At 38.3% G+C, this 57,671-nt stretch carries 57 protein-coding genes and 1 pseudogene (1 of these 58 running past the window's edge); 25 read left to right on the top strand and 33 right to left on the bottom strand.

Translation table 11 applies throughout. The features are described from left to right. Nucleotides 1-191 carry the 3' end of an alanine racemase gene (gene alr / locus IV514_RS16855; RefSeq protein WP_206486527.1) on the top strand. Its footprint begins 889 nt before the window's first position, so the window shows 191 of its 1,080 coding nt (coding positions 890-1,080); its start codon lies beyond the left edge, outside the window; it ends in the stop codon at nt 189-191. Nucleotides 192-205: 14 nt separating this feature from the next. Here the strand turns inward: alr and IV514_RS16850 are convergent, their stop codons facing one another. The 6 genes from IV514_RS16850 to zur form a co-directional block, all read right to left on the bottom strand. Continuing rightward, complete coding sequence (locus tag IV514_RS16850) at nt 206-586, bottom strand: PH domain-containing protein (protein WP_206486486.1); 381 nt, start codon at nt 584-586, stop codon at nt 206-208. Between the two features lie 60 nt (nt 587-646). Then, a complete protein-coding gene (locus IV514_RS16845; protein ID WP_346776944.1) occupies nt 647-1,069 on the bottom strand; it encodes a secondary thiamine-phosphate synthase enzyme YjbQ in 423 nt (140 codons plus the stop codon). 83 nt (nt 1,070-1,152) lie between these two features. Beyond that, complete coding sequence (locus IV514_RS16840; RefSeq protein ID WP_206486484.1) at nt 1,153-1,617, bottom strand: chemotaxis protein CheX; 465 nt, start codon at nt 1,615-1,617, stop codon at nt 1,153-1,155. An 83-nt stretch (nt 1,618-1,700) separates the two neighbouring features. Then, nucleotides 1,701-2,195 (bottom strand): DUF6702 family protein, encoded by a 495-nt coding sequence (locus IV514_RS16835; RefSeq protein ID WP_206486483.1) that lies wholly within the window; start codon nt 2,193-2,195, stop codon nt 1,701-1,703. Nucleotides 2,196-2,197: 2 nt separating this feature from the next. Continuing rightward, nucleotides 2,198-4,555, bottom strand: coding sequence for a M1 family metallopeptidase (locus IV514_RS16830; RefSeq protein WP_206486482.1), 2,358 nt, complete (start codon nt 4,553-4,555; stop codon nt 2,198-2,200). Nucleotides 4,556-4,690: 135 nt separating this feature from the next. After that, nucleotides 4,691-5,125 carry a zinc uptake transcriptional repressor Zur gene (gene zur, locus IV514_RS16825; RefSeq protein ID WP_206486526.1) on the bottom strand — a complete coding sequence of 145 codons (435 nt, stop codon included), beginning with the start codon at nt 5,123-5,125 and terminating at the stop codon, nt 4,691-4,693. Between the two features lie 210 nt (nt 5,126-5,335). On the opposite strand from zur, the gene IV514_RS16820 reads away from it, so the two are divergent. Further along, the gene (locus IV514_RS16820) at nt 5,336-5,884 is read left to right on the top strand and encodes a hypothetical protein (protein WP_206486481.1); all 549 of its coding nucleotides are present in this window, start codon (nt 5,336-5,338) and stop codon (nt 5,882-5,884) included. Nucleotides 5,885-6,059: 175 nt separating this feature from the next. On the opposite strand, the gene IV514_RS16815 is transcribed toward IV514_RS16820, so the two are convergent. After that, on the bottom strand, nt 6,060-6,773 hold the full coding sequence (locus tag IV514_RS16815; protein ID WP_206486480.1) for a hypothetical protein: 714 nt from the start codon (nt 6,771-6,773) through the stop codon (nt 6,060-6,062). A gap of 556 nt (nt 6,774-7,329) precedes the next feature. On the opposite strand from IV514_RS16815, the gene IV514_RS16810 reads away from it, so the two are divergent. From IV514_RS16810 to IV514_RS16770, 9 genes are all read left to right on the top strand, one after another. Continuing rightward, the gene (locus IV514_RS16810; protein WP_206486479.1) at nt 7,330-8,058 is read left to right on the top strand and encodes a hypothetical protein; all 729 of its coding nucleotides are present in this window, start codon (nt 7,330-7,332) and stop codon (nt 8,056-8,058) included. Nucleotides 8,059-8,197: 139 nt separating this feature from the next. After that, complete coding sequence (gene dusA, locus IV514_RS16805) at nt 8,198-9,184, top strand: tRNA dihydrouridine(20/20a) synthase DusA (protein WP_206486478.1); 987 nt, start codon at nt 8,198-8,200, stop codon at nt 9,182-9,184. 261 nt (nt 9,185-9,445) lie between these two features. Further along, complete coding sequence (locus tag IV514_RS16800) at nt 9,446-9,595, top strand: hypothetical protein (protein WP_206486477.1); 150 nt, start codon at nt 9,446-9,448, stop codon at nt 9,593-9,595. Nucleotides 9,596-9,699: 104 nt separating this feature from the next. After that, nucleotides 9,700-10,536, top strand: a complete 837-nt coding sequence (locus tag IV514_RS16795; RefSeq protein WP_206486476.1) for a sulfurtransferase — start codon at nt 9,700-9,702, stop codon at nt 10,534-10,536. A gap of 233 nt (nt 10,537-10,769) precedes the next feature. Next, a complete protein-coding gene (locus IV514_RS16790; RefSeq protein ID WP_206486475.1) occupies nt 10,770-11,066 on the top strand; it encodes a hypothetical protein in 297 nt (98 codons plus the stop codon). A gap of 12 nt (nt 11,067-11,078) precedes the next feature. Continuing rightward, nucleotides 11,079-11,741, top strand: coding sequence for a phage shock protein PspA (gene pspA, locus IV514_RS16785; RefSeq protein WP_206486474.1), 663 nt, complete (start codon nt 11,079-11,081; stop codon nt 11,739-11,741). A 10-nt stretch (nt 11,742-11,751) separates the two neighbouring features. Continuing rightward, nucleotides 11,752-11,904, top strand: coding sequence for a hypothetical protein (locus IV514_RS16780; RefSeq protein WP_206486473.1), 153 nt, complete (start codon nt 11,752-11,754; stop codon nt 11,902-11,904). Continuing rightward, entirely contained in the window at nt 11,894-12,106 is a 213-nt protein-coding gene (locus IV514_RS16775; RefSeq protein ID WP_206486472.1) for a PspC domain-containing protein, read from the top strand. Before IV514_RS16780 ends, IV514_RS16775 begins: the two co-directional genes overlap by 11 nt. A gap of 46 nt (nt 12,107-12,152) precedes the next feature. Beyond that, complete coding sequence (locus IV514_RS16770; protein ID WP_206486471.1) at nt 12,153-12,491, top strand: hypothetical protein; 339 nt, start codon at nt 12,153-12,155, stop codon at nt 12,489-12,491. Between the two features lie 49 nt (nt 12,492-12,540). Here IV514_RS16770 and IV514_RS16765 read toward each other — a convergent pair whose 3' ends face one another. Next, nucleotides 12,541-13,278, bottom strand: a complete 738-nt coding sequence (locus IV514_RS16765; RefSeq protein ID WP_206486470.1) for an enoyl-CoA hydratase-related protein — start codon at nt 13,276-13,278, stop codon at nt 12,541-12,543. Nucleotides 13,279-13,345: 67 nt separating this feature from the next. Between IV514_RS16765 and IV514_RS16760 the strand changes: the two genes are divergently transcribed. From IV514_RS16760 to IV514_RS16740, 5 genes are all read left to right on the top strand, one after another. After that, complete coding sequence (locus tag IV514_RS16760; RefSeq protein ID WP_241242439.1) at nt 13,346-13,834, top strand: copper chaperone PCu(A)C; 489 nt, start codon at nt 13,346-13,348, stop codon at nt 13,832-13,834. A gap of 9 nt (nt 13,835-13,843) precedes the next feature. Next, a complete protein-coding gene (locus IV514_RS16755; protein ID WP_206486469.1) occupies nt 13,844-14,836 on the top strand; it encodes a DUF2333 family protein in 993 nt (330 codons plus the stop codon). Between the two features lie 4 nt (nt 14,837-14,840). Continuing rightward, on the top strand, nt 14,841-15,596 hold the full coding sequence (locus IV514_RS16750) for a TIGR04219 family outer membrane beta-barrel protein (RefSeq protein WP_206486468.1): 756 nt from the start codon (nt 14,841-14,843) through the stop codon (nt 15,594-15,596). Nucleotides 15,597-15,831: 235 nt separating this feature from the next. After that, nucleotides 15,832-19,752: a rhombosortase-dependent M36 family metallopeptidase gene (locus IV514_RS16745; RefSeq protein WP_206486467.1), complete on the top strand. Its 3,921-nt coding sequence runs from the start codon at nt 15,832-15,834 to the stop codon at nt 19,750-19,752. A gap of 63 nt (nt 19,753-19,815) precedes the next feature. Next, nucleotides 19,816-20,337: a hypothetical protein gene (locus IV514_RS16740; RefSeq protein ID WP_206486466.1), complete on the top strand. Its 522-nt coding sequence runs from the start codon at nt 19,816-19,818 to the stop codon at nt 20,335-20,337. A gap of 57 nt (nt 20,338-20,394) precedes the next feature. Here IV514_RS16740 and IV514_RS16735 read toward each other — a convergent pair whose 3' ends face one another. From IV514_RS16735 to IV514_RS16685, 11 genes are all read right to left on the bottom strand, one after another. Continuing rightward, the gene (locus tag IV514_RS16735; RefSeq protein WP_206486465.1) at nt 20,395-21,195 is read right to left on the bottom strand and encodes a DUF1338 domain-containing protein; all 801 of its coding nucleotides are present in this window, start codon (nt 21,193-21,195) and stop codon (nt 20,395-20,397) included. Nucleotides 21,196-21,393: 198 nt separating this feature from the next. Then, nucleotides 21,394-22,866 (bottom strand): succinylglutamate-semialdehyde dehydrogenase, encoded by a 1,473-nt coding sequence (gene astD / locus IV514_RS16730; protein WP_206486464.1) that lies wholly within the window; start codon nt 22,864-22,866, stop codon nt 21,394-21,396. 63 nt (nt 22,867-22,929) lie between these two features. Beyond that, entirely contained in the window at nt 22,930-23,946 is a 1,017-nt protein-coding gene (gene astA, locus IV514_RS16725) for an arginine N-succinyltransferase (protein ID WP_206486463.1), read from the bottom strand. Nucleotides 23,947-24,009: 63 nt separating this feature from the next. After that, on the bottom strand, nt 24,010-25,227 hold the full coding sequence (locus IV514_RS16720) for an aspartate aminotransferase family protein (RefSeq protein WP_206486462.1): 1,218 nt from the start codon (nt 25,225-25,227) through the stop codon (nt 24,010-24,012). Between the two features lie 366 nt (nt 25,228-25,593). Continuing rightward, nucleotides 25,594-26,739 carry an HDOD domain-containing protein gene (locus tag IV514_RS16715; protein WP_206486461.1) on the bottom strand — a complete coding sequence of 382 codons (1,146 nt, stop codon included), beginning with the start codon at nt 26,737-26,739 and terminating at the stop codon, nt 25,594-25,596. A gap of 45 nt (nt 26,740-26,784) precedes the next feature. After that, complete coding sequence (locus IV514_RS16710) at nt 26,785-27,399, bottom strand: aminodeoxychorismate/anthranilate synthase component II (RefSeq protein ID WP_206486460.1); 615 nt, start codon at nt 27,397-27,399, stop codon at nt 26,785-26,787. 163 nt (nt 27,400-27,562) lie between these two features. Then, nucleotides 27,563-28,804 carry an alginate export family protein gene (locus IV514_RS16705; RefSeq protein WP_206486459.1) on the bottom strand — a complete coding sequence of 414 codons (1,242 nt, stop codon included), beginning with the start codon at nt 28,802-28,804 and terminating at the stop codon, nt 27,563-27,565. A gap of 310 nt (nt 28,805-29,114) precedes the next feature. Then, nucleotides 29,115-30,074 carry a biotin-dependent carboxyltransferase family protein gene (locus IV514_RS16700; RefSeq protein ID WP_206486458.1) on the bottom strand — a complete coding sequence of 320 codons (960 nt, stop codon included), beginning with the start codon at nt 30,072-30,074 and terminating at the stop codon, nt 29,115-29,117. Between the two features lie 20 nt (nt 30,075-30,094). Continuing rightward, nucleotides 30,095-30,814 (bottom strand): 5-oxoprolinase subunit PxpB, encoded by a 720-nt coding sequence (gene pxpB / locus IV514_RS16695; protein ID WP_206486457.1) that lies wholly within the window; start codon nt 30,812-30,814, stop codon nt 30,095-30,097. Next, entirely contained in the window at nt 30,801-31,535 is a 735-nt protein-coding gene (locus tag IV514_RS16690) for a 5-oxoprolinase subunit PxpA (protein ID WP_241242438.1), read from the bottom strand. The genes pxpB and IV514_RS16690 overlap by 14 nt, the downstream gene beginning before the upstream one ends. Nucleotides 31,536-31,544: 9 nt before the next feature. After that, nucleotides 31,545-32,690, bottom strand: a complete 1,146-nt coding sequence (locus IV514_RS16685; RefSeq protein WP_206486456.1) for a YcbX family protein — start codon at nt 32,688-32,690, stop codon at nt 31,545-31,547. Nucleotides 32,691-32,815: 125 nt separating this feature from the next. Here IV514_RS16685 and mpl point away from each other — a divergent pair, with 125 nt between their 5' ends. The 3 genes from mpl to IV514_RS16670 all read left to right on the top strand — a co-directional run bounded on the left by mpl (nt 32,816) and on the right by IV514_RS16670 (nt 38,200). Continuing rightward, a complete protein-coding gene (mpl, locus tag IV514_RS16680) occupies nt 32,816-34,189 on the top strand; it encodes a UDP-N-acetylmuramate:L-alanyl-gamma-D-glutamyl-meso-diaminopimelate ligase (protein ID WP_206486523.1) in 1,374 nt (457 codons plus the stop codon). Nucleotides 34,190-34,225: 36 nt separating this feature from the next. Then, complete coding sequence (locus IV514_RS16675; RefSeq protein WP_206486455.1) at nt 34,226-34,852, top strand: flavin prenyltransferase UbiX; 627 nt, start codon at nt 34,226-34,228, stop codon at nt 34,850-34,852. 129 nt (nt 34,853-34,981) lie between these two features. Next, complete coding sequence (locus tag IV514_RS16670; protein WP_206486454.1) at nt 34,982-38,200, top strand: amidohydrolase family protein; 3,219 nt, start codon at nt 34,982-34,984, stop codon at nt 38,198-38,200. A gap of 90 nt (nt 38,201-38,290) precedes the next feature. Here IV514_RS16670 and IV514_RS16665 read toward each other — a convergent pair. After that, a pseudogene (locus IV514_RS16665) lies at nt 38,291-38,722 on the bottom strand (GNAT family N-acetyltransferase). Nucleotides 38,723-39,034: 312 nt separating this feature from the next. Here IV514_RS16665 and IV514_RS16660 point away from each other — a divergent pair. Then, a complete protein-coding gene (locus tag IV514_RS16660; protein ID WP_346776943.1) occupies nt 39,035-39,811 on the top strand; it encodes a transporter substrate-binding domain-containing protein in 777 nt (258 codons plus the stop codon). A 188-nt stretch (nt 39,812-39,999) separates the two neighbouring features. On the opposite strand, the gene IV514_RS16655 is transcribed toward IV514_RS16660, so the two are convergent. The 6 genes from IV514_RS16655 to IV514_RS16630 form a co-directional block, all read right to left on the bottom strand. Next, entirely contained in the window at nt 40,000-40,845 is an 846-nt protein-coding gene (locus tag IV514_RS16655) for a hypothetical protein (protein WP_206486452.1), read from the bottom strand. 8 nt (nt 40,846-40,853) lie between these two features. Further along, a complete protein-coding gene (locus IV514_RS16650; RefSeq protein WP_206486451.1) occupies nt 40,854-41,447 on the bottom strand; it encodes a hypothetical protein in 594 nt (197 codons plus the stop codon). Further along, the gene (locus tag IV514_RS16645; protein WP_206486450.1) at nt 41,444-42,268 is read right to left on the bottom strand and encodes a TIGR04255 family protein; all 825 of its coding nucleotides are present in this window, start codon (nt 42,266-42,268) and stop codon (nt 41,444-41,446) included. Before IV514_RS16645 ends, IV514_RS16650 begins: the two co-directional genes overlap by 4 nt. A 447-nt stretch (nt 42,269-42,715) precedes the next feature. After that, nucleotides 42,716-44,527, bottom strand: coding sequence for a replication endonuclease (locus IV514_RS16640; RefSeq protein ID WP_206486449.1), 1,812 nt, complete (start codon nt 44,525-44,527; stop codon nt 42,716-42,718). Continuing rightward, entirely contained in the window at nt 44,503-44,850 is a 348-nt protein-coding gene (locus IV514_RS16635) for a hypothetical protein (protein WP_206486448.1), read from the bottom strand. Before IV514_RS16635 ends, IV514_RS16640 begins: the two co-directional genes overlap by 25 nt. Further along, complete coding sequence (locus tag IV514_RS16630; protein WP_206486447.1) at nt 44,843-45,049, bottom strand: helix-turn-helix domain-containing protein; 207 nt, start codon at nt 45,047-45,049, stop codon at nt 44,843-44,845. The genes IV514_RS16635 and IV514_RS16630 overlap by 8 nt, the downstream gene beginning before the upstream one ends. Before the next feature lie 307 nt (nt 45,050-45,356). Here IV514_RS16630 and IV514_RS16625 point away from each other — a divergent pair, with 307 nt between their 5' ends. Then, the gene (locus IV514_RS16625) at nt 45,357-45,638 is read left to right on the top strand and encodes a hypothetical protein (protein WP_206486446.1); all 282 of its coding nucleotides are present in this window, start codon (nt 45,357-45,359) and stop codon (nt 45,636-45,638) included. A 5-nt stretch (nt 45,639-45,643) separates the two neighbouring features. Beyond that, complete coding sequence (locus tag IV514_RS16620; protein WP_206486445.1) at nt 45,644-46,702, top strand: hypothetical protein; 1,059 nt, start codon at nt 45,644-45,646, stop codon at nt 46,700-46,702. Between the two features lie 257 nt (nt 46,703-46,959). Here IV514_RS16620 and IV514_RS16615 read toward each other — a convergent pair whose 3' ends face one another. Genes IV514_RS16615 through IV514_RS16605 form a run of 3 tightly spaced genes read right to left on the bottom strand, consistent with a single transcriptional unit; the run spans nt 46,960 to nt 50,027 of the window. Beyond that, nucleotides 46,960-47,916: a metallophosphoesterase family protein gene (locus IV514_RS16615; protein ID WP_206486444.1), complete on the bottom strand. Its 957-nt coding sequence runs from the start codon at nt 47,914-47,916 to the stop codon at nt 46,960-46,962. 22 nt (nt 47,917-47,938) lie between these two features. After that, nucleotides 47,939-48,646, bottom strand: a complete 708-nt coding sequence (locus tag IV514_RS16610) for a hypothetical protein (RefSeq protein WP_206486443.1) — start codon at nt 48,644-48,646, stop codon at nt 47,939-47,941. Between the two features lie 49 nt (nt 48,647-48,695). Beyond that, entirely contained in the window at nt 48,696-50,027 is a 1,332-nt protein-coding gene (locus IV514_RS16605; RefSeq protein WP_206486442.1) for a site-specific integrase, read from the bottom strand. A 528-nt stretch (nt 50,028-50,555) separates the two neighbouring features. Here IV514_RS16605 and hemE point away from each other — a divergent pair. Together hemE and IV514_RS16595 are read left to right on the top strand one after the other, a co-directional pair. Beyond that, complete coding sequence (gene hemE / locus IV514_RS16600) at nt 50,556-51,623, top strand: uroporphyrinogen decarboxylase (protein WP_206486441.1); 1,068 nt, start codon at nt 50,556-50,558, stop codon at nt 51,621-51,623. Between the two features lie 180 nt (nt 51,624-51,803). After that, nucleotides 51,804-52,211 carry a hypothetical protein gene (locus IV514_RS16595; protein WP_206486440.1) on the top strand — a complete coding sequence of 136 codons (408 nt, stop codon included), beginning with the start codon at nt 51,804-51,806 and terminating at the stop codon, nt 52,209-52,211. Nucleotides 52,212-52,252: 41 nt separating this feature from the next. On the opposite strand, the gene sthA is transcribed toward IV514_RS16595, so the two are convergent. Further along, nucleotides 52,253-53,680 (bottom strand): Si-specific NAD(P)(+) transhydrogenase, encoded by a 1,428-nt coding sequence (gene sthA, locus IV514_RS16590; RefSeq protein WP_206486439.1) that lies wholly within the window; start codon nt 53,678-53,680, stop codon nt 52,253-52,255. Nucleotides 53,681-53,759: 79 nt separating this feature from the next. After that, entirely contained in the window at nt 53,760-54,878 is a 1,119-nt protein-coding gene (locus IV514_RS16585) for a fatty acid desaturase (RefSeq protein WP_206486438.1), read from the bottom strand. Between the two features lie 245 nt (nt 54,879-55,123). Between IV514_RS16585 and fabR the strand changes: the two genes are divergently transcribed. Then, nucleotides 55,124-55,759, top strand: coding sequence for an HTH-type transcriptional repressor FabR (gene fabR, locus IV514_RS16580; RefSeq protein ID WP_206486437.1), 636 nt, complete (start codon nt 55,124-55,126; stop codon nt 55,757-55,759). Here fabR and trmA read toward each other — a convergent pair. Together trmA and IV514_RS16570 are read right to left on the bottom strand one after the other, a co-directional pair. Continuing rightward, on the bottom strand, nt 55,745-56,779 hold the full coding sequence (trmA, locus tag IV514_RS16575; RefSeq protein WP_241242444.1) for a tRNA (uridine(54)-C5)-methyltransferase TrmA: 1,035 nt from the start codon (nt 56,777-56,779) through the stop codon (nt 55,745-55,747). The two genes, fabR and trmA, sit on opposite strands and share 15 nt — an antisense overlap. Nucleotides 56,780-57,031: 252 nt before the next feature. Then, a complete protein-coding gene (locus IV514_RS16570; RefSeq protein WP_206486435.1) occupies nt 57,032-57,472 on the bottom strand; it encodes an RNA-binding protein in 441 nt (146 codons plus the stop codon). Nucleotides 57,473-57,671 lie beyond the last annotated feature (199 nt).

Genomic DNA, 57,671 nt, shown 5'->3' with positions numbered 1-57,671 from the left:
TAGTTGGTCGGGTGTCTATGGATATGATCACCATAGATTTAGGACCAGATGCACAAGACAAGGTAGGTGATATTGCAACACTTTGGGGGCCATCACTGAATGTGGCAGAAGTGGCAAGAAATGCCACTACCATACCTTATGAATTACTATGTAATATCAGTAAGCGGGTTAATATATCCGTAAAAACATGATAAAAGCAGCGTATTTAACTGGCAAATAAGCAATTTGCGAGTGTTTTTTGAATGGCGACAATATCGTCCCCTTTGCGTAATTCTCTACTGATCGGAGTGTCTTGACCCGAAATATAAATTTTTAGATCAGAATCTAAATCAAAATGTCCCGCACTTTCTATTTTAAAATGAGTGATCGCTTTGTACGGAATTGAATGATACTCAACTTTACTACCAGTAATTCCTTGTTTATCAATTAATATCAAACGTTTGTTCGTGAAAATAAATTGATCGCGGATCAATTTAAATCCTAATTCGACAGTTTCATTGTTAGCAAGAATTGGGGATAACTCTTCACTTAGCTGTTCAACATCGACTTGTGAAGCATTACCCATTAACCCCGATAAAAAACCCATAATTATTCCTTAATTTATATGTGTAGCGAATATATTACTGTGAGCCCGACATAAAGCAAATTATTCCCCTTGCATGGTGGCAATTATCTGTCTCGCACCTGCATGGTTGCGATGCTCGCCTAAATAGATACCCTGCCATATGCCGATATTTAATTGTCCGTTGGTGATAGGAATAGTTACGCTACTCCCTAGTAAACTCGCTTTGATATGAGCAGGCATATCATCGGCGCCTTCATAGGTGTGCTGATAATAGGGCGCGCCTTCTGGTACAAAATGATTGAAATGTGCTTCCATATCACTTCTTACTGTTGGATCGGCATTTTCGTTAAGTGTTAAGGACGCAGAAGAGTGTTTAATAAAGAGATGAAGTAAACCTACGCGAATATTATTCATAGACTCGAGTTGGTTGACTATTTCATCGGTAACTAAATGGAACCCTCTGGGCTTGGCGGATAAAGTCAGTTGTGTTTGTTGCCACATAATGGTGAATCTTTTAAAGCGAATTTGTGGACATCATAAACAAAAAAGCCTCTAGTTTTTAGAGGCTTTGCTGAGAATATCCGTTGTTACTTATCGAAGCTAAATTCGATATAGGCTTTACCTTGCGGTGAATTGAGCGGAATGATGACGATGGGGCCTTCTGCTTTATGCTTGATGGTATGTCGAGGACCTGATACAACCATAGGCGTTGCCATATCAAATTCAAAGCCTTTTTCACTCAGCATACGTTTAGCGCCACCAGTCACCATATTCGTGATCTCACCGACTAAATCGGTAATTTCGTCGTTGACCTCATCTGGTGCTTCACCAACCATGCCTTTCATTGTCGCTAATGCTAATGGGGCATCAAAGGTAATTGATAATGAACCTTTTGTTTGTTCACTAACCATACCAATAAGTCCGGAGACATCACCCATTGCCACTTCATCTTTCTTCAATTTGGGCTTTTCCGGTGTGAGTTCCATTTGTGCCATAGTTGACATAACGTTAAGCATCGATGATAAAAATGGGTTAATAAACTCTACATTCATGAATATTCTCAAAGCCTTATTTCATACTAGTATTATGATTTTGCACCTAATGAGACAAAATGTAAATCAATGAATACTAATTATTATTTTACGATAGTAGCTACTTTTTTAGACCCAGTAAACGTTAAGCTGCCATTTATTACAGAGTCTTGATAATTCACAGTATTTACTTGTTTAGTGTAAGTATCGACGAGTAAATCATTTTTTACCACTAAACCGGCTAAATTATTTTTGAAAACGGCTTCTTGAAAAACGTAAATTTTTCCTTGGTTGACCTCTAAACCAACCCAGTCTAATTCGATGTTTTCATTATTCATCAATAATTTAAAGTGTTGGTTGAAATAGTTTCTAATGTAGCTATCGTAGTGTTTATGCTCGGGAGAAAAATTTTCTTGTTTGATTTCAGCTATCGCATTTTCTATGTCATGCGCAGTGAATTGGTGAATGACTTCTAAGGTTTGATGGTTTGGATTAACCGAAAGTTCGGTCAATCCAAAAAAGTACCGATGGGCAAAGCTGCTAGTGCTTTGCCCTAGGATGATCAAAACAAAGAGTATTTTCAATGTTTGTTGGATCATGCTTATTTATCTTCTTTTTTCTGGTTGTCTTTATCATCTGATTCTTCATCAGATTTTAGTTCAACATTGTAATCACGCATCATGTCTTTTTTCTTGCGTTTGTACAGTTCAAAACGTGATTTAATTGGGCGAGCAGGCCAGTAATTATTATTTACATCAGTATCTGCTGTTTCCCAGTTAGGATCTAATGCGATAGCCGTTAGCTCTTTTTCGGTGATAAATAATTTAGAGACTTTATCGGTATTTTTACGCCATATCTCTGCTGGAATACGCACATGCTCGGTGGTACCGTCAGCAAATGTTAAATCCAGTAATATTGGCATAGGCAATCCGCCTTTGTTTTTAAAATCAACAATGTAAAAGTTTCTATCATCAACGAGTAAATCTTTTTCCCATTGCTTCAATTTCTTTTGTTTGCTGTTATAGCTATTACGGGCAGCATTGGTTGCCGTAAACTTGTCATGTTCGTTATAAAAATCTAATAACTCAGGCTTATCATTAGTACGTAACCAGTGACCTTTGTTGCGAAGATCCGAAATAAACGTCGGCTTTTCGTTTTCTAATGCTCGTTCCCAAGCTTCTTCAACGTCTGGATTTTGGCTGTTTGGACGGTATAAATGAATATCTCCAAGGGCAATATCAACATGATCTGTGGTGTAGAACCAACCACGCCAGAACCAGTCTAAATCAACGGCAGATGCATCTTCCATAGTACGGAAAAAGTCAGCAGGAGTCGGGCGTTTGAACTTCCAGCGTTGTGCATACTCACGAAATGCGAAGTCAAATAATTCACGACCCATAATAGTTTCACGTAAAATGTTTAACGCCGTTGCTGGTTTACCATAAGCGTTATTACCAAATTGTAAAATTGACTCTGAGTTGGTCATGATAGGCACTTGGTTTGCGCTTTTCATATAGCTGGTAATGTTGGCTGCATGACCACGACGAGACGGGTAGTTTTCTTCCCAAGCTTGCTCAGCAAGAAATTGCAAAAAGGTGTTTAACCCTTCGTCCATCCATGTCCATTGACGTTCGTCAGAGTTAACGATCATTGGGAAGTAGTTATGACCAACTTCATGAATAATTACTCCGATCAAACCGTATTTAGTGCGACGAGAATAAGTTTTTTCACCCGTTTTTTCGTTCAATGTTGGGCGAGGTCCGTTAAAAGTGATCATTGGATATTCCATGCCACCGACAGGACCATTTACTGAGATTGATACCGGATAAGGGTAATCAAAAGTATACTTGTTGTATTGCTCCATGGTATGGATGATAGCTTCGGTTGAATACTTTTCCCATAAAGGATTACCTTCATTTGGGTAGAAAGACATTGCCATGGTATCTGTACCGCCTTTTTTATACCCTTGCGCATCCCAGATAAACTTACGGCTAGAAGCAAAGGCAAAATCACGGACATTTTCTGCTTTAAAGTGCCATGTTTTGGTAGCTTTAGCACGAGACTTCTCGTTTTCTAGCGCTTCGTCTGGCGTGACAATTAATACCGGTTTTGTGGCTGTTTTAGCTTTTGCTAAACGTTGACGTTGTTGCTTAGTTAATACTTTTGATGGGTTTTGTAATACGCCCGTTGCAGCAACAATGTGATCGGCAGGTACTGTGATTTCAACATCATAATCACCAAACTCTAACGCAAATTCACCACTACCAAGGAATTGTTTATTTTGCCAGCCCATGACATCGTAATAAGCGACAGCACGAGGGAACCACTGAGCCATTTCGTATAAATAGTTATCATCTTTTTCAAAGTATTCATAACCAGAGCGACCACCAAGTACTTTTTGTTCATGTAATTGGTAATTCCAATCGACATTGAATTCAACTTTTTTACCTGGTTTTAATGGCTTGTTTAAGTCAATGCGTAACATAGTATTATTGATGGTAAAGCGCATTGCATCGTTACTTGAATCAGTAACTTTTGTTATTTCGTATCCACCGTCAAATTTATCTGCTTCAACGATACCACGCATACCACGATAAGTAATTTTCTTGCCAGGTGCGCCACTGATGCTATTGGCAACAGAATCACGTTTTAGTCTATTTTGGTCTAATTGCAACCAAATATAGCGTAACGTATCAGGCGAGTTATTGATGTATTCAATCGTTTCAGAGCCAGTTAAACGTTGGTTTTCATCATCAATAGTAATATCAATTTCATAATTGACTTGTTGTTGCCAATATTGGTGGCCAGGGGCACCAGATGCTGTGCGGTAAGTATTCGGTGTTGGTAATATTTCTTCTAGCTGACGAAATTTATCAGTTTCAATTGTATTTTTTGCATAGACGTTACCGATACCAGCAACAGCAAAACACAATAAAGCAGATTTTATTGATATTTTCATAGGGTTTCCAAGTTGATGTGCTTTATATAATTTTTTAACTGGTTTTTATATCACAACTTATTAAATGAGGTTAAGTCGAGTGAGGGATTACTGCGATGAGTTGCATAGAAATTGAGATTAACTAGAAATGTAGAGCTATTGGCATGCCTGACAATTTCCATGGGCTTCGACAATTTGGTGAGAGATGGCAAAGCCTTTTTTAATCGCTAGGCTACGTAGGGCATTATCAAAATCATTCGATTGTACTTCTTCAACATGACCGCAATTGTCACAAATAAGTAATTGCACGGGGTGATCACAGTCACCAAAATGATGGCACAATACAAAAGCATTGATGGATTCAATTTTATGGACAAAGCCTTGTTGGCTTAAAAAGTCTAATGCGCGATAAATCGTTGCCGGTTTAGCTGCTGGATCAATGGCTTTGAGCTGATCAAGTAATTCATAGGCACCAATGGCGCCATCTTGCTGTGTCAGTAACTTGAATACTTGCTCGCGAGCGAGGGTAAATCGAGCACCACGTTTTTGACAACTGGCTTTAGCTTGTTCTAGTAACTGTTCTGGCGAGATACCCATGTAACTTGTCCGATATAAATATTGATGCTTGGGCATGATATCAACATACGTATCAAAAGTTAAACATAGTCGTATTTACCTTGCATTGATATGCTTTAATGTGAGCTTGTTAATTAACGTGTGTTGACATCTGATAGTGCCATTGAGATTTAAATGCGTTAATATTTATCGTTGATAGCTTGCTCAACATTTAAATGGATGTTTATGTTTAAAAAATATGTGAAACCCATCTTACTTTTTAACCGCTCCCAAGCGAAAGCGCCAAACATTATACTGGTCTATTTATTGATTTGGTTGTTATGGCATCATCGCTTCTTTATTGATCTCTTTATTAGTCAAGCAAGCGTGAGTGAACGATTGCATTTAGCATTAGCAAATAATGAACATCAATATATGATGGTGTTATTGCTAACGGGTACTTTCTATGGACTGCGTTTGCTTTATCTTTATTTTAGTCAGAAAGCGGATGAAATTATTGAAGAAGATGAGCCGATTGAAAGTAAAATTCAAAATGATCAATTGTTTAAAGAAAATAAAGACGTGATCAGGTTACTTGAATTATTGGAAGAGACAAAAAATAAACTAGCTGCAACAAGAGCAAGTGAAGCGCAAATGAAAACTGAAAAAATTGCGGCAATAAATCGTGTAAGGGCTTTGCAAAATGAACTTGAAGAAGTAAAAGCAGACTTAGACATTATGGTTAACTCGAATGCCGAGCTAACAGCCAAATTAAAGCAAAACGTGACGGCATAAATTATTTGAAAAGTAGCCAAAACTTGAACTGTCAGATTTGATTAGCGAAATTCAATCAAATCTGACGGTTACATCGACCAATTGATTTTCCAGCCAAAATCCGACTTAGGCTCTGCGTACAACCGCTTGCTGTGTCCCCCGCAGTGCATAAGTTCTTTCAGAAATAAAACACGCCCTAAGTAATAACGGAAATAAACCAACTCGCAAAACTTTGCCATTCATCGGTAGCAGTAAGTTCACTTCTTAAAGGCACTAAAGCAAGAGTAGCGACACCGATTATGTAGGCTGGATGTATGATCTTTTTCTTATAAAAATCGTAACTCATGGCGATCAATATGGGAGACAACCACACAGCAGTCGTCACGATGTACGATGACGGTAAGAATGACATTCTTCCTACCGCGGCTATAGTAAGCATTACAGTTGCTACAAGCATAAGGCGTTTATGAATTTCAGGTTTATGCCGATAAGCGATAGCTGATGCAAAAAAGAGAGGAAAAATTATCATATCGCTAAGTGGTGCTATCAGAAATGCTTTGGCTAATGCTTCTTGCTTATCATTGAAATAAAATGCGATTCTATTGATGGTAGTAGCTAGTCCGACGACAACCAATAAGACGGCATACCCTATACCAAACTTTCCTAGTTTTACATGTAGATCCATTCTTCCTATCGCGGGCAATATAGCCTGAGTTGAAAATAGAGCGATCCATCCGCCAAAAACTATCGCATGGAAATGAAGGATTAATGGTGAGCCTTTGCCGCTGATGAGTGTGTCTACATACCCTGGTCCAAATCCCGCTAGGACAATTGTAAAAATCAGCGCACAAAGTCCGCCATAATAAGATACTTTGCTGGGGGCTTTATATTTCTCGGTCAGAATAGGCATAGTAACTTATTCAACTTTTTAGCTATTAGAGGGAATACACTAGTTCGAGTACGATGAGTATAACAGCTTATTATTTAGACGCCTCACTTACTGCGAAAATGGTGTATTGCTAAAACCTTTTTAATCCATTTTTTGCTCAGTGCAGAGTTTCGCATTTGTTCTATATTTGAGCGAAGTTAAACTGGCAATCGAAGTCGAGACTTTTATAGTGTAGGTTTTGTCGTTCTCATATCGCTTAGTTCGCTAGCAGTAAGCCATCGTTTCTTTGCTGAACGTTATCCATTCGTTGTATACTAGGCGACTATTTTTTATCGGGTGAATGAATGTATAAAGCTATTCATTTATCTTCCAAAGTTTAAGAGATTATAAGTGAATGCATGATCATAAGCTTTCCGTTGCGCCCATGTTAGATTGGACGGATTCATTATTTTTAAAAGGCTAGCGAGCATCAAGGGGCACTAGTGATTTTGCAAACCCGACGAGGGGCACTTCTTTCGAGTATTTTTATTAACTGAAAATGTTAGTCATTCTTCTATTAAAATAAGTGTTTTTTACTATGATTCAAAAAGAACTTCTAATTATAAATGACAGGGATAGAGCTAACTGTCGATTCTTTAAAGAGGCTAAAGAGTTTGAGGACAAAGAAGGGGTTAAGTATAGAAAAACACTAGTACTATTAGCTATGTTTTCATTAATCTATAACTTTGCAGGAATTAAAATTACAGGTTCAGGTATAGGTATTGTTAGTGGGACAATATCAAGTCCAGCAATTATTGGCTGGGCATTATTCATAGCGTTGATATACAGTTTAGTTCTCTATTTAGCATTTCTTTGGTCAAGCTACGAAAATTATTATTTGTCAATAACGGGGGAAGGTAATAAGAGAAAGTTTGAGCAATCTCTAATTATTTATTTTTCAGAAGTTAAAATAAAAACTTTCCTAAAGAACAATAACATTGATGTTAGTCGCGTACAGTTTCACAGTTATGATGAGCTCCATGGTACAAAGCATTTAATAGAAGTACATGGCGCAGATAACTATCAAACTGAATCAATAGTAGATCTATTAAAAGATATAGGGCTAGAAAGGCACTCTCATAAGAATATTGATTCAGATTTTGTTTTTTCTTTTCCTTATGAGCTTAGTGAGGATGATAATAAGTACTTAAATAAGCATTTTAAATATCTCAAGTTATTGCACTTCAAAATATTTATTGAATACAGAGTTCCGTATATTTTTGCTATTATGGCTGTCAGCTCATTTTGGTTGCGACTCCAATTCTGAAATAATAAATAGTATTCATTAAATAGGAGTCCTACTTTTTGAGGGGCACTAAGGGGGCACCGTTGTCCTACCTGAAAGAAAGTATTTGTTTATAAATACGAAAGCGATTGAATCTTATACTATAAGCGGTTAACCATTAATGAATAAAAGCTTTAAAAAACATCAGCTTAGCGTCGCGCCCATGCTCGATTGGACGGATCGCCATTGTCGTTACTTTTATCGTGTTATGTCAAAGCGCACGGTGCTGTATACTGAGATGGTAACCACAGGTGCTATTTTGTTTGGTCAAGGGGATTACCTTTCATTTAATAATGAAGAGCATCCTGTGGTACTACAGTTAGGTGGCAGTGATGTCAACGCGATGACTGAATGCGCCAAAATTGCCGAACATCAGGGCTACGATGAGATCAATATTAATGTGGGTTGCCCGTCTGATCGTGTACAAAATGGTCGCTTTGGTGCTTGTTTGATGGCAGAGCCTGAATTAGTTGCCGAGTGTGTTAACCAAATGCAAAATGTTGTTGATATTCCTATTACGGTGAAATCACGTATTGGGATTGATGATCAAGACAGTTATCAATTTTTGCATACCTTTATTGATACTGTTGCGCAAGCGGGCTGTCAGCACTTTATTGTCCATGCGCGTAAAGCATGGCTAAGTGGCTTAAGCCCGAAACAAAATCGTGAAGTGCCACCACTGGACTACCAACGCGTTTACCAATTAAAACAAGATTTTCAACAGCTGGAAATCTCTATTAATGGTGGTATCAAAAACTATCAAGAAGTGATCACACATTTAGCGCATATTGATGGGGTGATGATAGGTCGAGAAGTTTACCAAAACCCATATTTTCTTGCTCAAGCAGATCAGCAGTTATGGGGAGAGACGACACCTATTTTGTCTCGTGGCGAAATTATTGAACAGATGGCTGAATATATTGACCGATACGTTCAAAATGGCGGAAAAGTCTGGCATGTTGTTCGTCATATGTTGGGACTTTGCAATGGTTTGCCCGGAGCCAAACAATTTAGACGATATTTAAGTGAAAATTCGCGACGAGAAAATGGTGATAGCGCTATTTTGCATGAAGCTTTTTCACTCGTTGGTAAAACTAACATGTCCTGATATCGGGATTTCACCTCCCAATTTCGGAATATTGAGAGGTGAATGTTATTTTATTGATTTACTAATTGATAAGAAAAATTACTAATTAGTGGTTAAATTAGCTAACTCTCTAGCAACTGATGAAAGATGTTTCTAGAGGGTTTAAAATTGTAAGAATTAAATATATTTAATATTCAATAACTTATGGATTAATTCGATCTTTGGCACAACCTTTGTACTAGTTAATGCGTCTTTACTATTAACAACCTATGGAGAGTGCAAATGTTAAGTTTAGTGACGCTGTTTAGTTTAATGATGTCCCCAGCCGTTTTGATTGTGGCTATTTCTTTTATTGTCAGTGCGTTAGAAGGAAAGTCTAGCGTGTTAACAGCATGTGATACCAGTAGTTTATTGGAAACAGTCACACTGTAAATGATTGTTTATCGTTAAACATCATTTTCTCTTGCTATCCGCTGTACATTTTTTTTATTGTTCGCTACTTTTATCATTAACGATTAACCAAAGTATAATGATAAATGCCATATTCCCAGTTAATTAGCCCCCAATCATTAAAACAAATTCTTAAACAGCCAAATTTGGTGCTCTTAGATGCCAGTATTCCTCCGGTTGCTGGTATACCTGAGCCTGAGCACGGTTGGCCGCAAGTCACTATTCAAGGTGCTCGCCGTTTTGATTTAAACGATAATTTTTCTGATCGTCACAGTGAGTTTTCACATACGTTACCATCGGTTGAACAATTTCAGCAGTCAGCGAGAGCGCTTGGCATCAATCGCGATAGTCAAATTGTTGTTTATGATAATGTCGGTATTTACTCTGCGCCGCGTGCTTGGTGGATGTTTAAAGCAATGGGGCATAGCAATGTCGCAGTGCTTGATGGTGGTTTACCCAACTGGTTAGCGCAAGGGTATGCGGTTGAGCCTGCTCAGCATATGACCATTGAACAAGGAGACATTCATTGTAGCCTTGAGCCGCAATACTTTTGCGATTATCGTGATGTACTTAAAGCCATTGACGATGATGACACTACGATCATAGATGCTCGTGCAGAAAATCGCTTTCTGGGCAAAACACCAGAGCCAAGAAAGGGGCTAAGAAGTGGTCATATTCCAAATTCAAAAAGCTTACCTTTTCAAACGCTCATTTCTCAAGGTCAATTAGTTGAAAAAGCGCAATTACAACAAAGTTTTGCTGAGATAGCACAGACAAACCAAACGTTAGTCTTTTCTTGTGGTTCAGGCATTACTGCTTGCGTACTGGCGCTTGCGGCTGATATTGCTGAGTTCCCTAACCTGCGTGTTTATGATGGTTCTTGGGCTGAATGGGGCAGCAACGAGCAATTACCTATTAGTTGATCCACTATTCTCTTTCTTTCTCTGTTAGCTGATTTGACTAATCCACTGGTCAAATTGGCTAAATAATCGTTTGACATATTATGTCTTGATTTTCTCCTTCTTCGCTCCATTATAAATTTATCTAATATTATCAGTATATTACGTTTTTATTTCTTGTTGGCACAAGCCTTGATATAGAAGTAGTAACTGGTGAAAAGCCATGATGAAAAAAATTAAATAGTTAGGAGTACAGAATGAAAAGTATCAATCAAATAATTGCTATCTCTGTCGTCGTTCTAGGATTAGGAACATCAAGCCTTGCATCTGCAGAAAGCCAAAACAACTTGGACAACTCGTTAAGACAAGTGCTTGTTAATCAAAGTCAGCAAGTGTCTCAACATTTAACTGAGCAATTGAAGCAATCAATTAGCACATCACTTAAGCAAATGATGACTTTTGATAATGCGGTAACACCGCAATCAACAGTGATGATCACATCACAACAAAAAAAATTAGTAAGCCAAAATAACGTAATCGCATCAGAAGAGTAGGAGAAGATTATTATGGGTATGTTTTCACGTTTCACTGATATTGTAAATGCCAACATAAACAGTATGTTAGATAAAGCAGAGCATCCTGAGAAAATGATCAAGTTGATCATTCAAGAGATGGAAGAAACATTAGTTGAAGTGCGTTCAACTGCAGCAAAACAAATTGCTGAAAAGAAAACGCTGATGCGTCAAATCCGTGCGCAGGAAACCAGTGTCAGCCATTGGCAAGAGAAAGCGACAATAGCTGTCTCGAAAGGTCGAGATGATTTAGCCAGATCGGCATTGGTTGAGAAAAATAAGTGTCAAACAAAAGTTGATGCGTTACAAGAAGAACTCGCCCAATTTGAAGAATCTTTAATGGCTGTGCAAGAAGATGCAAGCCGTTTACAAGAAAAATTGAGTGAAGCTAAACGTCGTCAAGAAAGCTATGTGTTACGACAAGAGTCAGCACAAGTGCGGTTAAAGGCACGTGAAACGGCTGCGGTTTATAACATTGACGATGCCATTGGCAAATTTGAACGTTATCAGCAAAAAATAGATGACATTGAAGCGCAGGTTGAAGCATTTGATATGACATCAAACCAAGATTTAGCTAGTCAAATTAACGCGCTAGAAACCGATGAAGATCTTGATAAAGAACTTGAAGCGTTAAAAAAACAAGTGGCTAATGCTTAAGGGGTAACTGATGCATATAGCAAAACTTACTTGGTTAACGCTATTTGCAATCTACCTTTCGCCAGTGGTGATTATGTTTATCTTTGCTGGCGTTATTTCAATTTATAGCAATCTAGTGACTTGGTTATTAGAGCAGAAAGAGGAAGTTGATCATGAGATATGAACGAGAATATTTAATGCAGAATAGATTGACCAAAGATATGGTGCATAAAAAGCTATCAGGTGTCTGTGGTGGTATTGCTAGGCATTATCAGTTGTCACGATTAGGTGTTCGTATTGCCGCAGTGGTTTCGTTATTTGCATTTCCTGTTGTGACAGGTGTGGCCTATATTGTCGCCGCCATGTTATTACCTGCACGTCGTTAATTTAGGCACAAAACACCATTAGATGCGTTAACTATTCGGGATTACTATGTCATTTTTTAAATCGTTATTATTAGCTATTGTGGCAACATTATTTCTAACCTATGTACTGGGTATCAGCTTTATTGAGATGTTAGATGTTGATGTTTACATGGGCGACAAACTGATTGAACCATTAAAAGCGATTAGTATCTCGGCCATTGTCGTGGTGATTTTAGTGCTTGTCGCGCTGGCTATTGTGTTGAGTGTATTTGGTTCGCTAATTTTTATTGGCATGTTAATTCTAGGCGGTTTTGCCATGGTGATGATCGGTGTATTCTGGCCTATATTGTTAATTGCTGGATTGATATGGCTTGTGACCCGCAATGAAAAAAGGCAATTGAATTAACATTAAAAAGTTCGCGTATGACGACAGAGCTCATCATACGCGTGTTTGTTTAGTTAAAGAAAGAGGCGAGAATATCTTGGCAGGTTTGTGTTTTTACTAAACGAGAAAACTCAACCTTTTCCGCTTCAAGGGCATCATTGACTTGTTGCGCTGTTGCTTTTTTAATTAATGCTCGGCTGGTTTGAGTGGCATCGGCTGGTAAAGCGGCAATCGTTTGAGCGTGTTTCTCTGCTAAAGAGAGTAATTCTTCTGGTTCACAACAGTAATTAGCAATGCCGTATTGTGCTGCTTGTTGACCAGAAAACAATGTACCAAGCACCAATAATTCAAAAGCGCGATTATGGCCAACACGCAATGGTAATAATACACTTGAAGCAGCTTCAGGGCATAAACCTAGCTGAGTGAAGGGTAACTTAAATTTTGCATTCGGTGTTGTCAGTACATAATCACAATGCAATAGCATAGTGGTACCAATGCCAACGGCAGGGCCTGCAACGGCAGCGACAATGGGTTTAGTAAAATTTGCAAGGGCTTGTACAAAAGCGAATGCTGCCAATTCATCGTCATAGGCATGTTTGATGAAATCATCAAGGTCATTACCTGCACAAAAGCATTGTTCGTTACCTTTGATCAATACACAATGAATATCATCGTTAGTTTGTGCTTGTTGAAATAATTGGCAAAGCTGTTGATACATAGTGGTATTAAGAGCATTTTTTTTATCAAAACGGTTAATCGTGATGGTTAACACATTATTTTGTAAATCAGAGAGAATTAAGTTATCCATTTGTTTTAAGCTTAGTTACAATACTGGCATAACAATAATATGGATAAAAATGGATGTATAGCGCTATATGAAAAATTTATTGATTCGCACACCTTTATTAATGGGCTTGTTGTTTTCTTTAGGAAGTTTTTTGTTATCGAATCAGGTAATCGCAAGTGAAGTGTCCGTTGAACATGGCTATGTGAGAGCGACAATTCCTGGTACTAAAGTTTCTTCTGCTTATATGGAAATTGTAAACGAAGGGGAAAAGCCAGTGGTATTATTATCTGCGAGCGGTCAAATCAGTGATCGCATTGAAATACATCAACACACCATGGAAAACGGTATGATGAGAATGCGCCAGCAAGATTCTTTAACAATTCCTGCACATGACTCAGTGACACTTCAACCTGGCGGTTATCATTTAATGATTTTCAATGTTACTCAACCATTAAAAGTAAATGACGAAATAACGTTAACATTGCACTTTAAGGAGGCAGCAGCTATGACTGTGACCTTACCAGTGAAAAGTATTGTTCGTAAAAAACAAACAGAGAACCATCATCACCATCATTAGGAGCAAATTATGAATACTAATATCTCGATGAAGTTGCTGAGCTCCATATTTATCGCATTGATATTGGCACTGTATTTTTTGGGTGTGTATTGGAGTTTCGAACCTGACGAAATAAACATCCGTCAAGAGGTTACCCAGGATGCTAGCGCTGAAAATGTCGCGCCTGTTGTCGGATATACGACGACAACAGCTTTGATCCGTGTGACCGAAACATTATTGAATAAGTCGGGAGGCTATCTGGCGAATGATGCGCTGCCACCAAGCGTCTTTTTAGATAATATCCCCTCTTGGGAGTTTGGTGCGTTAGAAATGGTGCGTGATATGGCACTAGTCATGCGACAAGAATTTAGCCGTTCTCAATCGCAGTCAGTAGAAAATAAGCACCTAAAAGTAGCTCAGCCACAGTTTAATATTGATCATCGAAGCTGGGCAATGCCCAGTGCTGAAACAGAATATCAGCAGGCAATAGATGCGCTTTATGCTTATCGAAAATCATTAGCTGATGTTAATAGTCAATCGGCACAGTTTTATGCGCGTGCAGATAATTTACGAGATTGGTTACAAGAAGTGAGCAAACGATTAGGGAGTTATTCTCAACGTTTAAGTGTGAGTGTTGGCAGAGAACAATTGAATATTGATCTTGCTGGTGATGAAGCCGCTCAACAGTCAACTCAGGCATCTTCTAACATACAGCTTAAAACCAGCTGGTGGAAAATTGATAATGAATTTTATGAAGCCCGAGGGGCATGTTGGGCATTACTGCATTTTTTAAAGGCGATTGAAATCGATTTTAATGATGTGTTAGAAAAGAAAAATGCCAAAGTGAGTGTGCAGCAGATCATTCGTGAGTTAGAAGCTAGCCAAGAAGCAATATGGAGCCCGATGATCCTTAATGGTGATGGCTTTGGTTTATTGGCTAATCACTCGTTAGTGATGGCAAATTATATTTCACGTGCCAATGCGGCACTAATCGATTTGAATGATTTATTGAGTCAAGGATAAGTACATGAAAAAGCTATTGTTAGTTCCCGCTGTATTTGCACTGCAGTGTTGTAATGCCCAAGCAGATGCGATTGGGATCTACATAAGTGGGCAAGTTTGGGATAATCAGGCAAGTGGCAAGTTTGGTGAAATGGATCAGCAACTTGATTTTAACTTAGCGGATGAAAAACAGGGCAGTTATTCAATTGCGTTTGAGCACCCACTACCTTTTATTCCGAATGCTAAAATTGCCAATACATCGTTAGCTACGCAAGGGATTACTTCAATTAACGGTGAATTTTCTTTTGATGATAAGCTATTTGTAGATTCACCATTATCGGCAAATTTTGATGTTAGCTATACTGACTATACCCTTTATTATGAGATATTTGATAATGGCTTATTCTCCTTTGATATTGGCTTAACTGGGCGAGATTTTGATGGTGATGTAAGTGTTACTGGTGAGGCTATTGATGATTTAACGATCACTGGCAGCATTGCAACTGACGATATGGTGCCCATGTTATATGCATCAACCTCACTTGGATTGCCGTTAACAGGCGTTAATCTTTTTGCTCAAGGGAATTTCCTTTCTGTTGATGAGCATAGCTTATATGATTATCAGGCGGGGGTTAGTTATGAAGTCATTGATAATCTGGTTGTCGACTTTAATTTAACCTTAGGTTACCGCGCTACTAAGTTTACTTTAGAAGATATAAACGATTTGTATACCGACCTTGAATTTAAAGGACTCTTTGCTGGCGCTGTCGTGCACTTCTAACCAGTATTTTTCTGAGTTTATATTAAAGCACTCGCCTTTGGTGAGTGTTTTTTTTTGTAATTTTTTAATTACATAGTGAAAAAAATAGGGAACAAGATTTTTTGTAAATAGCTGTTTATTAATTTGTTAATGATATGTAATAATCGAGGCGGTAAATTGAATTGTATGCAATTTTATCTCTTCGGCAAGTAAAGCCATTGCTGTCGTAAGCTAATCATAAACAATAGGGACTCGTATGAAGTATAATAAAACAGCTATCGCGACTTTTATCAGTGTCGCATTAGGGACTGCGTCACTTGGTGTTGCAGCAAATGGTTCTCAAAATGAACCTTCTTTGAAATCAGTGGCTAATGTATTGAGCAATAATACCGTAGCGAAACGTCAGATTGCTACAGCCAGTGGTATGGACAATCATTATGATAATCAGTTAGGTCAATACACATTCCAGTGGGCCAGCAAAACACAGAAAAAACCTAACTTATCAATAGTAAAAGCAGAGCATAAAGCGCAAGCGGCGGCTGACTTTTATTTAAATCAATTAACCGGCGCAAATAAGTCTAAAGTTGCTTCAGTACAAGCAGTTTTAGCGAATATGCACGATCAGAAGCGTGGTGCATTGGTCGCGAAATATAAGCAAGAAGTGGCAGGGATCGAAGTTTTTAACCGCGAATACAATATTATGATGGACCAAGAGTTTAACTTGGTGGCGTCGTCAGGTTACTTTGCTTCAACAGTGAAATTATCGGCACTTTCATCTGGGCAAGGCTTTGTAGAAACAGCTACCGCTATTGAAAAAGCATTTTCTGCTATGGGTGGCAAAGTCAATACTATTTCCTTAAAAGCGCACGGTGAATCAGGAAAATATGAGCAATTTGTCGCAGAAAACTTTGCCGATGATAAAAAAATTCTTGGTCAGCCACGTGCGAAGAAAGTATTTTTTGATGTCAAAGGTGAGTTGGTACCTGCTCACTATGTAGAGCTTGAAGTTAGCAATGAAGACAGCGTTGATTCAGATTACTTCAGTTTTGTTATTTCATCTAAAACCGGCGAGGTTTTACTGAAAAATAACTTAACTAGCCATGCGGCAGATTTTAACTATCGTGTGTATGCCGACGTTGACGGCATCAATAAACCTTGGGATGGTCCACATGGTAACGTTATTCCTGCGGCTTCAATAGATCAAGAAGACACAAATGAGTATTTAGCAGCGCCTTTAGTGAGTTTAAGTGCTGGTCCTATAAGCACCAAAGATGCGTGGTTAGCTGATGATGCAACCGAAACTATTGGTAACAATGTTCGTGCATATGTAGATGCGATCGCACCAGATGGCTACACTAATGGTGACTTTACCGCAGAAATCACTTCAGCAAACACCTTTGACTATCAATACGATAGTGAGCAAACCGAAAACTCTATGCATAACCGTAAAGCCGCCATTGTGAATTTATTCTATATGAATAACTTTTTACATGATTGGTTTTATGATCATGGCTTTGATGAAGCCTCAGGTAATGCTCAGTTAGTCAACTATGGTCGTGGTGGGATTGAAGGTGATCCATTACGTGCAGAAGTACAAGACAATTCAGGTTTTAATAACGCTAATATGAGTACGCCTGCCGATGGTTATTCGCCACGTATGCAAATGTACTTATGGGACAGTAAAGATGCGGTTAATGGTACCGATTACGGTATCAAGGTGAGCTCTCATAGTGATATTGGTTTATTAGAATCAACCAGACGTTCAGCCTTTGGTATGGGGCAATTTTCAGTAGCGGGTAACTTAGTACGCCTTACTGATGGTTTTGAAGATGTTGATGCGGGTAATACGACAACTGATGGTTGTGAAGAAGCCATTAATGGCGATATGTTAGCCGGTAATATTGCTATTATTGATCGTGGTGCGTGTAACTTTACTCAGAAAGTATTGCATGCGCAAAATGCTGGAGCAGTTGCGGTATTGATTGCCAACAATCGTGATGGTGATGTACCAGCTCCTATGGGAGGAAGCGATGATGCCGTTAAAATCCCTAATATGGGAATTTCACAAAACGAAGGGGCAGAAATTTACGCACTATTAGATGCGGATGAAACCGTATCTATTGAGATGTTTAACAATAAACCATACAAGGCAAGCTCTTGGGATAATGGTATTGTTGCTCATGAATGGGGTCACTATATCTCTAATCGCTTAGTTGGTAACTCTTCAGGTTTAATTAATAATCAAGGTGGCTCGTTAGGTGAAGGCTGGGGGGATTTCCATGCCTTAATGTTACTTGCTAATGCAGAAGATGCTGCGCAAGCAGGTAACGAGTTATATCAAAAACCTTACTCAGCGACTTCTTATGTTGCCTCTTTCACTAAAGGTATACGTGCCTATCCATACTCAACCAATAAAGAAGTGAGCCCTTATACTTTTGCTGATATTACTGCTGATCCAGAAGTACATGGTTCCGGTTCAGTATGGGCATCAATGCTTTGGGATGCTTATGTTGCGTTAATCAATGATGAGCGTTATACCTTTGCCCAAGCGGAAAGTCGCATGATGGACTACCTTGTAGCTGGTTATAAGATGACGCCAATTGCACCTACATTTACCGAAGCGAGAGATGCTATTTTAGCGGCCGCTTATGCGAATGATGTCGATGATTATAAGTTAATGCTCGCAGCATTTGCTGGTCGAGGTCTGGGTTTAGGTGCAGTTTCTCCAAGCCGATATTCAACTGATCACCTTGGTGTTGTTGAATCTTACGAAACAGAATTAGCGACCTTTACCGTAGATAGCCACAATTTGAATGTGAACTATGAAGGTTTAACCTCAGGTTACTGTTCAAATGACAATATTTTGGATAATACAGAAACTGCAACCGTTAGTTTTACCGTTAAAAATGGCGGTAGTGAAGTATTGACAGGTTTAGTGGGTAAAGTAGAAGTGGTTAGTGGTCATGATGTCACCTTTGCTAATGATGGCATGGTCTCGTTTGATGATGTTGCATTATTTGGCTCAGCAACAAGTGCGCCACTTGAGTTTACCTTAAACGATGCGATGACGGCAGATACGTTAGAATTGAAGCTAACTTTCCCAGAGGTTGATGAGGCGATTGTTGCGGATGAACATAGTTTATCAACAAGGGTTCACATGGACTTTAAAACACGTGAATTAGTTGGTAACAGCATGACTGATGATATGGAGACAGTAGCAACGATAAATGACTTTACTGAGCATGTCATGGTCGGTGGTGATCTTGCTAAAGGTACCTTTGGCTTAGATAGTACTTATAATTGGTTATTCCCTGTTGGTGAGCAATATACGTTTGTCAAAAATAATGGCTTTAGTTCAGACGTAGCTTTTGAAACCAAAACAATGCATGTCGGCTATGGCGGAGATTTTGTCATTAGCTGGTGGCAATACTTTGAAATCGAAGAAACCTGGGATGGCGGTGTTGTTGAAGTTAGCGTCAATGGCGGCGACTGGGCTGACGTTACCACGATGGGCGGCACATTCGAAGGTCTAGGCTATACTGGTATGATTGATGAACGAGCAGGGCATGCGTTAGCAGAAAAAGCTGCTTACACTGGTTTTAGTCCATGGCCAGGCGGTTATGAAACGCTAAACTTTGGTACTGCGTTAAATGGTAACGAAGTTAAATTCCGTTTCCGTATCGTTAGTGATACAAATACCAACGAGTTTGGCTGGTTTATTGATAACTTTAGTGTAAACAACATTACCAATAGTATTTTCTCAGATGTAGTTGCTGGTGATACTTATGCCTGTGATAACCGTTTACCAACGGTGACGATCTCTGGTGATGAATCGGTTGTTGAAGGCAACTCTGCTAACTTATCAGTAGAAGCGATTGATCCAAATAATGATGAGTTAACTTATCAATGGACGCAAACAAGTGGCACCGAAGTGACTTTAACAGGAGCTGACAGTTCAGCTATCACTTTCACTGCACCTAACGTATCGGCAACAGAAACGTTAACATTTAATGTTGATGTAAATGACGGTACAGGAACGGTGAGTGAAACTATGAGTGTGACTGTAGAAAACAAACAAGAACCTGCTCCAGTGAAATCTAAGTCTAGTTCTGGTGGTTCAACGTCTTGGTTAAGCTTATTGTTATTGCCATTAGCGTTATTACGTCGCCGTAAATAAATTAGGTGATTAGGATAAAGGCCGGCTTTATAGCTGGCCTTTTTAGCTTAAGGAGAAATTAAAGTGAAAATTAAGGTGTTACTTGTTGCTATGCTGGTTACGGTTAGCGGTTGCAATGTAGAGAATGCAAATCGTGAGCAAATTAGTAAGGATAGTCAATCCAAGGAGATGAAAACTCCCTCGCCTCAGCAATCAGCATTAGTACAGGATGCAAGTGAGATCATTGATAGAATACCAAGCGATAAGCTGAGTAAATATCCAATTACCATCAATGGTGAGAAATATATCGCTGAAACTGCGCAACTAACTAAAGGTAGCAAAGTGTTTAACCTGCTCATGCGAGAATATGGCACCATCAAAGGGAGTGTGGTTGTGGTGACTAATGCGCTTAATCAAACGTCATTGAAACAACATTTTAATTTGGCGTCAGTGGTTGAGATAGCAAAACATACCTATCGATTATACCCAAAAGATGACGCTAAAGTTTATTCACTTTATCAATCACTTGTATCGGATAATGTGATTGAAAGATCAGAACTAGAAATTGATTTTAGCGGTGAAACTTCTAGTGCGGAAAAGTATTAGTAGAGAAAAGGGAAGTTAGCTGCGACCAGTCACAGCTAACTAGTTTGTCGTGATTAACTATGCAGCTACATTCGTGCTTTCAAAGATTTTATCAGCAGATGCTGCGACAAATCCGGTAAATAAGTTACCACTTGCTAACGGATAACGCTTGGCAAATTCATAGAAACATGACGGAATTTCTGCTTTTGTATCAGAAAATTCAACCGTTATTTTATCCGCCATGGTTGATGACTGCTCTAATTTTACTGCTTTATCACCTTTAATTTCTCCGCCGGTAGTATTTAGGGCAAAACCTGCGTCTTTTAAGGTGTTATTGACATCAGCCAAGTGCTCGAAATTCACTAAGTGGTTGACGCTGACGGTAAAGTGGTTGGCACGATAGCCCCATGCGGCAAGCCAAGCCGCATATTCGCTTTCTGCTAATAAGGTTTGATAATCGGCAAAACTGACCTGCCATTGTTGGCCAGAGTAAAGAAAACTTGGGTGGTTGATAGTTTCTTCATCCAGTTGAGCAACGAGCTTTTTGATAATCGCTTGTGTTTGTAGCGAAAACTCTTCAATTAATAACTCGCTGATAAATACCTTAGGTAAGGTGTCATCGCTGTGTTCAAAGTGTTTAGCGTACAGTTTTTTTGCCTCAAAGTGGTATTCGCCACACTCTTTATAACCGAGAGCAATTAAATGTTGGGCTAATTTATCAATATTGACTTTTTCAATATTAAAGGTGCGATAGGCAACATGATCATTAATGAGATCATTGCCTGATCCTAATAACTGGTGGATTTTGTCAGCAGACGGGGTTACTGCTAAATAGTTATTCCAAATGTTGTCAAAAAGTGACTTTACTTGTGTACTCATAGTTCATTCCTACTTACGACAATTAAATAAATTAATATATTAATTAAGTGAGCAATGGCGAGCTTAGATGTGGGTATTTATGAATTAACAACGAAGACTACCATTGCAAGCAATGGTTATATCTGATCGATACTTTTGAAAAAGCTGGGTCGAAACCCAGCTATAAGGGTGCGTAATACTTTTAACATACTATCGCGATTACTTAATGGTCAAACCTGGAGATAAGTTCTCCGGTAGGCTCATTTTATCTGCTTCAACTGATGCAACAGGGAAAGCACAATAATCGGCAGCATAATAAGCGCTAGCTCTGTGGTTTCCACTATCACCTATGCCTCCAAACGGCGCAGCACTGCTTGCACCTGTGATGGGTTTATTCCAGTTGACGATACCGGCACGAATACGTTTAAAGAAGTGTTGGTAATCTTGCTCATTGTCGGCTAATAGCCCTGCGGATAAACCAAAGGAGGTATTGTTTCCTTCATCAATGGCTTGATCAAAGTCTTGATAACGATAGACTTTTAATAATGGGCCGAAATGCTCTTCGTCAGGCATTTCTTTGATATTGGTCACATCAATAATACCTGGTGATACAAACCCCGTTCCAGCTTCTTTATGCTCAAGCGCAACTAAAGATTGACCGCCAAGCTCAAGTAATTGTTGTTGAGCGGCGACTAACCCAAGTGCCGCTTTCTCTGAAATCATTGAACCGATAAATGGTTGCTCTTGATCGTCATAATAACCGATTTTAATGGCCTTGGTGGAAGCGATCAGTTTTTCGATAATGGCATCACCTTGTTCACCTTGTTCGATGAATAAGCGTCGAGCACAGGTACAACGTTGGCCTGTAGTGATAAAGGCTGATTGAATAATGTCATGAACGGTAGCATCAAGATCGCTAACGCCTTTAACGATTAACGGGTTATTACCACCCATTTCAAGCGCTAAAATTTTTCCAGGCTGGCCACCAAATTGTTCATGTAAAAATTTACCTGTCGTTGAGCTACCAGTAAAAAATAACCCGTCAATTTGAGGATGGTTAGCAAGTGCTTTACCTGTGTCGACTTCACCTTGCACCATGTTGATAACCCCATCAGGTAAGCCTGCTTGTTGCCATAGTTTTAACGTCGCCTCTGCTACCATAGGTGTTAATTCACTTGGTTTAAACACAAGGGTATTACCAGCGATGAGCGCAGGAACAATATGACCATTAGGCAAATGTCCTGGGAAATTATAAGGACCAAATACCGCGACAACGCCGTGAGGTTTATGACGAATAAAGGCTTTAGCACCAGGCATTGGATTTTCAACGGTACCGGTTCTTTCATGATACGCTTTAATTGAAATAGCAATTTTTCCGACCATAGCACCAACTTCGGTGCGCGTTTCCCATAAAGGCTTGCCAGTTTCTAACGCAATCGTTATTGCTAATGACTCTTTATTGTCAGTTAATAATTGAGCAAAACGCTCAGTTAAGGCAATACGTTGTTCAAGCGGAGTATTTGACCATGATTCAAAGGCTTTTCGAGCACTTAATACTGCGGCGTCAACTTGCTCTGCGGTGGCACTTTTACCTTGCCAAATCACTTCATTTTTCGCAGGGTTTAATGAGCTGATTTCATTTCCAAGACCAGCTTGCCATTCATTGTTAATCAATTGAATAGAATGCGTCATTTTAATTTCCTCTTACCCTAAGTGAATGTTACTTTCTTGGTAGCATTCAACTTGTATGGTTAATTAGTTGCGGACCAATCTGATCCAGTCACCATCGTTGACATCTAATGCTTGTGCCGCCTCTTGGCTGATCACTGCTTGATTCGCTGTTTCGCGTAGCTGTAACGTGGTTTGAATTGCTCTAAAATTGGCAACTTGGGTATTGCAAACAATGTATTTTTCATCTGTGGATACACTGCCAATTAATACCTGACACTTATGGCTTTCTTTGATGGTTCTAATGGCTTGCGTTTGTGCTTCAACGGTTGGCCCTGCATCGAAAATATCGACATAGCCACGACGACAAAACCCTTCTGCTTCTAATAATCTAAGTGCAGGCACAGTTTTTTCGTGTACCTTGTTGATTACTTGTTGGGCTTCTTTGCTGAGTAAATTGACATAAATAGGGTACTTAGGCATTAATTCTGCAATAAATACCTTTTTACCGATGCCCGATAAATAGTCAACGGTGGGGAAGTCCATCGAGAAGAAATGGGCTTCTAGCCAGCTCCAAAATGGCGAACGGCCATCATTGTCAGAAACACCACGCATTTCGGCAATAACGGTATTAGCAAATCGCTCTAAATGCTCTGCTATAAACAAAAAGCGCATGCGCGATAATAAACGACCATTATTATTTTTGCGATGGCTTTCACTTAAAAATAAGGTGCAAATTTCTGTTGTCCCAGTGTAGTCATTACACAAAGACAAGGTTTCAACCGTATTGTAGATATTTAATTCTCTCGAATTATGTACTACTTTGCCTAAATGATAGTGATAAAAAGCATCATCTAAACCAACAGCAGCTTCAATACCACTGGTACCAACAACTTTACCTGTGGTGGTATCTTCCATCACAAATAAATAACCTTCATCGCCAGGTTGGGTGACATCTTTATTGAATGACACCTCTGCTCGATTGATGCGTTGTTGTAGTAATTCTTCATTGACAGGGAGCGATGTAAAACCGTGTCCTGATTCAATAGCAATGCGATGTAATGCATCGTAATCACTTTGCTGAATAGGGCGTATAATAACCATAATGTTTTCTCAATGATGAGGTGATAATTAAGCGGGTAAGGCTTAATTATCACTCAAAAAAATTTAAGCGTTTACGATGGCTGCTACGGCTTTTTCGAAACGAGCCAGTCCTTCAGCAATATCTTCGTTAGGGATCACAAGAGAAGGAGCAAAACGAATAATACTGGCACCTGCAACTAAGGTCATGACACCTTCAGTCATTGCGGCATTTAAGAAGTCCTTTGCACGACCTTGATATGCGTCAGTTAACACTGCACCAATTAATAAACCTTTACCACGGATTTCAGAAAATACATGATATTTTTCATTAATCGCATTGAGGCCGTTAACGTATAATTTTGCTTTTTCGTTAACATTGGCTAGCAGCTCTGCATTATTGACGGTATCAAAGGCTGCTTCGGCTACCGCACAAGCTAATGGGTTACCACCGTATGTGCTACCATGAGTACCAATTTTTAAATGCTTAGCAATCTCGGTTGTTGTTAGCATTGCCCCAATAGGGAAACCACCGCCTAGGGCTTTTGCTGTTGTTAAAATATCTGGTGTTACCCCTAAATCCATGTAGGCATATAAGGCACCTAAACGACCAACACCTGTTTGTACTTCATCAAATACTAATAATGCATTGTGTTGATCACATAACTCGCGTACACCTTTTACAAATTCTGGTGTTGGCGAAACGATACCACCTTCACCTTGTAACGGTTCCATCACAATGGCACAGGTTTTATCTGAAATAAGCGCTTTAACGCTTTCTAAGTTGTTGTATTCAGCATGTACAACATCGCCAGGTTTAGGTCCGAAGCCGTCTGAATAAGCCGCTTGACCACCAACAGTGACGGTAAAGAAAGTACGACCATGGAAACCTTGCTTAAAAGCGATAATTTGTGTTTTATCTTCACCGTGTACATCAAGTGCCCAACGGCGTGCAAGTTTTAATGCTGCTTCGTTCGATTCAGCACCAGAGTTAGCAAAATAGACTTTTTCAGCAAATGTATTGTCCGTTAATTTTTTTGCTAAACGTAGTGCTGGTTCGTTGGTCATTACGTTTGATAAGTGCCAAATTTTTTCTGATTGTTCTTTTAAAGCGCCAACTAATGCTGGGTGACAATGACCTAAGCAATTTACTGCAATGCCGCCAGCAAAGTCGATATATTCGCGATCTTCTTGGTCCCAAACGCGTGAACCTTGTCCTCGAACAGGGATCACTGCTGAAGGTGAATAGTTAGGTACCATGACTTCGTCAAATAATGCACGGTTTACTGATGGTTGGTTGCTCATTGTCTGCTCCTCTAAATTGGGAAATTTTTTCTTAATGGATAGCGAGAATATGCTTAATAGACTAGCCCTGCTTATCAATTAATCAATATTTCATAAGACTTTTCTTTACGTTGAGGTAAAAAGCCGTTGTATTGTCATTCAATAATTGTCGATATTATGACAGAAAAAAACAGGTCTGTCTTGTTTATGACGGGCTAAAACCCTTGTAAAATAAGGGTTTGCAGAGTTTTATTCAGTTATATTGCATAACTATAATTTCTATCAGAATTGCTTGGAATTAGTTAAACATAGGGGGGATTAGTAGATAAAATCGAAAAAGGATGTCATTTGTCTTTTCATAAATAATCATAAAATTTTTTGAAAAAACTATTGAAAATTGAGCTTAATATGATCGATATCTTTTGTTTTTAACATTTTAAGCTCTGCAACCGATAGCTTAACCAGTTTAAAAAGCTGTTTGCTTTCCTGATCAGAGATAAGTTTTTCTTTGTACAAATTGCGCTGCATCACATACGCTTTTGCTTTTAGCACTAATTGCGCGATATCAGACATTTTATCGATATCAGTGACATAAGCGAGGTCAAAAAGTGCTTCAGTAATTGCCAATCGATCAAAACGCATCAGTTCGACCACGTCAGCAGCAATTTTACTGCTATGTAGGACTAATTGTTCATGCAGTAATTCAGGTGACATTTTAATCGAGCTTAACGCGTCATGTAGGCGCTTATCTTTGTCATCATAAGCTTGCTTTAATGCTTGTTTATGCATGTCATTAAAGGTTTGGAAAAAGCAACGCGTGACGGCCAACACTCCAATATTGCTTAACATGCCTGCTGTAAAGGCTTGAAACGTATCAATTTCATTTTTTTGTGCCAGAGCTTGAGTAGCAAGCGCTATGGCAACGGAGTCATTCCATATTCGACGTTTCATGATTGAAACAGGGCTGGTACTGACAGGAAGCCAGTGCTTTAACATAAAGGTTGGCATAACTAATTTAAGGTTCTCTAAACCAATATAGCTTAATGCTAAGTTTGGATCGCTTACCTGTACATCGGCACGCTTACGATATTGAGGTTTATTGACTAAACTGACCAATTCATCAGCGAGCCAAGGTAATGACTTTACCAGTGGGGCAACGCGACTAATTGAAGCCGCTTTTACGGCTAAAATTTCCATTATCGCAGGTGCTGCATCTTCAATATGTAATATACTGGCGTATAGGTTTTCCTTATCATCAAACTCATTATTCACTGTCGCCATCACTTTTGTATAAAACTTTGACATGGTTTGTGATTTAAAATGAGCTAAGCCGTATTCTTTGACGATGCGTTCATGTTTTGCTTGCTCTTCTACGGCTAATAATTCTCGGCGACGATTTTCTTGTTCACTATTTTGTTTGGCAATAGATGAATGCGACTCAATGGTTGGATCAGCATAATCTTTACCGAAAGACAGGTTAACGGCGCGGTGATAGATAGGAGCAATATGGTCGTTTTCGTCAAATATTTGCATATGAGTTTATAGGTACTTATCAGTAAATTATAAAGACAACGTATGTTAGCCTACAAGGTGTTGGTCATTAATACTATTAGCATATTGTTTGATAAAATTCTCAAGCAAGATCAAACCTTGTTCTGTTAATACTGACTCAGGATGAAATTGAACGCTAGTGATTGGCAAAGATTTATGCCTGATCGCCATTATTTCTTTCATTTGTCCATGCTGATCTGTTGTCCAAGCAGTGATCTCTAGTGGTGCTGGCATACTGTTTATATCTATCAGTAATGAATGATAGCGTGTCACGTTTAATGGATTATTCAAGCTTTGAAAAATATCTGTATTACTGTGAGTGATCAGACTGGTTTTTCCATGCATGACGACAGGTGCTTTTATCACTTTTGCACCAAAATGCTGTGCAATACATTGATGTCCCAAACATACCCCTAAAATAGGCACTTTACCAGCAAAGGCTTCTATCACTTTTAATGAAATACCGGCTTGATTCGGTTCACAAGGCCCTGGGGAAATCACAATATACTGTGGCGTGAGTGCCGCTATTTGCTCTATGGTAATTTGATCATTACGATAAACTTGTACTTCTTGTCCTAAGTCACGAAAGTAGTGAACTAGGTTATAAGTGAAAGAGTCGTAATTGTCGATCATTAATAACACGAGCGGCGCCTTGAATTAGCTACTTGATAAAACGTCGCTATTCTATAGCCTGTACAGAGACAATTCACGCTTTATTTTAATTTACCGCTTCGTTTTACTTAGAGGATATGGATAAAAAAGGCCAACAGATATGCTGGCCTTTTCTTCATCAAAAAGCGACTAATTAGAATTTAGCTGCAAGTTGGATCCATAGCTTGCTAGTATCTGTGCCTAAGTCGTCAGCACTGTAGTCAGCATATTTTACTAATAACTTGTATTTGTTAGCAATTGTGTAAGATGCTGCAATATCTAACTCTGTACCGTAATCAATGCTGCCTTCATCTGAAGTTAAATCATGGAAGGTTGCAGATAAGCCAATACCTGAAAGTTTAGTTTTCACTGTCACATAGGTATCTTCAACACCATTTTTCAAACCAGCACTGCTACCTGTTCCTAAGAATGAATCTGCAAAACCTTGGAATTTGTGTAAGGTAGCAAATGGAGTGCTAAATGCTGCTTTGCCATCATCGCTACCTAATACTTCATAACCACCTAACACAGTGAAGTTTTCAAGTTTGGCACCGATTTCAGCATTAAGGTAACTTGCATCATAGCTGACAGGGTTATCGCCATTATCGCTTTGAGTCGCAACACTGGCATTAACAAAAATAGCATCGAATTTACCGTTATAAAGTGCGCCATATGTGCTGCTTGACATTGCGTGCGCTTTATCAAAATCTAATAGGTAAGCAAAAGCACCAACTTTATGTGATTTGTTTACTTTGTAGTTTGCTGTTGCTAAATGGAAATCACCCGATAAGTTATCGGCTTTTTTACTGTCAGCAGCAAAAATACGGTTAGCATTGTAGATATAGCTGTAATCTAAAGTTAAGCTATCTGATGCTTTATATTGGAAGCGATAACCATCATAGGTTTGCTCATTTTGTCTCCAGCCAACACCGCCTACAAAACGTTGATTGTTATGTAAAACACGTTGACGTCCAGCAGTAGCGGTGAATTTACCTGTTTTATATTGTAAGAACGCTTGGTTAACATCGGTAATTTCTGGGTCGGCAACTACGGCATCTGAGCCCGAATAATCTAATGTTAGGTCATTGTAATCATCAACAAGTGCGGTGACATTATCAACTTCAACTCCTAAAGATAGGCCGTTATATGCGCCGGTTTTTACCGTGAGGCGGCTTTTTAATGTCAGTGCTGTAGCGTCCTTATCTGATGCACCATTTGCACCATCTTGGTCAACACCTTCATAGCGAGCACGAAAGCTGACGTTCACTTTACTGTCGGCTAAGGCTTCAGAGAATGAGGCGTTATTATTACCAGCAGCCGCTGAATTAAAAGCGACAGACGCTAAAATGGCGGAACTGATGAGAGAGAGAGAAAGCGTTTTCGTATTAGTCTTCATGTTTATATCCTACCGTGTGAGAGGTTTATAGTTAGTTTCTATCTTTGTATTAACAAGAATAATGCCTAACTAACACACGGGGTAACTTGATAACGATCAAGCCACTATAAAAAGTATGGATATTTGCGATATTTATTGATGTGCATCAAAGAAATTAAGTCGTTAATTTTCTTTGATATTCTTCTATTAGAAAAACTAATGTCTAGGCCATATAAATTTTTATAACTAACACTGCGTTAGTGGTTAAAGTGATTATGTTATTGGTAACAATAGTGGGATTATTTCCTAAATAATTGTTAGCGTATTCACATTATGGGAATTTGTGTAAAAATGCGCTGAGTTGGGCTTGTGCTTGCCCAATGGTAATGGGTAGAAAACTTACTTTATTGCCGGGTCTTTTTTGACTTAAACGAAACAGATCTGTTTGAATGACTGTACCTAATACGGGATAGCCCCCGATAGTTTGTCTATCTTTCATTAAGACTATCGGTTGTCCATCACTGGGGCATTGTATTGTGCCAAAGCACACTGGCTTGGATAAGCCTGCCGCACTAGGATCAATGGTTAAGGCATTCCCTTGAAGTCGGTAACCCATTCGATTTGCTTGTGCAGAAATTTGATAGTATTGCTCAGTAAATTGCTCTTGCTTGGCTGTGGGTAGATCATGCCACAGTTGGCTAGGTATAAATCTAAGCACTAAATCACCTTCTTGATGGAAGTTTGGATTCAGTCGATGCGGTTTTATCTTGTTGTCAAATGTGTCAGTGGCTTGTTCTTGCGACGACAGAGCCAGCCTAGTACCTTGTTTTATAGCAGGTTCAGTGAAGGCTAAGTTAAACTCGTTAGTTGCCTGACTGAGACTGTTGAGAAACTTTTTGCCCTCAAAACCATTTTTTACCGCTAAGTACGTCAATAGTTGGCTGCGCGGCATGTGTAGCTGTAAACTATCGCCTTGAGCTAAGTGATAACTGCGGTTATTAGTTATTTTTTGACCTTGATCTGCATTTGCTCCTTGTTTAATGATTTGAGCGTGACAGTCTGCACCTGTTAACACAAATTGACATGAGCTGTTTGCGGTGAGGTGAACTTGCCCTAAGACAATTTCAAGTGCTGGCGAATTCGGAGAGTTTTGTAATAAATGATTTGCCAATAAGAAACTAAACTCATCTGCGGCACCACTGCCGCTAAAACCTAAATGTTGAGCATGATCTCTGCCTAAATCTTGCAACGTTGCCATGCCATTAATTTTGGTCACTTCTAAATGTTTCACGTTATTTTCTCTTGGTTAGATTAACTTGTCGGGAATACACCACCGAGTTCGATAAACTGGCGTTTATCAATCGGTACAAATTTTACCGTATCGCCGACAGCAATCGTCGGTATAAATTGTTGTTCAATTACTTGATACATGGCTAATGGGGTTTGCCCGATAATGTGCCACCCCCCTGGACTACTATTAGGATAAACAGCCGTTTGCTGCTCTGCTATTGCGACAGCACCTTTAGGGATCGATAAACGAGGTGTTGCTTTTCTCGCTACCGATAACTGCTTTGGTAAACTGCCTAAATAGCAAAAGCCAGGGGTAAACCCTAAGGCAAAAGCATGGTAAACACGTGTACTATGCTGCTTGATAATGGTTGCTCTGTCTAATTGCGTGTGTTTGACAACATCATCCATATCTAGAGCAACTTCATCACCATAGTAAACGGGGATTTCAACACTATTGCTTTGGCTGTGTTGTCGCTCTGTATGCTTGACAATTTCTTGCCAAATATCACTCAGTTTATGCTCCAATGACGGGAGGGTAATTTTATCAAAATGATAATAAATTTGCAGGGTGTTATAACTGACAATGGTTTCTATCAGATAGGCACTTAGTGACTTGTTGATCTGTTGAGCCATCGCCGTAATTTGTTGATGTTGAATCGGGCATATTTGCTCTAGCCAACTGATAAGCAAGGCATTTTCACTTACGGGGTAAATCGTCATAGTCGGATCACTTCTGCTCATTGAACCATTCTCTAATTGTTTTTACTAAGGTAATGGCACTGAGATTGTCACCGTGCACACATATTGAATCTGCCTTAATAGTAATGACTTGTTGATTAATTGACATGATGGTTTGTTGATTAACTAAGCACTTAATTTGTTCAAGTACTTGCTGTGGTTCTGATAATACCGCCCCTTCGATGCTACGTGGCGTTAACAGGCCATTATCTTGGTAGGCTCTGTCAGCAAAAGCTTCAAGCCATAGGCTAACACCATACTGTTGGGCAATTTTTGTGTGCTCTGGGTTATCAGGATGTGCTTGTATCATTAATGGTAAGTTGTTATCCAATAAAGCAATAGCATGGCAAATAGTATGAAAAATTTGTTGATTGGCCATCATATCGTTATACAAAGCACCGTGTGGTTTTACATAGGCTAAACAGGTGTTTTGTGCCTGACACATGGCCTTTAACGCGCCAATTTGATAGTGCAATATGGCAATAAGTTCTTGCTCTGGAAGCTGCATTGAGGTTCGGCCAAAATTTGCTCTATCAGGATAGCTGGGGTGAGCACCAATCGTTACTTGGTGCTGCTTGGCAAGGGCAATTGTTTGGTAAATAGTGAAAGGATCCGAAGCATGAAAACCGCAAGCAATATTGGCTTGATCAATATAAGGCATTATTAGCGCATCATTATTTTGCTCACCAGTGAGTTCGCCGAGATCGCAATTGAGTTTTATCATTGTCTTTTATTATCCTTTACTTACTACAATATCAGATTGAGGAATACTACTACAGGCCAGTATATAACCTTGTGCTTTTTCGTCATCGGTTAAACCATCCGTGGCTAATTGTTTCACCTTACCACTTTCAAGTTTAAGCTTACAACGGCCACACATACCTCCTCGGCATGAGTAAGGTAACACAAGTCCGGCAGACTCGCCCTGATCCAGTATTGGCTCTTTGCTGTTGCCTTGGTGGTATTTATCCCAAGAATCAAACAGGATATTCACTTTCTTTGGAACTTCAAACTCGGGCTTTTTCTCAACGTTATTGTCTTCGCTTGATGCCTTGCTAAGAAATACTGGCTTATCTTGCGTCGCTAATATTTCAATGTCATCACCTTGTTTTATCTGCCCTTGATTAAGGGCGATGAGGTTTTGACCAAACATGACATCGCCACTTGCTACTTGGCGATACTGTTTCAAGGTGGCCAATGGCTGTTGGGCTTGATGTGGTTTAGCGCTATGTGGATCAACCGTGGTAAACACACAACGACTACAAGGCTTGACCACTTCAAAAGTGACTTCACCAATACGAATTTTTTTCCAACCATCTTCGGCAAAGGGCTCTGTGTTGGCAACAACGATGTTAGGGCGAAATTGCGCCATAGTGACAGCATCTTGGCCTAAACGCTGATTTAAATCATCTAAAGATGCTTGAGAGATAAGTAACAGCGGGTAGCCATCGGCAAAGCCGAGTTGCTTATCACTATGTTTAACACGTCTTGTTGACTGTTTGCCAAAGTAATGTAACTGGCAGCTTCGCCCTAAATACTCACTGAACCAAGCGTCATAATCGTGATGACAATGTTGGCTCGCTATCTGATCATTCCAAACCGTTACCTCGGAATAATATTGGGAAAACTCACCATAATTGATCTCTAAAATTGGCATGTTGGGAGCGGTGAGGATCAAGCCTGTTGGCGTTAAATTAGCTTGTACTAAGCATAAACTTGGCTCTGTGCGTGCCGTAATAAACTGTCCGCTCGTGTCTGTAACCACAAAACGGCGATCAAAGCTGAAACCATATGAGTCTACCCAAGCATTTGATAGTGCAATGCCGGCACTCGATTTGATCGGGTAAATGTGTAGTGAAGAGCTAATAGGAGATGTCATTAAATATCCTTTTATTTCATGAATGGTATCATTTGCTTAGTTGATAAATTAACTTGCTAATATCATGACATTTTGGCTGATGTTAAGGTATATTGTCAGCAATTTTTTCTTCATTATTTAATTTTATGCATATTCATATTTTAGGTATTTGTGGCACCTTTATGGGAGGGATTGCTGCAATTGCTAAACAGTTAGGGCATCGTGTTTCAGGGTGTGATGCGAATGTTTACCCGCCAATGAGTACCCAGCTTGAACAATTGGGCATTGAATTAAAACAAGGCTATATAGCGGAACATTTGGCTGATGAGCCCGATCTGGTGATTATTGGCAATGCCATGTCGCGCGGTAATCCCGTTGTTGAGCATGTCTTGGCTCGCAATATTAATTATACTTCTGGTCCCCAGTGGTTATTAGACAATGTGCTAAAAGATCGCTGGGTACTGGCGATTTCAGGCACTCATGGTAAAACAACTACCAGTTCAATGCTTGCTTGGATTTTAGAATATGCACAAATGAAACCGGGGTTTTTAATCGGGGGCGTCCCACAAAATTTTGATTGTTCTGCCCGTTTAGGAGCTGCACCATTTTTTGTTATTGAAGCGGATGAATACGATACCGCGTTTTTTGATAAGCGTTCTAAGTTTGTCCACTATCGCCCGAATACCTTAGTGATTAATAACTTAGAATTTGATCATGCAGATATTTTTAATGATATCAGTGACATTCAACGCCAGTTCCATCATTTAGTGCGCATGGTACCAAGCAATGGTTTAATCATTCACCCGCAATGCGAGCACCTTATCACGGATACCTTAAATCAAGGATGCTGGACGCCAGTTGAAGTAAGCGTTGTTGAGGAAAATCGTCAGCAAGGCTGGCATGCAGAGAAAATAGTCGCAGATGGTAGTGAGTTTATTGTGCGGTTTAAAGGCGAAGTACAAGGGAGGGTCAACTGGTCGTTAATCGGTGATTTTAATATCGATAATGGCTTAATGGCGATAGCCGCTGCTCGTCATGCTGGAGTGCCAACTAAAGTGGCTATCGATGCGTTAGCGGAGTTTGTCAACACCAAACGACGACTCGAATTTAAAGGCGAAGTAAATGCTATCCGTGTATTTGATGATTTTGCTCATCATCCCACCGCGATAGCTAAAACGTTATCGGGCGTGAGAGCCAATGTTGGTCAAGACAAGCGAGTCATCGCTGTGCTTGAACCAAGGTCTAATACCATGAAGTCAGGTGTGCATAAAGACACCTTAGCTGCGTCATTACAACAAGCTGATTTAGTTTTCATTTATCAAGGTGAGCAAGTGATGTGGTCGGTTGATGCCTTGATGAATGAGTGTCATCAACCTTGTGTCGTTAGTGAAAACTTTAATGACTTTGTTGAGGCAATTATTAATGCAGCCCAAAGAGAAGATACAATTGTAGTGATGAGTAATGGCGGCTTTGGTGGCATTCATGATAAATTACTCTCAGGTTTAGCGAATAAACCGTGATGTTGATTCAACTTGTTATTAAGTTAAGGTGTGTTTATGAGTGTGTTTAAAGAAACGATTACTGTTGCCATTACGGGGGCATCGGGCTCTTTATATGCACTGAGGTTAATTGAATGCCTAATAGCGGCGAATAGGCAAGTGTATGTGTTATGTTCAAGTGCTGCGCGGGTAGTTTTAGATACCGAAGTTGGCTTGAAATTGCCGAGCGCGCCAGAAAAAATGTCTGAGTTTTTAAGTGAAAAATTTTCTGCTCAGCCAGAGCAAATCAAAGCTTTTGGTAAAGAGCAGTGGTTTTCGCCTGTGGCCTCAGGTTCAGCTGCGCCGAAAAAGATGGTTGTCTGTCCATGCTCTACCGGTACCTTAGCGGCGATTAGCCAAGGCATGAGTGATAATTTAATTGAACGTGCTGCCGACGTGGTGATAAAAGAGCGGGGGCAACTTATCCTTGTGCCAAGGGAAACGCCTTTTTCCTCCATACATCTGCAAAATATGCTGTCACTTTCGCAACTTGGAGCCACTATCTTACCTGCTGCGCCTGGGTTTTATCATAATCCACAATCAATCAATGACTTAGTTGACTTTATTGTTGGTCGTTTACTTGATCATTTAGCCATAGAGCAAGAAATTATGCCACGCTGGGGTTATGCTAGCGATCCTAAGTAGATACTTGTTTGTTAACGCATATTTTTGTATTTCGTCGAAATAGCCTTTTATCTTCCTTAAAACTGTGCTGATATGACAGCCGTTTACGTTGTATATAGTTAAAATTAAGCAACACGGTTAAGGAATGATATGCCACATTTTAAAACAAAAATAAAAACACTGTCGCTAAGTGTCTTATTGACACTTAGCGGCATTTCTACAGCGACAATCGCGGCTGACAAAGCGGATAAAGAAGAAGCTAAATGGTCAGTTAATGCCCCTCAAGGTGAGTTTAAAGACGTCAGTATTGATGTGACTCAGGGCACTTGGATGAACATTGATGTTAGCCCAGATGGTGAAACCATTGTCTTTGATTTATTGGGGGATATCTACACGTTGCCGATCTCTGGTGGCGAAGCAACAGCCCTGATGACCGATATTGCCTGGCAGATGCAACCACGTTTTAGCCCCGATGGTCAGTACATTGCGTTTACTTCTGATGAAGATGGCGGCGATAATTTATGGATCATGAAAGCCGATGGGAGTGAAGGTAAAGCGGTCACCAAAGAAACTTTTCGTTTACTCAATAGCCCAACATGGTCACCCGATGGTAATTATTTAATTGGGCGCAAGCACTTTACGGGCTCGCGTTCGTTAGGAGCGGGTGAAGTATGGATGTATCACAAAACAGGTGGTAATGGGGTACAGCTGGTTAAGCGACCGAATCAACAGAAAGATTTAGGTGAACCGGCATTTTCACCTGACGGCAAATATGTTTACTTTTCGCAAGATGCTACGCCAGGCAAAACGTTTCATTACAGCAAAGATTCTGAAAAAGGCATTTATAAAATTAAGCGTTTAGAATTAGCAACCGGCGAAATCGAGATGATCATCTCGGGTAAAGGTGGCGCAATTCGCCCAGTACCTTCGCCAGATGGTAAGTACTTAGCCTTTATTAGTCGTGATGACTTTCAATCTAACTTGTATTTATATGATTTAACTAGTGGTGAGCAGCGCTTGATCTATCAAGGATTAGATCGTGATATGCAAGAAACTTGGGCGATCCATGGGGTATACCCAACCATGGCTTGGCTACCAAATAATAAGGAAATGGTGTTTTGGTCAGCAGGGCAGATTCATAAACTGAATGTTGGGTCTGGACAGTCTTCAGTGATCCCATTTAATGTCAAAACCACGAAAAAAATTCAAACGGCATTGCGCTATCAACAGGAAATACCTCAGGACAGCTTTGATACTAAAATGCTACGTGACATTGAAGTATCACCAAATGGTAAAAAGGTGGTATTTGAATCGCAAGGGCATATTTATATTCAATCTTTTGCCAACGGCAAAACGAAAGGTAAGCCAAAACGCTTGACGAAACAAACATCTCACTTTGAGTTAAATCCGAGTTTTTCGCGTGATGGTCGAAAAGTGGTTTATGCCACTTGGGATGATCAAAACCTTGGTAGTTTGCGTGTTGTTTCAACACGCGGTGGTAAAGGTAAAGTGATCACTCAAGAGCCGGGTAAGTATGTTGAACCAAGCTTTTCTCCTGATGGAAATAAGGTGGTTTATCGTAAGATACAGGGGGGTTCTATTTTAGATACTCGTTGGGGACTTCACACTGGAGTGTATGTTACATCTGCAAAAGGCGGTAAAGCTAAGCTTGTTACTGAGTCAGGTGTAGAACCTCATTTTGGCGCGTCAAATGAGCATATTTATTTAGTGCGTGGCGGTGACAAAACGCAGTTAGTACAAGTTAATTTAGCCGATAAGAAAGAACAAACTTTATATCAAGGTAAGTTTGCCACTGAGTATAAAGTATCACCGAATGGCCAATATGTGGCTTTTGCTGAGCGATTTAAAGTGTTTGTTACACCACTAGTTGAGCGTGGTAGCGTGATTGACACTGGCCCTAACGCTAAAAATATGCCCGTTAAGCAATTATCGGTACGTGCCGGAGAGGGCATTAATTGGAATGGTGATTCAAACGAACTTTATTGGAGCTTAGGACCTGATTTATACCAAGCATCAGTACAGCATTTGTTTGACATAACCAATGAAAAGCCTGAAGAAGTGAAGCCCGTAATCACTCATTTAAGTTACAAGCAAAAGATCGATAAACCATCAGGAAAAGTGGCCTTGGTTGGTGCTAAAGTCATCACCATGGAAGGGGAGCAAATTTTCGTTAACGGTACCGTATTAGTTGATGGCAATAAAATCGTTGCGGTAGGCAATGTTGATGACGTTAAAGTGCCAAGTGATGCGAAAATTATTGATGTTTCAGGAAAAACTATTGTACCTGGCTTAATTGATGCTCATGCCCATGGCGCACAAGGAAGTAATGAAATTATTCCTCAGCAAAATTGGAAAAACTATGCCGGCTTGTCATTAGGGGTGACTACGATTCATGATCCTTCAAATGATACCACTGAATTTTTTGCCGCAAGTGAGCTACAAAAAGCAGGTAAAATAGTGGCCCCGAGATTGTTTTCAACCGGTACTATTTTATACGGCGCAACAGTAGCAGGTTATACCTCGCATATTGACGATCTTGATGATGCAAAATTTCATATTGAGCGTTTGAAAAAAGCAGGAGCCTTCTCTGTAAAAAGTTATAACCAACCACGACGTAATCAACGCCAGCAAGTGATAAAGGCGGCGCGTGAAGCTAATATGATGGTAGTGCCTGAAGGTGGCTCATTGTTACAGCATAATTTGACTATGGTGATTGATGGTCATACTACGCTTGAACATTCTATTTCGACAGCGAAAGTGTATGATGATATTAAACAACTATGGCAACAATCATCAATGGCTTATACGCCAACGATGGGAGTGGCATACGGTGGTATTTCTGGTGAAAATTACTGGTACGATACCACGGATGTTTGGAAGCACCCAAGGTTAAGCCAATACGTGCCTAGTGAAATTTTAGATCCGCGTTCTATGCGTCGCACTAAAGCACCTCATCATCATTATAATCATCTCAATGTAGCTAAAGTGGCAACGGAATTGAGTAACTTAGGTGTATTAGTGAATGCTGGTGGACACGGACAACGTGAAGGTTTAGCTATGCATTGGGAAATGTGGATGATGGCGCAAGGCGGTATGACACCGTTACAGGCATTAGCGACAGCAACCATTAATCCGGCGAAAACATTTGGTCTTGATAGTCAGCTTGGCTCGATTAAAGAAGGCAAATTAGCAGATATGATCGTCATTGATGGTGACCTATCACAAAATATTCGTTTATCTGATAAGGTGGTATACACCATGATAAACGGTCGTTTATACAATGCAGAAACCATGAATGAAATCGGTAATTACGACAATAAGCGTAAGCCATTTTATTTTGAAAAATAACCACGATTTTTTATAATAAAAACGGAAGGGCTCCAGGTTATTGGCCTTGAGCCCTTCTTCTTGCAAACAGGTTAACGAACTAACCGATACTTATAACTTCATGTGCAAAATCGGAAATGGTTTGCCCATATCATCAAGCGGTGAACGTGATATTACTTCAAAGCCCAAGTGCTGATAAAAACCAGTTGCCAGTGGGTTTTGCTCATTAACATCCACTCTTTTCACCTTAAGCTCCTCGATAGCGTATTGCATCAATTTGGCACCTAAACCTTGACCGCGAGCCTTATCCAAGACAAATAACATTTCAACTTTGTCATCATGTACGCCAAGAAAAGCCTGTATGTTACCTTGCTCGTTTTTTAGACATTTTAACGTTACCGCGGGAAATGCCTGCTCGACAATGTTGGGTTTAAAAAACGCAATATCTTGCTCTGTGATAAAGTCATGAGTTGCTCGGACTCAATTTTCCCAAACGGTCAGTAGTTCTGCATAATCGCTAGGGAGCACATTTTCTACAATCATAAAATTCTCTATTACAAAACTATTGTTGTTGCCATGTACAGCCGCGAGGGCGGAGTATAGCAACAGAGTGACCAACAAGGTAGTTTTGTGAAATAGCGTTATTTATCAAGTTTTAGGTCGAGGATTAAAGTGATTGGTGAACTTTTTCGTCTTCGGGGACGTATTAACTTGTTATAACTATTATTTTCTCTATGCTTTAAAGTTGTAGTGGTTGATTTTTGACCGTACTTAGGCCTTGGTTAAATGAATTATTTTATTCTCTGTTTGAATTGTCGCTTACGTATTTTTATTAAGTGTTTCTATCTATTGATAGTGCTATCTATACTGCTGTGCGTTGTTCCTCAGGTCAAAGCGTCTGAACAGCCATTGCACGTAATGTTTTTACAGCGGGCTCCTTTTTCATTTCATGTTAACGATCAACCTCAGGGGGTGTTAATCGATGTAATAAATGAAGTCAGCCAACAGCAAAATATCAAAATAAAATATCAGCAGGTTGAGAGTTGGTTTGATTTATTAAAGGCATTAAAGCGTAATGTGAATGCTTGCTCATTAGGGCCTTATAAAACTAAGCAAAGGGAACTCGATTACAAGTATTCGGATGCTATCTATCAAGAAGCGCCTTATCTAGTGATCGCAAATACTAAGGTCGCTAAAAAGTTTGGTGTTTCAGTCTCTCTGGATGAATTATTTGCTTCTCACTTTGTGTTTGGGGCTCAAAAGGGGTTTTCGTATGGCGAATATGTCGACAAAAAATTAGCCAATAAAAAGTCAGGAATACTGGAACTGAGTTATTTAACCATTACAGGTCAAGCCATTGAGCAACGACATGAATTTTCGCTGCTTAACCTTGGGCGTGTTGATTATGTTTTGATGAATGCAGATGAATATTATTGGAATGTTCAAAATGCAGCACTTGATATGAAAAATATTACTGACTTGAGTATTCAGGATCCTTTAGCTCGCAACAATCGTTATTTGATGTGCTCGAAAGGTACCTCTGATAAAACTATTCTCACCATTAATGAAGGCATTCGCCAACTAAAAGCATCTAGTAAGTATCACCATCTAGTGAGTCAGTATAAAAAGTAAGAAAAAGTTACTGTTTAACCGCACTTGTTACAATGTCAGTTGAAGATTTCAGGCAATAAAAAAGCCTTACAAATGTAATATGTTAATTTATATTAAGTTGTTGTATTTTAAAGGTATAATTTGTTATTTGTTTTTCTGGGAGTCAGTGGGGATACTTGGGATTGTTTACGTGGAGATCATAAGTATGTCTATATTACAGGGCTTCCAACTTCACCTTCTTTACCTATTGAAACATAGTCAAATTGCCATTTCTTAAGTTTGCCAGACTCAACTTGTTCGATAGTAAGCCTATGCTCGCCAACGAACATAGCTCTATTAAGATTTATACCAACTACGGGATCAATAATGTCAGATATACGTTTTAAAAAATCACTATAACTTGATTGCTCATTATCTTCTTCTTCTACATACTTTGCATAACTGTCTCTGCTAAGTACGAAAACTAAGGAACATTCATATGACTCGTCATCGCTTAAGTCTTTAATAAATTCGTTCAATGATATATATACTGATTTGCAATACTTTCCAATTTCACTGTTAAAAGCTTTAGTGAGTTTTGATTTAGCTTTAGCTTTATTTAGCCTAAATTCAAACATATCTGGTAAGGCGGTAGTGATATATCTATTAGCCATCCAACGTGTAATTAATGATTCATCATTAAAATCTAAAGAAGCTATCATTGGTAGTTCGTTAGATATAGGTGACTTTTGAATAAACCCCCTATACTTTTGTTGTAGTTCCAATAAATGCCCTTGAATATTGATATGTAACAATCGAGGGTTTTTGCCAAAAGTGGCATTTCCATCTAATTTTTCGATTTGCTTACAAACAATATACTCTAAATCTGGCTCACTATCTAAATTAGCATTCAGTAAAGAACAAGGGTGTGATAAAACCATATAAATAGCATTCTTTATCTTATGCTGTTGTGGTAACAAATTATACAAAAGGGGAGATGATTCACTATTGAACAGTGAGCCTTGTCGCCAACCGTTTTTAATGGACGCATCTCTGTCAAAATGTACAGCAGACATTGCTTTCCTTAGCTTAGTTCTAGTAAATCATCCAATTCTTTCGATGCTTGATATGAATGCAAGTTTACATTAATTACAGGAAGTTGTTCAATAAAACCACCCACATCTAAATCGTTTTCCATTAGCATAGCCGATATTAAAGCTGCATCTTTATCTAAAGGGTTACGCAGCCAGTCTGAGAAATAGCGTTTTCTAGTATCTTTGATACCTGATAATGATTCATTTAGCTTTTTTAGCCTATCAAGGTTTCTACTTTGGACTTTTTTAATCGGAGTATTTAAATCATGCCACTTATAAATAGTTGGGCGAGTAACCTGCATTATTTCGCTATACTGCTGGATACTAAAGCCAAAGGTATTCATAAGTTCAATACTTAACTTTTGAAAATCTAATGCTTTTCCATCATCACCTTGTAATTTAAACTTTTGAATTATTGCATCGTTTTGAACAATTGCTGGAGTAGAATATCCACCTCTATCATTGTTATATTTCGTGGTAATTGATGAACCACCAGTTCCCAAAAATACTACACCTAATAATAGGCCACCCACTCCGATAGCTGTAGAGTTCTTTGAAATAAGATTTGAGTCTATGTCATTCATCTCCACTCCTCCATAGCGTTTGGTGTTACAGTATTACAAAATAAGTGAGAAGTATATTTATGCATTTCATTAAGTAATTCAATAATATTAATACTTGATGCTTCTACTATGGGGTTAAATTGAATAACGTGATCAGTATCAATGAGGGCAGAGATATTGAACTGCTTCATTAATTCTTGCTGGTTTCCTGCAGTGGCAAATAAAGGCTCCACCATAGGAATTAAGTCATCAGGCACTAATTTAAACCCTTTTCCTGCAAATACTCGCAAAAATAACATCGAATTTAACTCTGTTTTATAGGCATGTTGCATTCTAGCTTCGGCTGGAACTATACCAGATTCACTACCAAATTCAGGGCTTAATACAGATGGTTTCAAATAGTAACTTAGAGGCTTGTTATCTGTAGGATCAATTATATCAACATACCTTAATCCTATACCTCTTACTAAATTCATTTCAGTCACAGATGAATAAATTTCATGTGCCTTTTTAATTAGTTCTGCAAAAACAGTGAAATTTATGTATTTTTTTGTTTGTATAAAAAGATTCCCACCAGAGATAACAACACCACTTTGATAATCTGCACTAATAAAATGATAAGTATGCTTTTCACTTTCCTCTATTTTGATTCCGTGCTCAGTTCGTATGTGAACGTCTTTCATTGTTTGTTTGTGAAAAATTGGAAAACCGTTCTTTCTAAATAATTCTTGACTCTCATTAAGGTGAGAATCAAAAGATAGGAAGTCACCACAGTCAATTTTGCATAAAACGTACGTAACAGGAGCATTTTTTAGAACGCCAGCAGTTTGAAGTTGTTTCAAAATTTAATCCATTAATTAAAAAGTATCTACTGTATAGTTTGTCAAAGTATACATGAAAAAGTTCAAAAAAAATATAAAATAACTATATGTTTGAAAGCGTATAGTTTATTAACTATACGCTTTGTTTCTATGGTAGTACACTTATTTACAGAACTCCAAGTAAGACAATATTTCTAACTATATTTGATTTTGAAAAGTTAGTTTGTTATCTGCAGTTTTTCTATGATGTGACTTTTTAAAGTTAAAAGGTCTTAGTTTTTCTGAATTTTTCCAGCTATAGCTGATTTTCAGTCGAGTGGAATTTGTAATTGTACCTTCGAATTTTCTGAATTTATTAAAGTGCAATATTTTTCGTTTGGTAAATTTTGAATATTTCCTTTATTTATGCGGAATTGAGAGCGTTTTATTTTTCTGAATTTTCCGAATTTTTTTTGCATTTAAGCAATGTTATGTATTTGAAAGTTTCTCGACTCGCCATGTGAATGCTCTGGTCACAAAAGTTTTACCAGCACATACTAAACCTTTTACTTTTTGAATTATTTCACCATCGTAATAACTTTGCAGACACTCGCCTGTTTGCTCATTAATATTAATATCATAGTAAAGTTTAATGGGGCGATCTTTTTGTTTAATATGAATACCACCCATAGCAATAATATAACCTTGCCAGTCACTATTATCAGCAGCATTTCGAGCTTGCTCAATTATAGAGTTTTCTATTTTTTCACTAAATAATGATTGTTTTATACGTCTGAGTTCGCGCCATATTGAAACGCTAGCGCCACCAATCTGTTGAAATTGACGTATGCGCCAACAGGAAGCCCACGCATCGATTCGTTGTGCTACTAGCAAGGCATCATTACCAAATAGATCTTTCTCTAACCCTTTACCATCAATGTTTTTAACTATGTACTTTAAAATGTAGCCTGTTGCAGAACCTTTACTCGGGTCAATCTTCTTAAAATCACAACGATTTTCTGCCGCACCTTTTTCATCTCCGTCTATTTCTAAAGCGTAATGACGTATGACAGATTGTAATGTGTTGACTTTGGTGGGCTCGATAAAAAATAACATGTGCCAATGAGGTGTACCGTCATGTTGCGGTTCTACAACTCTAAAGCCATATGGTTCGATGTTTTGTCGCTTTAACTCTGCGCGTGTTTTTTGCCACTGTTTATTTAAATAGGCGTTAGCTTCGTCGGGCATATAACCTTGCCATTTGGGGTTTTCAGCCCCTGATTTTGCAAAAGCTCGATGATATTTAGAAGGGCAGGTAATAGTAATAAATAATGCTTCATGACCTAGTTCTAACGCTAAATCTTCAAAGCCTCTAGCTCGACACATTAATTCGTCTTTTCGAATTTTTGGATTTGACACATTGAGGTTTGATATTTCTTGTAATGAATAACGTTGACCAGCATCGTTAATAATAAAATGTGAACTAAGTAAATCTTCGTTACGTAATCGTTGAGCAATTCTATTTTTCGTTGTGATATTGCTGGCATAAATCTGTCGTTTGCTATTAACGAAATTTAAGTGAATAGCGGCTTTTTCATTTGCTTGTGTGATCAACTTTCGAAATTTACGTAACCACCAGCGATTATCTGTTAGTCGTTTGATACAGCCATTGAGTGATTTTCTTTTATTTGGGGTTGGCGGTGTTAATCCAAATTTCGTTACGTTACGGGTTATTGTGTTATATGCGATCTCTTGATGGTTTAACGGGAAATTACCGTTACGGGAATTGCTCGAATTAAGTCGCTTTAATTCGTTAGCTGTCGGTTTAATTTTTCCGTTAACGGCTTGAGTCGCCTCAAAGCGGTTTAATTCGCTTTTGTTCGAGATTATATTTCCGTTAACGGATTGAAGCGAACCGTTAACGTTAACGGGATTATTGTAATTGAGTGCTAAAAAATTTAGTAGTTTAGGATTTGTCGCAATGTTACGGCAATAAGCTGCGCATTCTTTGGCCTTTTTATTTATGTCGTCATCGTAGCAAAAGAACATATGTCCTAGTTCTTTGGGTAATAATTTATTCAGCTTTTTTGTCGTGTCTAATATGTGCCTGTTGCGTTGGTAATTTGTCGGCTGTTTAAACGCCTCTTCTAATATTGCTGTTTTAATCGCATTAGAAAAATAGCTGAGACGCTTTGTGATAAAACTATCATCGTACTTATCAACTTTAGCTAAATAGGGCGCTAGTATGTCATCTTGAGCGTTAATTGCTTTAGAAACTAAGCTGTCTGAAAATCTGTCCATGACATACCTTTACTGTTAGCTAATAACATCACGTAAACTTGACCAGCTTCTGTTAAAAAGTAGCGTTGATATTTCATCCCAAATGGATAAATAAATTCACTAGTTACTAAATTTTCATTTTCTAATTTAATTAATGATCTGGTATCAAATTTAAATGGCGCATGGCGAGAATCTACATAGCTATTTAACCCATTTATTTTTCGGTATGAGTAGCCAATCTCTCGACATATTTCAAAGTTCGTTTCAGGTGATGAAAGCCAAGTTAATAATCGACATTGTTCAAACGTTAATTTAGGAAGATCTTGCAAGGTTGAATTAGGCATAACAATCTTCACCTTCTGCAAAATTACTTACGCCGTTCTCAATGAAGTTGTTAATGTCATTAAGGCGATATTTAACACGACGACCAATTTTTACGAATGGGAGAGGGTAACGAGCAGTACAACGCCAAACGGCAAGAGTACCGATAGTTACACCTAAAATATCTGCGGCTTGTTTTGGGGTTAATAAGTTGTTGTTCATATGTATATCCGTTAATTAAGTTAAATTCGGATATCAATATGAAGGTAGATTTATCTGGAGTAACCGCTTGTAGCTGCTAGTTAGTTACTTATGGCTGCGTTGAATATTCTTATAGCAGCCATAAGAATATTTGAATTTTTATAATAATTGTTAAATCGTACATTTTATGTACAATACTAATGCTTAGCAAGGAACGCTATTTTTCATTTCTTCTCCCTACAATATTCCGAGCTAAATTCATAATCATACATAAAATATGCTGTAACTTTATGTATGTACTCATATATTTTTATAAAAAGGAATGAAAATGAAAAACATCAAAGCCGAGATAACAGGAGAAAATGACCTCATAGCTCAATTTGTATTACAAGATGCTATTACAGGTGTTAAGCAAATAATTCAAAATTCTAAATTGGCTCTCTTTGGAGTAGAAGAAGGTAACAAATACATAATGTTGGCTGAAGTTGTAGGAAGTAGCGGCCAGAAATATAAACTAGTTTTAACAGGCGCTACCAAAGCCACTTATCCAACCGATGAACAAACAATAGATGGTGGTAGAGATTTATTAATGGTAAGGATTACGGGGTAATTAAAATGAACATATATATTAAAATAACTCTATTATTCTTATTTATTACATGTCAGGTAGAAGCCAATACTGAAATACCTGATGAGGTGTTTAAAGCATTAGATAAAGGGGTAGGAGATTCTCCTACAAGTGAGAGTAGTTCAAGCGTAAATGCGTTTGAATTAAATGCAAGTACAGATGAAAAAACAGCATCAATAAAAATCAGCCCTATTAAAGGAAGTAATAACTTTAGTGTTTTATTTACTGCGCCACTTGATGAAGACACATCAGAAGCAAAATTTTATGATTCGAAAACTGATGCTTTCACAAATGCATTTTCTGTAAAGGTAAATTATAAAAATGTTCTTTTTGGTAAGAGTAAGCTGGAGCCAATCTTTGCTGAAAAATATGTTGAGTATTGTGAAGAAAACCCTGATGTATTCAATTTTAAAAAAGCAGAGGATTGTAATGTTAAAATAGATACTTTAACTAAAAACTTTAATAAGGAGAAAGGTGATATATCTGGATTTAATATGACAGATTTTTGGGCATCTATTTTAACAGAGCCGATTCAACTATATGGATTTACTGCAACAGCAGGTAAGAAAGACTTCGAGTATTTTAAAGTAAATAGTTTAGAGACTGATACAGAAGGCGAAAACCCTCTAGGAGCAAGTGTTTATTATACTTATGTTGTGCCAAATGAATATATGATTACTTTAGAGTACGAATTTCAACGAAAGTTTGAAGCCCAAAAATCAATTACTAAATGCCCTAATGACCCAGAAGAAGGGGAAGATATTTTAAATTGTATTACGGGTATTTCTGGAGCTCCGGAAAAATCAACTAATAGAAATATTTCAATTTCATTGAGAGTTCCTGTTCCTTTGAATGGTTTTAATTTGGCGTTATCGCCTAAATTGACTCATAACACTGCTGATGATTCGACTAAATTTTCGCTTCCTATTTATTTCTTACAAGATAGCAAAAGCAACCTGACGGGCGGAATAAAATCTTCATGGGACAGTGAAAATCATGAATGGGTTTTCGGTTTGTTTGTAGGGCAAAAATTCAATTTATTTTAAATGTTATTAAATAAGAAATTGTAAATTCTTTTATTTACTTAAAAAGTGAAATAGAACAAATTTGCAAGACTTACAAATTTATTCGATTGATTTTTGTGCTACTTTGACTGGGATTTATAAATTATTATTTAAATGTATATTTTTTATTAAGTTAAGCTCGATAAGAATATGTATGCGAAAGATGGAGTTCTTTAAAAAGATATAAATGTTAACAACCTACAATATCTACCTAAATGTTTGTCTGTAATTCATCTAGTTTATTTCAAATTTACTTTTAAACTGTCAACACATCTATCTGATAACGTTAGTATGCAATAGTTACCAATGATATCTTCTTGCGGTTTATTCATTGCAAGTGAAAATAATGATTGTTCATTATCTAAGTGGGCCACGTTAACAAAATGGGTACCTTGATTATGGGTATGATTAAATTGATGTCGATGCCCGAATAAGTGAAGTAATGGTGAGCTTGAGAAGTAGTTATTTAGGTATGTAAATCTATCATGTGTGATAATGATAGTTTTCTGAATATCAACGTCTGCCTTAGTGATTTCATCTACAAGGTTTTGCTTGTTATTGTGTAAAATCTTGTCATACATTAATTTTTTATCTACTAAATATGCTTTATATTCAGTAGTTTTTTCTAATTCAAATATAGGTGTTCTATGAATTTCTAATAATTCTGTGCGCTTAGTCCTATATTCATTACTTCTAGCTTTTAAGAGTTTAATTTCTTTAGCTGTTCTCTTAATGCCATCAAAGGTATAATCAATAACTCCTTCATATTTACTATGCAATGAATCAAGTTTAAATTTTAAGTTAGTATTTAACTCTTCCTGATTAAGTAAAAGAGTTTTGTATTTTTTAATTAAGAGATTATTTAGCTCAATGTAATTAGGGTTTTTCCCCCAGTTTGCAGGGCAGCCGCTGTATCCTGTGAAGTGATAACCGTTTAAATGTTGAATGTTTTGATGGATATGAACAGCATTATGCAAAAATTTTTGTTCGTAGTTTAAAGTGTTATCCCAGTTACCATATACATAGAAAATCGGACAAGAAAATCCCTGTAATGCATTAAAGAATTCTTCCGCTTTTTCATCTCCAATATCTCCTGCAATAATGATTAGATCGAAAGAGTCATTAATAGTTTGTTCGATTAGCTTTTGTAAACAGTCGAGATTATTGTGGATATCTGAGAATGCTAATATTTTCATGTAAGATAATTTTTCACTTTTATTAATCCAAGAACCATTTATAAATAGTTTTATTTGCTTGAAAAATACCCGAAAAGTGAAACCCTACGGATTTACCATATTCAAAAATTTGTTCGGTTAACTTTTCTGCTCCTTGGCTTGGATTTTTAAATGTTCCACTTTTATATAATTCGAGTGCAAATTGTTTTGTTTTTTCTTTTGCTTTCCATCGTTTTTCTGCTCCTTTTTTAGCAGAGGTTTTTGCAATTTCAGATTTTGCCTCGGAAACTTTTGCATTCTTTAAAGCATTTGAAATAGGTGAGCACTGGTTTAAGTAATCTTCAATAGCTAGAGATAGAAACTTTCTTCCTGAGTTGACTAAATTTGCAGCTAAACAGCTAAGTGCGTATCCGAAATATTCGGTTGCCAATGGAGCAATTTTTTCTGATTCTAAATAATAGTGGTGTATTTGTGTTTTGAAGGCTTTCATTTGTTGATCATCATCTTCTGATATCTCAAATAAGGAAATCGGGTTTTTATCTAATAACGTTGGTGAAATTATGTTTTCAGCTTTTAGGTTACTTTTTACGTTATTCATAGAAAATTTAGTAGTTATACTAAAAAAGTCATTTATGAAGTTAACAATATGAGCACTTAATGAGTTCTGAAAATTATCAGTATTTCCAAATATCTCTATTATTTTGTTTCCTTTATTTTCCGCATTCAAAATATCACTTAATGCGATTTTCATTTCTTCGGTAGTAAATTTGATTCGTGTCGAGGTCACAATTATTTTTGCCTTATATATTCTGGTTATTCAAATGCTCTATAGTTGCCTTGCATTGATCTTCTGTAAGTGTTTTAACTAGTTTAATTAATTTAACTTGGTAATTTATACCATTTGTTAGATTTGCTGCTTTTTGTAAAGCATCTGTTGCTTTTTGTACCCCTGCTTTAACGGTATCACCTGATAAATGAGCGTATGCTTTCGCTGTGGTGGATATATCAGAATGTCCTAGGCTTTTGGATATTGACAATAAATCAACGCCTTCAAGTGCCTGCCAGCTCGCTAAAGTTTTACGCATGGTGTGAGGAGTAATTCGGGTTGAGGTGTCCTCAGAATACAAACCAGCACGTTCTATTATGCGTTTCCAATAGCCAGAATTATCACTTTTCGTTGATAAGTGACCTTTTTGATTAGCGCGTTGCCTTGTAGCAAAAACGAAAGGGGAATCACCAAATAAACTTTCATGTTCGATTTGTCTGCGTTTTAAAATCTCAACTGCTGGCGTTGCAAGTTGAGCATGATAAACGGTTTTAGTTTTGGTTTTACTATGAGGAATAGTCCAAACGCCACGTTCAAGATCTAATTCAGACCATTCCATAGAGTAAACATTACCTTTTCGTTGTCCTGTATAAATGAGTATTTGCACAACATCTTGGTAAATTTGTTTTTCTTCTTTTAGTGAATCAAATAGTTTGGCAATTTCTTCTCTACTTAAAAAGCGAGTTCTTGATTCAATGCGTACTTTTGAAATGCTAGAAAACGGGTTGCTTATCACTAACTCATGACTAACAGCAAATTTAAACATAGCTCTTAATAAAGCAATTGAAGCATTAAATAATCCTGCAGTTAAGTTTGCCTTAATATCATCGGTTACTTTTAAAGCGATAGCATGGCTAACTTCTTTAGCTCTATATTTTGCAATTCTTGGTTTTACGTGAAGCTTCCAAGTACGACTAAAATCATCTAATGATTTTTGTCTGCGCTCACCTACTTTTATTCTCGCTTTGAAATTATCTTCATATTGTTGATAGGGATCAGCAACGGATAATTGTTTAATCCGTTCGGTACGTTTTTTTTCAGTAGGGTTAATTCCATTCTCTAAAAGTAGTAGATTTTCCCGTGCTTTTTTTCGGGCTTGTTCTATCGTATTGGCTGGAAATTTACCTAAGGTAACTCTTACATATTTACTGCCAATTTTCTTCGCGACAGAGAAAGACATCGACCCGTTAGCAGTTACCCTTAATGTTAGTTCTGGTACTTTCGTGTCTCGATACTCTACTCGACCTTTTTCGGGTAATTTAATGTTATTTATTGCCGCGATTGTAAAGTTGAACCTTTTACTCATAAAAGCACCGTTATTATTTGGGGATTCATCTCGGGGATACTCTGGGGATACTTTGAATGTATATTTTGGGCAATTTCCGTTAATTTTGGATAATGTCGAAAACCTTGCATCTCTTGCTGTAGCCCTTGTTCGTTAACGTCTGTTAATGTTAACACATTATTTTAGGCAATAAAAAAGCCTTACAAATGTAAGGCTTGAAATGCTCGCTGTATGGTCTAGTTTAACTAGCTTCTTATTAATTTTTGTTTTCTTATTATTATTGTTTTCGTTAGCGCGGGACAATTTATAGCAAAGGGATTTTGCTTGTGCAACAACTTTATTAGAGCATTTATACCACGATTTTATTCGTATATGAGTGCAAAAAATGAACGTTATTAAATTGTTAAAACTAAGTACATGATTGGTAAAGGGCTTCAGCGGATAAGTTTTATTCAAGGGAGGAATAATTTGCTTGATTTGATTTAGAACATAGATCAAAAAATTTGTCAGTGATAGAATGCGGCGACTTGATTTAATGGATAACTCTTAATGACTGATTTAAAAAACGACACTTATTTACGCGCTTTATTACGTCAACCTGTGGATTATACACCTGTATGGATGATGAGACAGGCTGGCCGTTATTTACCTGAATATAAAGAGACGCGTAAACAAGCAGGCGACTTTATGTCGTTGTGCCGTAATACCGAATTAGCGACTGAAGTGACGATACAACCCTTGCGTCGTTTCCCATTAGATGCTGCTATTTTGTTTTCTGATATTTTAACCATTCCTGATGCGATGGGATTAGGTTTGTATTTTGAAACGGGTGAAGGGCCAAAATTTGAACGTCCTATTACTTGCAAAGCGGATGTTGATAAAATCGGTCAGCCGGATCCTGAAGGTGAATTACAATACGTGATGAATGCGGTGCGTTCTATTCGTAAAGAATTAAAAGGGCAGGTGCCATTGATTGGCTTTTCAGGCAGCCCTTGGACGTTAGCAACTTATATGGTTGAAGGTGGCAGCTCAAAAGCTTTCACTAAGATCAAGAAAATGATGTATGCCGAGCCGCAAACATTACACCTTTTATTAGATAAATTAGCTGACTCAGTGATTTCGTATTTAAATGCGCAAATTGCTGCAGGTGCACAGTCTGTGATGGTGTTTGATACTTGGGGCGGCGTGTTATCTCCTCGTGACTATAAAGACTTCTCATTACAGTACATGGCAAAAATTGTTGATGGCCTAACGCGTGAAAACGATGGTCGTAAAGTGCCAGTGACTTTATTTACTAAAAATGGTGGCATGTGGTTAGAAGATATCGCGGCAACAGGTTGTGACGGCGTAGGTCTTGACTGGACTATAGATATTGAAAATGCAAAAGCCCGCGTTGGTGATAAAGTTGCGTTGCAAGGCAATATGGATCCTTCAATGTTATACGCACCAGTAGAACGCATTGAACAAGAAGTGGCAACCATCTTAAAAGGTTTTGGTAACACAGGTACTGGTCACGTATTTAACTTAGGCCATGGTATTCACCCTGATGTTAATCCTGAGCATGCTGGGCACTTTATTGAATCGGTCCATCGTTTAAGTAAAGCGTACCATAAATAAAATATTACCTATATTTTGATAAAAGGAGCTAACAAGCTCCTTTTTTAATGCCCTAATTTTGAGTTTTTGATCTTACGATATGCCTTTGTCTATTGTTCATCATTGTTAATTGATAAATAAGTTGAGTGATTTTCTTGTAGTAAATACGACAACAGATACACTGGCTAACAGGATAGGTAAATGTTTGATGGATTTGATATGGCGTTACGATATTTAACTTTAGTATTTTTCAGCTATTTGTTGTCGGCTTGTCAGCAGCAAAATCATGCAATGGAAAATAAAAAGGGGAATGCGAAAATTAATCGAACTGAGCTTAGTCATAGCGACGCTATGAATAACAAAGCATTACAATGGCAAGAATTGACGGTACGGTATATCGATTTAGAAGGGGGCTTTTATGGGCTAGTCGATACCGATGGTCATCGTTACCTGCCGTTAAATTTAACGAAAGCCTACCGTCAAGATGGCACAATAATTAAGGCTAAATTTGAACGAAAACCTGAGGTCATTACGATCTTTCAGTGGGGCGTTCCAGTTAGTATCACCGAGCAAGTCTTGATTCACCAAGGAAAGCCTGCGACTTATTAATGCTAAAAATCACAGGCTTTTATATTTGTTGATGTTTTTATCTAAAATAAGCGGTTTAACCCATTTAACGCCGCTACACGAAATGCTTCTGCCATGGTTGGATAATTGAAGGTGGTTTCCACAAAGTATTCAATGGTGTTACCGCCATTTTCTTGTTGCATAATCGCTTGACCAATATGAATAATTTCTGCTGCATTTTCACCAAAGCAGTGAATACCTAAAATTTCTTTAGTTTCTCGGTGAAATAAAATCTTCAATGAGCCAACTAAATTATTAGAAATTTGCGCACGGGCTAGGTGCTTGAACTGCGCACGCCCCACTTCATAAGGAATTTTGGCTTCTGTGAGTTCTTGCTCGGTTTTACCAACAGAGCTGATCTCAGGTATGGTATAGATACCGGTTGGAATATCTACGATAAGTTTAGCCTTACTCTCGTTACTTAACATGGCACTGGCACAAATACGACCTTGATCAAAGGCCGCACTGGCTAAACTGGGGTAACCGATAACATCACCAACTGCATATATGTTGTCAACGTCTGTTTGGTAGCTTTTATTCACTTTTAATTGGCCACGGCCATCGGCTTTTAAACCTGCTGAGCTTAGTTCTAGATCGGCAGTATTTCCCGTTCGTCCGTTCGCCCATAACAAGCAATCAGCTTTCATTTTTTTACCTGACTCTAAATGAACTACCACATGATCATCAGTAGCATCTACCCGTTCGATTTGTTCACCGTGGCGGATCACGACACCGTTGTTCCAAAGGTGATAACTGAGAGAGTCAGACATTTCGGCATCTAAAAAGGATAACAAGCGATCTCTGGTATTGATCAAGTCGACTTTGATGCCAAGCCCTCTAAAAATAGAAGCATATTCACTGCCAATGACTCCTGCACCATAGATAATGACATGACGAGGAGCATGACTAAGTTCTAAAATACTGTCTGAGTCATACACTCTTGGATGATTAAAGTCGATATCTTCAGGGTGATAAGGGCGTGAGCCTGTCGCTATGACAATTTGTTTTGCCGTAATTTTTTCAACTGAACCATCATGTTTTAAAATTCTTATGGTGTGCGCATCAACAAATGATGCTTCACCTAAAAAGTGCTCAACCCGGTTACGGTTATAAAAGCCACTGCGAAGCTTAACTTGCTTATGGATAACGCCAGACGCGTGACTGAGAATGTCTTGAAATGTTAAATGCTTAGCATTAGCACCGGCATTAAATAGTGGGTTTGAATTGTACTCGATAAGCCTGCTAACCGATTGACGCAATGCTTTTGAAGGGATTGTGCCCCAATGCGTACAGCCACCGCCAACTTTATGATAACGCTCTATAATTGCGACACGTTTTTCTTTTTTGGCCAAATTCATCGCCGCCCCTTCGCCGCCAGGGCCGGTACCAATGATAATGGCGTCAAAATCGTATTGTGGAGTGTTAGTAGAAGAAGGTGTTTGTGTAGTCAATGAAAGCGCCTCAATTCCTGCGTTAGATTAAGAAAAATTTTAGCAGGAATTAAGACAATGGTAACTAATAAATTATTGTTTATGCGTGTTTTTCAATAAAGAATTGCCAGCTACGCTGTTGTTCTATTAGCCGTTGTTTAAGTTCTTTATATTGTCCCATTAGTTCTGAGCGCTCAACATCAGCCATTAATTTTGCGCGTTTATTGGCGAACAATGTTTTCTTAATCTCATAATAGTCATTTAGCTTAACGATGAGAACGTCATACTCGTGCTGTAATCGTGCTAATAATTGTTCCGCATTCGGGTGCGAAACGAGTTGTTGTTGACGTTTTTTAAACACCATAGTTAAACGTGCTTTTTCAATTTTATCTTCAGGACTCACTCTTAACTTTGATGTTAACCCTAAGTAATAACAACTTTTAATTAACCACTTGGTGGGATCAAATTGCCACCAACGAATGCCGTTGCGGTAATCATTTTCAAAGATGTGGTGAAAATTGTGATAGCCTTCGCCAAAGGTAAGCAATGCCAAAAAGCCATTGTCTCGGGCGGTATTCTTCTCAGTGTAAGTTTGTTTGCCCCAAATATGCGCCAATGAGTTAATAAAAAATGTGGTGTGATGGCTCAGCACTAAACGCAATACGCCGACTAAGAGTAAACTACTGATAATATCGCCATGTAACCAACCAAACAGTAATGGAATACCAAAGTTCATTCCTATGGTAAGGACTAAATAATATTTGTGCTGCCAACACACTATTGGATCTTTTTGTAAATCCCTGACATTGTCGTAATTTGTGTAACGGTGTGCTTGGTACTCTCGAAGCATCCAACCAATATGTGAATACCAAAAGCCTCTCTTAGCAGAGTAAGGATCGATATCGTTGTTATCTACATGCTTATGGTGAACACGATGATCCGACGACCAATGCAATATACTGTTCTGTAACGCGAAGGCACCACCTAAAGCATAAATCAAGCGCAATGACCAATGGGCTTGGTAGGTTTTATGTGACCATAATCTATGGTAACCCGCGGTAATTGACATACCGCAATAAATAAAACACAGGACTGCCATGATTATTTCAGCACTGTCAAAGCCATGGGTGATGGCTCGATAAGGCACAGCAACAGCTGCAAATAGAAACGTGATGAGAAACACGCTGACATTTAGCCAGATGATGTTAGGTTTATTCATAAATGTTCCGGAATTTAATACCGTAGGTAATTTAGGTGTACATGTGTACGCTATTTTAGTTTTCGTACCAGATGAGTCAAGTAGAATCTATTAACTATTTATTACAATTGTAAGCTGAAACTACTGTGCCGCCACTGCTATTTTATCTTTGATGATGTGCTTTAGAGCAACACGCTCTAGCATTGGTTAATTATTTCAGTATCATATAGTGCTTGAATCATCCAAACCTGATTGGAATAAACTACATGGTCGGTATTAGAGCGCAACAGAAAGAAAAAACTCGGCGACAATTAATCGATGCTGCGCTAGGGCAATTGAGTAGTGAACGAAGTTTTTCTAGTTTAAGTTTACGAGAAGTCGCTAAAGAAGCGGGGTTAGCCCCAACATCATTTTATCGGCACTTTTCTGATATGGATGAGCTGGGCCTGACATTAGTAGATGAAGCCGGTTTAACTTTGCGCCAGTTGATGCGTCAAGCACGTCAGCGTATTGAAAAAGGAGGGTCTGTTATTCAAATCTCCGTACAAACATTTATGGAGTTTATTGAAAGTAATGGCAATATTTTTCGATTGTTATTGCGGGAACGCTCAGGTACCTCGGCTGCTTTTCGTGCAGCAGTTAACAGAGAAATTAGCTTTTTCACGCTCGAGCTATGTGATTATCTACAGCAAGCCAACAAATTAGATGCAGAAGTGGCTTATCTACAAGCCAACGCTGCGGTAACTATTGTATTTAGTGCCGGCTCTGATGCATTAGATGCCGATAAAAAAGAGCGTGAACAATTGGCATATCGTACTATTCAACAATTACGTTTTATTGCCCGTGGCGCCATGGAACTTGCTTTACGTAAAGAGAGCAACAAATCATTACCGTCGAGTTAGTATCACACCTGTTTCAATATGATCCGTGTAAGGGAATTGGTCAAATAGGGCTACTTTCTCAATCCGATGTGTTTTGACCAATGTTTTCAGATTGTCTTTTAAGGTGTCTGGATTACATGATATATAGATAATATCATTAAAGCGACTGACCAGTTCTACACTGTCGGGATCTAAACCTGCGCGTGGCGGATCAACGAGTACTGTTTCATAGCGGTAACTGCTAAGATCAAAATCTGCTAAGCGTCGAAATTGTCGCTCGCCATTCATCGCCTGACTGAATTCTTCACTCGACATTCGAATAATATGAATATTATCAATATTATTCATAGCGATATTTGTTTGGGCTGATTTAACCGAAGTTTTTGAGATCTCAGTACCAAGCACCCGATCGAAGTTTTGCGCCAATGCAATACTAAAATTACCATTACCACAATAGAGCTCAACCAGATCACCACCTTTATTGGCGGTTGCTTGTTGTGCCCATAATAGCATTTTCTCATTCACTTTTGCATTGGGTTGGGTGAAGCTATTTTCTACTTGCTGATATTGAAACGTTTGTTCACCTACAGTGAGCGTCTCAATGACAAAGTCTTGATCGATGATCACTTTTTGTTTTCTTGCACGACCAATAATATGAGTAGGGCAAATACTTGATAATTGCGCTTTTAACCATTGTGCTTGTTTCTCCCAATTTCCATCAAGTTGCTTATGATAAAGTAAACTGAGTACAGCCTCTCCACTTAATGTGGCGAGAAAGTCAACTTGGAATAAACGTTCCCTTAACACAGGCTGATCTTTTATTGTGTTTAATAAAGCTGACATTAGTTGGTTGATCAACTGACTAGCAACAGGAAAGTGCTCCACTTTAAACTTTTGCTTAGTCTTTTGATCAAACATGATGTAATAAAGATCATCTCCTTCATGCCATACTCTAAATTCAGCACGTTGCCGATAATGTAAAGGTTGAGATGGGTACACATCAAATTGAGGCACACTTAATTCAGCAAATAATGCTGTCATGTTTTGCTGTTTATTTGATAGCTGCTCTTGATATAAGTCAGGGTGAACATGGCTAAACATAAAGTGAACCTTTTAAGTAAAATGATGTTGCATGAGAAAAGGGCGAAGATCTTAACGATCACTACACGTTTGTCTAGTGCTATTTTAGTGCATATGAATAAATTTTTCGTCAACTTCTGTCGGGGAATTGAACAATTGAAGATAATAAAAAACCGCATTGCTGCGGTTTTTTTGATAACTAAGAGGAAATTCCTATTCTTCTGTAGGTTTGTCAGGACGCTCCTTCGCTTCACGTACTTTTAATGTACGCTGCTGAAATTCTGAATCATTTAACTTTGAAATAGCATGTTCAGCATCAGAAGCAGACATTTCGACAAAGCCAAAGCCTCTTCGCTTACCTGTATGTTTATCTTTCATTAAACGTACTGAATGAACATTACCATAATCGGAAAAGAGTGCTCTAACCGCACCTTCGTTTGCTCGATAAGGAAGGTTACCTACATATAGTGTTTTAACTTCACCATTGTCTTCTCCATTTGCTACCGAACTACCAAAGAATGAAGGAATAAGAGCTGAAGCAAAAAGTAAAACCGCAATTAGTGCAGGGGAAAGTTCAACAGCACCTGCAATAAAGAAACCTATTACCGCTAATATCAGTGCAACTACAATTGTTATACCTTGGGGGACTTTCATATGAATACCTAAATTATTATTTTTAAAATGCATTAAATAGCAATTCTATGTTACCCAGCTTTTCATTTAGTGCAACTATAATAAGTGCAAAATTTATTCTTTAGGCTGAAGTTAATCAAAAATTTCTGCGTAATCGGCGATCTTTGACCTATTTATGTCGAAGGATCCAACAAACTGTTTATTTAACATGCAAACGATC

The sequence above is a fragment of the Thalassotalea sp. G2M2-11 genome (assembly GCF_017168195.1).
In the GTDB taxonomy this organism is placed as follows: Bacteria; Pseudomonadota; Gammaproteobacteria; order Enterobacterales; family Alteromonadaceae; genus Thalassotalea_E.
This window is presented reverse-complemented; position numbering and strand designations above follow the sequence as displayed.

What these genes read in the sequence shown, in the direction of transcription:
- IV514_RS16850 (WP_206486486.1), bottom strand. Translation starts at nt 586, where the DNA reads ATGGGTTTTTTATCGGGGTTAATGGGTAATGCTTCACAAGTCGATGTT.
- IV514_RS16840 (WP_206486484.1), bottom strand. Translation starts at nt 1,617, where the DNA reads ATGAATGTAGAGTTTATTAACCCATTTTTATCATCGATGCTTAACGTT.
- IV514_RS16835 (WP_206486483.1), bottom strand. Translation starts at nt 2,195, where the DNA reads ATGATCCAACAAACATTGAAAATACTCTTTGTTTTGATCATCCTAGGG.
- IV514_RS16830 (WP_206486482.1), bottom strand. Translation starts at nt 4,555, where the DNA reads ATGAAAATATCAATAAAATCTGCTTTATTGTGTTTTGCTGTTGCTGGT.
- IV514_RS16820 (WP_206486481.1), top strand. Translation starts at nt 5,336, where the DNA reads ATGTTTAAAAAATATGTGAAACCCATCTTACTTTTTAACCGCTCCCAA.
- IV514_RS16815 (WP_206486480.1), bottom strand. Translation starts at nt 6,773, where the DNA reads ATGCCTATTCTGACCGAGAAATATAAAGCCCCCAGCAAAGTATCTTAT.
- IV514_RS16810 (WP_206486479.1), top strand. Translation starts at nt 7,330, where the DNA reads ATGATTCAAAAAGAACTTCTAATTATAAATGACAGGGATAGAGCTAAC.
- dusA (WP_206486478.1), top strand. Translation starts at nt 8,198, where the DNA reads ATGAATAAAAGCTTTAAAAAACATCAGCTTAGCGTCGCGCCCATGCTC.
- IV514_RS16800 (WP_206486477.1), top strand. Translation starts at nt 9,446, where the DNA reads ATGTTAAGTTTAGTGACGCTGTTTAGTTTAATGATGTCCCCAGCCGTT.
- IV514_RS16795 (WP_206486476.1), top strand. Translation starts at nt 9,700, where the DNA reads ATGCCATATTCCCAGTTAATTAGCCCCCAATCATTAAAACAAATTCTT.
- IV514_RS16790 (WP_206486475.1), top strand. Translation starts at nt 10,770, where the DNA reads ATGAAAAGTATCAATCAAATAATTGCTATCTCTGTCGTCGTTCTAGGA.
- pspA (WP_206486474.1), top strand. Translation starts at nt 11,079, where the DNA reads ATGGGTATGTTTTCACGTTTCACTGATATTGTAAATGCCAACATAAAC.
- IV514_RS16780 (WP_206486473.1), top strand. Translation starts at nt 11,752, where the DNA reads ATGCATATAGCAAAACTTACTTGGTTAACGCTATTTGCAATCTACCTT.
- IV514_RS16775 (WP_206486472.1), top strand. Translation starts at nt 11,894, where the DNA reads ATGAGATATGAACGAGAATATTTAATGCAGAATAGATTGACCAAAGAT.
- IV514_RS16770 (WP_206486471.1), top strand. Translation starts at nt 12,153, where the DNA reads ATGTCATTTTTTAAATCGTTATTATTAGCTATTGTGGCAACATTATTT.
- IV514_RS16765 (WP_206486470.1), bottom strand. Translation starts at nt 13,278, where the DNA reads ATGGATAACTTAATTCTCTCTGATTTACAAAATAATGTGTTAACCATC.
- IV514_RS16760 (WP_241242439.1), top strand. Translation starts at nt 13,346, where the DNA reads ATGAAAAATTTATTGATTCGCACACCTTTATTAATGGGCTTGTTGTTT.
- IV514_RS16755 (WP_206486469.1), top strand. Translation starts at nt 13,844, where the DNA reads ATGAATACTAATATCTCGATGAAGTTGCTGAGCTCCATATTTATCGCA.
- IV514_RS16750 (WP_206486468.1), top strand. Translation starts at nt 14,841, where the DNA reads ATGAAAAAGCTATTGTTAGTTCCCGCTGTATTTGCACTGCAGTGTTGT.
- IV514_RS16745 (WP_206486467.1), top strand. Translation starts at nt 15,832, where the DNA reads ATGAAGTATAATAAAACAGCTATCGCGACTTTTATCAGTGTCGCATTA.
- IV514_RS16735 (WP_206486465.1), bottom strand. Translation starts at nt 21,195, where the DNA reads ATGAGTACACAAGTAAAGTCACTTTTTGACAACATTTGGAATAACTAT.
- astD (WP_206486464.1), bottom strand. Translation starts at nt 22,866, where the DNA reads ATGACGCATTCTATTCAATTGATTAACAATGAATGGCAAGCTGGTCTT.
- astA (WP_206486463.1), bottom strand. Translation starts at nt 23,946, where the DNA reads ATGGTTATTATACGCCCTATTCAGCAAAGTGATTACGATGCATTACAT.
- IV514_RS16720 (WP_206486462.1), bottom strand. Translation starts at nt 25,227, where the DNA reads ATGAGCAACCAACCATCAGTAAACCGTGCATTATTTGACGAAGTCATG.
- IV514_RS16715 (WP_206486461.1), bottom strand. Translation starts at nt 26,739, where the DNA reads ATGCAAATATTTGACGAAAACGACCATATTGCTCCTATCTATCACCGC.
- IV514_RS16705 (WP_206486459.1), bottom strand. Translation starts at nt 28,804, where the DNA reads ATGAAGACTAATACGAAAACGCTTTCTCTCTCTCTCATCAGTTCCGCC.
- pxpB (WP_206486457.1), bottom strand. Translation starts at nt 30,814, where the DNA reads ATGAGCAGAAGTGATCCGACTATGACGATTTACCCCGTAAGTGAAAAT.
- IV514_RS16690 (WP_241242438.1), bottom strand. Translation starts at nt 31,535, where the DNA reads ATGATAAAACTCAATTGCGATCTCGGCGAACTCACTGGTGAGCAAAAT.
- IV514_RS16685 (WP_206486456.1), bottom strand. Translation starts at nt 32,690, where the DNA reads ATGACATCTCCTATTAGCTCTTCACTACACATTTACCCGATCAAATCG.
- mpl (WP_206486523.1), top strand. Translation starts at nt 32,816, where the DNA reads ATGCATATTCATATTTTAGGTATTTGTGGCACCTTTATGGGAGGGATT.
- IV514_RS16675 (WP_206486455.1), top strand. Translation starts at nt 34,226, where the DNA reads ATGAGTGTGTTTAAAGAAACGATTACTGTTGCCATTACGGGGGCATCG.
- IV514_RS16670 (WP_206486454.1), top strand. Translation starts at nt 34,982, where the DNA reads ATGCCACATTTTAAAACAAAAATAAAAACACTGTCGCTAAGTGTCTTA.
- IV514_RS16655 (WP_206486452.1), bottom strand. Translation starts at nt 40,845, where the DNA reads ATGTCTGCTGTACATTTTGACAGAGATGCGTCCATTAAAAACGGTTGG.
- IV514_RS16650 (WP_206486451.1), bottom strand. Translation starts at nt 41,447, where the DNA reads ATGAATGACATAGACTCAAATCTTATTTCAAAGAACTCTACAGCTATC.
- IV514_RS16640 (WP_206486449.1), bottom strand. Translation starts at nt 44,527, where the DNA reads ATGGACAGATTTTCAGACAGCTTAGTTTCTAAAGCAATTAACGCTCAA.
- IV514_RS16635 (WP_206486448.1), bottom strand. Translation starts at nt 44,850, where the DNA reads ATGCCTAATTCAACCTTGCAAGATCTTCCTAAATTAACGTTTGAACAA.
- IV514_RS16630 (WP_206486447.1), bottom strand. Translation starts at nt 45,049, where the DNA reads ATGAACAACAACTTATTAACCCCAAAACAAGCCGCAGATATTTTAGGT.
- IV514_RS16625 (WP_206486446.1), top strand. Translation starts at nt 45,357, where the DNA reads ATGAAAAACATCAAAGCCGAGATAACAGGAGAAAATGACCTCATAGCT.
- IV514_RS16620 (WP_206486445.1), top strand. Translation starts at nt 45,644, where the DNA reads ATGAACATATATATTAAAATAACTCTATTATTCTTATTTATTACATGT.
- IV514_RS16615 (WP_206486444.1), bottom strand. Translation starts at nt 47,916, where the DNA reads ATGAAAATATTAGCATTCTCAGATATCCACAATAATCTCGACTGTTTA.
- IV514_RS16610 (WP_206486443.1), bottom strand. Translation starts at nt 48,646, where the DNA reads ATGAAAATCGCATTAAGTGATATTTTGAATGCGGAAAATAAAGGAAAC.
- IV514_RS16605 (WP_206486442.1), bottom strand. Translation starts at nt 50,027, where the DNA reads ATGAGTAAAAGGTTCAACTTTACAATCGCGGCAATAAATAACATTAAA.
- hemE (WP_206486441.1), top strand. Translation starts at nt 50,556, where the DNA reads ATGACTGATTTAAAAAACGACACTTATTTACGCGCTTTATTACGTCAA.
- IV514_RS16595 (WP_206486440.1), top strand. Translation starts at nt 51,804, where the DNA reads ATGTTTGATGGATTTGATATGGCGTTACGATATTTAACTTTAGTATTT.
- IV514_RS16585 (WP_206486438.1), bottom strand. Translation starts at nt 54,878, where the DNA reads ATGAATAAACCTAACATCATCTGGCTAAATGTCAGCGTGTTTCTCATC.
- fabR (WP_206486437.1), top strand. Translation starts at nt 55,124, where the DNA reads ATGGTCGGTATTAGAGCGCAACAGAAAGAAAAAACTCGGCGACAATTA.
- trmA (WP_241242444.1), bottom strand. Translation starts at nt 56,779, where the DNA reads ATGACAGCATTATTTGCTGAATTAAGTGTGCCTCAATTTGATGTGTAC.
- IV514_RS16570 (WP_206486435.1), bottom strand. Translation starts at nt 57,472, where the DNA reads ATGAAAGTCCCCCAAGGTATAACAATTGTAGTTGCACTGATATTAGCG.